The organism is Streptomyces sp. NPDC043854 (assembly GCF_056436005.1).
On sequence record NZ_JBWKDK010000034.1, the window covers coordinates 1 to 56,888 of the forward strand.

Consider the following 56,888-nt stretch of genomic DNA (forward strand, 5'->3'; position numbering starts at 1 on the left):
TTCATGGTTTCCCTCGTCCTTTTGCTCGTCCCTTTCTTTTGTTTTTTCGTTCTTGGTTCTGGTTGTTTCTTTTTCTGTTCCCCACCCCCCCCCCTCCCCCCCGGGTTTCCCCGGGCCCCCGGTTCGCAGGGTCACCGGTGTCGGCGGTGATCAGCCGATACGGGTCAGTTTGCTGCCGATGCCCGGCGCGGCCAGGTCGCTCTTCAGCGCCACCGGCACCTTCACCTGGCTGGCCCCTTCGCCGACGGTCAGCATGCCGACCTCGGTGCCCGCCGTCGCGGTCTGCGGGAGCTTGCCGTCACCGCTGCCCAGCTTGATCTTGACGGTGAGCGACGGCCAGCCGACCGCCTCCACGTCCGCCGTGGCCACGACCGGGGTCCGGCCGCCGAGCCCGTCGTCGACGTACCCGACGACATCGCCCTTCTTCACCACGACCGCGTTGGTCAGCGACTTCTGCGTGGCCAGCATGATGTTCTTGCTGGCGCCGATGGCGGTGCCCAGGATCGGCGTGCCGTGCTGGCCGAGCACCGCGCCGACGATCAGCTGGTTGGTGTTGCCGACCTTCTTCTCCGCGGCGAAGAGCAGGTTGCCGCCCGCCTTGGTGGTGGAGCCGGTCTTGATACCGACCGCGCCGTTGCCCGGGATGAGGTCGTTCCAGTTGCGCCACCACTTGCCCGACTGGTCCTTCCAGCCGGTCAGCTTGGTGATGGCGACGAGCTCCGGCATCTCGACGACCTTCAGGCCGAGCTTGACCTGGTCCTCGGCGGTGCTGACCGTGGTCGCGTCCAGACCCGAGGGGTCCGTGTACGTCGTGTTGGTCATCCCGAGTTCCTTGGCGGTGTCGTTCATCTTCTTGACGAACGCCTCCTGGTCGCCGCCGGTGTCCCAGCGGGCGAGCAGCCGCGCGACGTTGTTCGCCGACGGGATCATGATCGCGGCGAGGGCGTCGTACTCGGAAATCTTGCCGCCCTCCTGCAGCGTGTTGACCGTCGACTCGCCCTCGGAGTCCTTCTTGCCGTCCTCCACCGCGGCCTTGTCCACGTCGATCATCGGACCGTGGTCCCCCTTCTTCAGGGGGTGGTTCTTCAGGATCACGTACGCGGTCATGGTCTTGGCGACACTGCCGATGGCGATGGGCTTCTGCTCGCCGAAGGTGCCGACGGTGCCGAGGCCGGACGCCGCCATGTACGCCTGGCCCTCCTTGGGCCAGGGCAGGGCCGGGGCGGCCCCGTCGAAGGTGAACGAGCCGTTCGCGGTCATCTTGAGCTTCGGCTCGGGCAGCGGGCGCACCAGCTGCACGACGGCCAGGATGACCACGAGGAGGGCGACGATCGGCGTGTAGATCTTCAGCCGCCGGACGAACGTCCGCATCGGGCTCGGCGGCGGAGGCGGGTTGTTCGTGAGCTCGGCGAGCAGGTCGAGCGGCGGCCGGGGCGGCAGCGGCTGCTGTGTGGTCCGCTCGGTCCGATCCGGAACCGCGGTCGAGGCGGCGGCCGGAGCCGAAGCCGGGGTCCGGGCCGGGGTGGCGGTACGGGCCTGAGCCGGCGCGGCGGGCGCACCGGCTGCCCCGGCGGGCTTCGGCGCCGGTACGGAACCGGAGGCGCCGGAGGAGCCGGAGGAACCCCGCGCGGGCCCGTCGTCCGTGCGCAGCGGCACGAAGGTGCTCGGCTTCCCGGCGCCGACCGGCTTCGGCGGCGCGGGCCGGGAGGCGGCGGGCGCATCCGCGGCCGGGGTGGCGGCCTGCGGCTTCACGGCACGGAAGACGGTGGTGCGTTCGCTGTCGGAGTCCTCGGCCGCCGGCTTGGCGGGAGCCGCCGGGCCCGAACCCGAGGCGGGCTTGGGCGCACGGAACACGGCGGTGCGCTCGCTGTCGGAGTCGCCCGCGGCAGCGGACGGCTTCGCCGACCCCCCGTCGCCGGACGTGCCCGCAGCCGAACCGGACCCGGATCCCGAGCCGGAGCCCGGCTTCACGGCACGGAAGACGGCGGTGCGCTCACTGTCGTCGGACGCGCCCGACTTGTTCGCTTCGTCCGCCGAGGGCTTGCCGGAGGCGGCAGCACCGGTCTTGGCCCATGCCGGAGCCCGGTCCGCGGACCCGGCAGCCGACGGCCGGTCGCCGGTCCGGGCAGACCCCTTGCCGGCATCCCCCTTGTCGGACGTGTCGGAATCGGCCTTGTCGGCGCCCTCCTTGCCGGCACCCGCCTCGGCGGCCGGCTTCACGACACGGAACACGGCGGTGCGCTCGACGGTGAGCTCGCTGTCGAAGCCCTCCTTCGACGCCGCGGCGGAAGCCTTGCCGTCGGCGGCGTCCTCGTCCTCGTCCTCGGTGTCGGCCTTGGCCTTGGCCTTGGCCGAAGCGGAACCGGAGCCCGAAGCCCGATCGGCGTCCGAGTCCTTGGCCGAGGCGGAGCCGGAACGGGATTCCGCCCCGCGGTCGGCGTCCGCGTCCACGTCGGCGTCCGCGTCGGCGTCCGCGTCGGCGTCCGCGTCGGCGTCGGCGTCCGCAGCCTCGTCCGAACCGGAACGGGACTCCCGCACCCGGTCGGCGCCCTTGCCCGGGGCGGAGTCGGCAGCCGAAGGCGCGTCGTCGGCCTCGGCGCCGTCAGAGGCGTCCTCTTCCTCGCCCTTGCCGCTGCCGCTGCCCTCACGCTGCACGGAAGCGGAATCCGGTCCCGCATCCACCTTGGGCGCGCGGAACACGGCCGTGCGCTCGCTGTCGACAGACGCCTCGGCAGCCTCGTCCGCGTCCGCGGCCTCATCCGCGTCCCCGTCCGGGCCCACCTGTCCGGAGGACTCGGCTTCGTCGGCCTCGGCGGCTGCGGCCCGGTCCTCGGAGTCCCGCGACCCCGCGTCCCGTACCCCGCTGCCGGAATCTCCGGCACGAGTCGTGGAACCGTCGCCCGCAGCCTCGGCGTCCCCCGTGCCGGATGCGGGTTCCCGCGGACGGAACACCGACAGCCTCGGGTCACGTTCTGCTGAGGACCTCGCCACCCCCGGCGCTCCTTCATCAACCGACTTGTCGGGGGACTCGCCCGCCACCAGTTCCTCCTCGATCGCCGCCGCGTCCGGCCGAATGTCTCACAGTGTCCCGCGTCGGGGGCATCGCCCCCGTGCTAGACGAGAACGACATAGCGCTGGTTCCCGCACAAAGCGACCAGGCACTCTCGACAGATGAATGTGAGAGGCGTCACCCTGTCACTCATCCACGCGGGGAGGCATGGATGGGCAGGAGCCGCAGAACAATTCCGGAGGAGCTTCTGCTGCTCGCCTTGGACCCGGCCACGGGTACCACGGCGCAGCCGCAGTCGCTCGACCTCGGCCTGGCCGGGGCACAGCTAGTGGAGCTGGCTCTGGCAGGACGTATAGCCCCTGACGGGGATCGTATCGCCGTGGTGATGCCACGGCCGACAGGAGATCCGACCCTGGACTCCGCACTGGAACTGCTGCGCAGGCGCGGCAGCCCGGTTCGGGCCGTCCACTGGATCGGCGGACCCCGGCTGGGGCTCCGCCAGGTGTATCTCGCTCATCTGGAGCGCTGCGGCATGGTCCATGCCGTCGCGGGCCAGATGTGCGGTGTGCTGCCGACGACTCGCTACCAGGCGACGGACACGGCAATCAGCCGGGAGATCCGCGCCCGGCTCGACAGTGCGATCCGCACCGGCGTTCCGCCGGACCCGCGGACCGCGGCGCTCGCCGCGCTGGCCCACGCGGTCGGACTCGGCAAGCACCTGTACCCCGGCAACGAGGGGCGGTCGTCGAGGTCTCGGCTGCGGGACCTGATCCGGCACGACCCCATGGGCGGTCTCGTGGCGCACGCCGTCATGGACGTCCAGAACGGCGTGGCCGCACAGCCGCGCCGGGAGCGCGCATCGGCGCCGCCGGCAGCTCGGGCCACGGCGAACGGCGTTCCGATGCAGGCGCGCCGCACGGGAGCGATGGCACGCGCCGCCGCGCACTGACAGCCGTCCCGCTCCACCACCGGCACCACGGCGCCACAGGGCGCCACACGGCACCACCGCACCACACGGCACCACCAGCACCACGCACGCACAGCGGATCCGCAGATCCACCACAGGTCCCACAGCTCCACCGCAACGCCATCCACGACGCGGGGTGGCGAGGCCGGTTCCGCCGGCCCCGTCGCCCCGCGCACCTGTATTTCCGTGCCGTTTACCGGCGCCGCCCCGCCCTTCGGTGGCAGTCTGCTCACCAGTAGACACGCCGAGAGACGCAATCAAAGAAGGCGGAGGTGCCGTTCACGTGGCGTCCAATGTCAATCCCACCGTCCGACGCCGCCGACTGGGCATGGAGTTGCGCAAGCTCCGCGAGGACAAGGGCATGACGGCCGAGCAGGTCGCCGACCGCCTGCTCGTCTCGCAGTCGAAGATCAGCAGGTTGGAGAACGGCCGCCGGTCCATCAGCCAGCGCGATGTCCGCGACCTCTGCGACGTGTACGAGGTCGAGGACCGCCGCCTCGTCGAGTCCCTCATGCAGATGGCCAAGGACTCCCGCCAGCAGGGCTGGTGGCACGCCTTCGGCGACATCCCGTACAGCGTCTACATCGGCCTCGAGACCGACGCCGCCAGCCTGCGCACGTACGAGCCCCAGATGGTGCCCGGCCTGCTCCAGACCCCGGAGTACGCGCACGCCCTCATCCGCGGCGCGCTGCCCGAGACCGCCGCGGCGGACGTGGAGAAGCGGGTCCAGGTGCGGATGCACCGGCAGAAGCGACTGTCGGAGACGGACAACAACAACCCCGAGGTCGGGCCGCTGCGGCTGTGGGCGGTCATCGACGAGGCCGCGCTGCGCCGGCACGTGGGCGACGCCCAGTTGATGATCGACCAGCTCGAGTACTTGATAGACCAGTCGGAACAGCCGTACATCACGGTGCAGGTGATGCCGTTCTCGATGGGCGCCCACCCGGGCATGAACGGCCAGTACGCGATCCTGGAATTCCCGGACGCAACCGACTCCACGGTCGTCTACATCGAGGGCGTGACGAGCGACTTGTACCTGGAGAAGGCCAATGACGTTCAGAAGTACAGCGTGATGTACGAGCACCTGCGCGCGCAGGCCCTCAATGTGGACCAGACGCGGCAGTTCATCTCGGACATCATCGCCGATTATGCGGGCAAGGAGAAGTAAAAGGGGAGCAAACCGGGCAGGTGGCGAGGGGGGTCCGCTACGGTACACCGACACTCCCCAGCCACAGAAGTCCTGACTGGAATATGCCACCCGGTCGGGTGAACGGCCCCATCGCCCGCCGGAAGGTGCCGGTAGCGTCGATCACGTCGGCCCGGCGAGAAACCGAAACCGGATGGCCGGCAACCACCCCCACCCACCGGCACTTCCTGCTGCATCGGAGAGAAACATGGCTATTCGTCAGGGCGCCACGGAAAACTGGACCAAGTCCTCCTACTCCGGCGGAAACGGCGCGTGCGTCGAGGTCAAGTCCCCCGTCATGGAGGCCATTGCGGTCCGCGACTCCAAGGTGCAGGACGGCCCGTCCCTCGCCTTCACCCCCGACTCCTGGACCTCGTTCGTGACCGGCGTCACCGAGGGCCGACTGGGCCGCCTCGCCTGACTGCCGACCGCAACAACGCAACAACACCCATATCTCCCGCACACTCGTACTCCCGTGTGCGGGATCGCCTGAAGCCCTCTCGACTGGCCCGCCGTCCCGGCCGAGGGGGCTCGGTCGTGCCCGGCGCGGTGTCCCGCTCCCGGGCTCCTACCGGAGCTGGTCGACGTACCGGTCGGTCCCCGGCACCGTCGGAACGAACGGCGCCACCAGCTCCACCCGCCCCATCCCCGCCTCCGCGACCTCGGCATCGAGCCCCTGGAACCCGTCCCAGCAGGTGCGCGGATCGGCCTCCAGGAACCACAGCAGCGTCAGCCGGGTGTCGACCCCCTCGACCTGCTTCACGTACGCCATCCGGTCGCCGGGCAGCGGCGTGGGCCGGAAGACCGTCACCATTGCGGCCGGCGATCCCGCCAGCCGCCTCGGCAGGGCGCGCGAACGCAGCCACTCCAGCAGCGCCGCCCGGCCGCCCGGCCCGTCGGCGTCGACGACCTCCAGGACGAGCCCGGCGTACGGGTGGTCGAGGGCGTGGAAGTCCCGCGGGCCGGCGGCGCCGTCGCGGTAGACGGTGGCCTCGTGGTCCTGGAAGGCCGTGAACACGTGCGTCCGGTCCTGGTAGACGCGGCCGTCCCGGTTCAGCCGCTTGTTGATGCCGACGGTCCACCGCATGTGCTCGTCGTAGCGGCCCTCGGTCACCCAGTACGCCGACAGGTAGCACCCGGCGGTGACCGGCTGCGCCACCGCCGACTTCTCCGGGTAGCGCAGCTCCCGGAGGTCCCGCGTGGCCACCCAGCGGCGGCCGGCGTACATCCAGGGCATGGCCATGGCGCCGGCGTAGTAGTGGTCGTCCTCGTACCAGCGGTTGTACGCGTGCTCGTGGCCCGGGTGCGGTTCGACCATGGTGATCAGCGCATGGCCGGGCCGGACCCCGTACGGCCCGACGGCCGCCAGCGCGGCGTACGCATCGACGTCCGATCCTCGCTCTGCATTCGGCATGCCCCTGGAAATACCTGACAGCCCATCAAATAACGAGCCCCTGCGCACGCTTCACCCGCCGAACAGCCGGATGCCGACTACACCTTCCCGAGGTGCGCCGCCATCCGGCCGCTCAAGGACGCCGCATCGAGAGACGACGTCTATTCGGGTGCGGTGTGGAGGACTTCACGGGCCTGTTCGGCAGCCCGGTAGATGCTTTCACTGATGAAGTCGAGGAAGCGTGCGATGTTCTCCAGGCGGGCTGCGGCCGGGGTCTCGCGACCAAGAACGGCGACGCCCCGGCGTGCCGTCTGTACGAGCTGGTCGTTGGCTCGGGCGCTGGCGATCGTCGCCTGGTAGAAGAGCTCGTCGTCGACGATGTAGCGGTCGCGGCGGCGTTCGTCGCGCTCTCGGCGGACGAGGCTCTGGCTCTCCAGGAAGGCGATCGCTTTGGAGATGGACGCCGGGCTGACCTGGAGGCGCCGGGCGAGCTGGGACGCGCTGAGGCTGCCCGCATCCGTCGTGAACAGGCAGGTCAGTACCCGGGCCGTCATCCTGGGCAGGCCCGAGGCCATGAGGACGGTGGTGAGCGTCTCTTCGTACTCGGCCACGGCCTCGGCGTCGCGCCCGTGCGGCTGGGGGGCCGACTCCGGCCCCCGGGAGGCGGCGGGCTTGCGCCGGTGGGCGCGGCGTTCGGTGGCGCGCTGGGCCAGGTCGGCGCGGTAGGCGGTGGGGCCGCCGTTGCGCATCACCTCACGCGTGACCGTCGAGGTAGGACGGTCCAGGCGTCGGGCGATCTCGGCGTAGGGGAGGCTGTCGGCCAGCCCCAGCGCGATCTGCTGACGTTCCTGCTGAGTGAGCCTGCCTCCCGGCATCGCGGTCTCCTTGCTGGCTGGTCTTGTGCGGTGGTCCCGATCCCCACCGTAGCGTTCACCCCCCATCCATTGCAACGCACCATCCCGTTTCTGTTGCGTTACCAACACAACCGTTGCAACACTTTCTGGCCCCTCACCTGCACATATGCCACTTCAACGCAACAACCACGTTGCCAGTTCCATGAACGCAACGTAGCGTTTCTGGTGTCAGAAACAACCACCGAAACACCGGAGAGCATGATGCAGAAGTTCGACACCCTCGCCCCGATCTCCGCTGTCGTGGCCTTCCCCGCGGGACGCATCCAGTTCATCGCCGCCAACCGCACCGACACCACCGTCGAGGTCCTGCCCGCCAACCCGTCCAAGAGCCGCGACGTCCAGACCGCCGAGCAGACCACCGTCACCTACGCCGACGGCGTCCTGCGCATCCACGCCCCCGAGCCCAAGAACCAGCTCTTCGGCCCCTCCGGCTCCCTGGAGATCACCGTCCAGCTGCCCACCGGCTCCAGCATCGAGGCCAAGACCGCCAGCTCCGAGCTCCGCGGCGTCGGCCGCCTGGGCGATGTCGCCTTCGACGGCGCGTACCGCGAGATCAAGATCGACGAGGCCGCGAGCGTCCGCCTCACCGCAACCGACGGCGACGTCGAGGTCGGCCGCCTGGGCGGCCCCGCGGAGATCAGCACCGCACGGGGCGACATCCGGATCCACGAGGCCGTGCGCGGCACGGTCGTGCTCCACACCCAGTCCGGCAACATTTCGATCGCCGCCGCAGCCGACGTCTCGGCCGCCCTGGACGCCGGCACCGGCTACGGCCGCATCAGCAACGCCCTCAAGAACGACGGCACCACCGCACTCGACATCCGCGCCACCACCACCCACGGCGACATCACCGCCCGCACCCTCTGACAAGCGGCCGTACGCGAGATTGGCACCCCCAACCGAGGGGCGTTGCAGGCAAGGCCGTCGCGGCCGACGACCACCACACGTCGGTCCCAACGGCCTTCTGCCGTCCAATGCGCTGCAGATCGCCATTCGCCAACGCCAACTGATCGTCTGACGCCGGGCGGGCACAGCGGCCGCCCGTTCTGCCAACTGGCCGACGAATGCGGCGGTCTGATGCACTTGGCAACGGCCCACGACGGCGGTCCGTCGCCGAGGTACGAGAAGCACGTAGCGATCTGGGGCGCTTGCGGCCGAGCCCCGGCGCCGGGCGGGGATGGTGGTCCTGGGGCCGGCAATGTGGCGGATCAGGGCCCTGCCCGCTGCTTCTCTGGCGGGGGCCGTCGTTGAAGGGTCCCCCCTGCCGTTCCCCCGGGGGCTTCCCGGCAGTCTTTCGGCATTCCGGTTCGGGTCGGGCTGTCAAGGGTGGAGCGCCAGCGACATCGCGATAGCGACGCGACCGGAGGGAGCGCCCTTGACGGGGCGGGCCGAACCGGGAGGACGATGGGACTGACGGGAAGCCCCCGGACACCTTCCCGACCCCGGCTGGGCGTAACGCGCCTGCCTGGGCTGACTGTGCCCTTGCCTCTGACCTGCCCGCACCTTGCCGGGCTCGGCCTCATCCCGCCCTGCCCGACCTCACTTCGAACTTGCCGGGAACGGTGTCGTCCAAGGCGCTCACGGCGTCACGCATGGCCTGGTACACCGCGGATCGCTGAGGTGAGTGGTCCGGCGCAATGGTCATCGCGGCTCCTCGTCCGTGCCGGCGGGCCCGAGTCATCACCGACATGCTAGGCAGCAACCTTCTCCCCACGCTTGCAGGGATTGCACAGACCTGGCTCCGCGGCGCGAAAGGAAATCCTGTCGCAGCACACGCACACCTGAAGGGGGTGGGGGCGGGGGCGGTCCCCGGGCAGATACGGGGTCGAGGCCGGTGGCGAGCCCGGGACCGGGGACAGGGTCGAGCCCGGGACCGGGGCCGGGGTCGAGCCCGGGACCGGGGCGGGCAGGAGCTCGCGGAGGCGGTACGCGACCAGGCCGGCCGGGTGGCGGAGGTCCGGCGGGAGGTCGTCGGACAGGGCGAAGGTGATCGCGAAGGGGAGGACCCCGCGCTCCAGCCAGAGCGATACGGCCGGGGTCAGCCGAGCCACGTCCCGCTCGGACAGCATCAGGCGCGCATCGACGGCGCGGAGGGTGGTGAGGATGTGGCGGGCGGTGGGGGTGAAGCCGGCGGAGGGGGCGTCGAGGACGTCGGACGAGACGGGGTCGGAGTCGGCAGCGGGGGCCGGGACGGGGGCGGCAGCGGGCTCGGAAGCGACAGCAGGCTCGGAAGCGGCCTCGGAAGCGACAGCGGCCTCGGAAGCGGAGTCAGCGGAGGAGACCGGGTCGGGATCAGGATCGGAGTCGGGATCCAGGCTGGCGGGGTCCCGCTCGGCCCGAGGCGGTGAGGTGTCCGGGGGCGTCCCGGCAGCCGATTGTCCTTCCGGTTCGAGCCGGCCCGTCAAGGGCGCTCCCTCCGGTCGCGTCGCTGCGCGATGGCCTTCGGCCACCCTTGACTGACCGACCCGCCCCGGAATGCCAACAGACTGCCGGGAAGCCCCCGAAGGATGGCCAGGGGGGACGAGTTCAGGGACGGGCCCATCAGAGATGCAGGGGGCGGGAGTGGCAGCAGTGGCCGCCTGTGCCGGGGGCTGCGGTGGCGACGACCCCGGCTCCGGCTCGGGCTCCTCCGACGCCGCCTCTGGTGCTGAGCCCGGCCCCGGTCCTGAGCATGCCCCTGGCACCGGCCCTGCTGGGGCCGACATATGCCACGCAGCCGCCTGCGGCCGGTTGTACGAGATCGTGCGCGTCACGATCTGTCCCGACGGCAGCCGCTCCCGTACGCGGGCGAGGTAGCCGTGCTCCTCCAGCTCGCGCAGGGCCTTCGCGATGCGGTACTCGCCCTCCTCCAGCTCTCCGGCGAGGGCCTTGACGCCGATCGGCGCGCCTTGAGGAAGCGACTGGACGTAGAGGGCCAGTCCGCGTGCCGCCAGGGACAGCTTGCGGTGCTGTGCAAGGTGGTTGCCGACCACGACGAAGTGAGTTTCGTGGGGGACGTTGACGTGGATGACACCGGATCGGGGGGACCCGGCCGGAATGCGCGACTGCGCGCACATCCGCACGCTAGGGTGCTGGAAAGCCATCGGGAAGCGTTCTCTTCCTCGTGGTCAGGCCCTCGTCGGGATTGCAGTCCCGGCGGGGGCCGGCTTGTGTCTGGGGTTGTCTTTCGCGGCGAGCATATGCCCGCAACCGGTGCTCATTTCCAGCCCAGTTGGCACAGTTCACCCGTGTGAGCGACAGACCTCCAGGTTGGTGACGTGGTGGGTTGGTTGGTTGTTTTCCCCGTTTCTTTAAAAGGGGTAGGTGTCCCCACGCACCGCGACGCGTGCCAGCCGCGTCGCGGTCACCGCGACGCGGTCGCCTGAGCCGGCAAATCCGTTGCGAGGGTGGGGCGGCAGCTGGCAGCGTGCGGATCCTGTGACCGCCGCGAGGGTTGGGATGACGATCTACTTCTACGGCGCCGATGAGGTGCCCTACGGCTGCTTCTCCAACTTCTCCGCACACGATGTGGATCTCGACGGGCATTGGTGGCCGACCACTGAGCACTACTTCCAGGCGCAGAAGTTCATCGGCACGCGCCATGCGCAGGTGATCCGTCAGGCTGCCACGCCGCTGCGTGCGGCCCAACTGGGCCGCGACCGGTCCAAGCCGCTGCGCCGGGACTGGGAGCGGGTGAAGGACGACGTGATGCGCCGTGCCGTGGACGCCAAGTTCCGCACACACGCCGACATCCGCGAGATCCTGCTGTCCACCGGCGACGAGGAGATCGTCGAGGACACGACCTCCGACCACTACTGGGGGCGCGGCCGGACCGGCACGGGCAAGAACATGCTCGGCCGCATCCTGATGCGCACCCGTACCCGGCTCCGGGCCTGACCCTGCCGTCACCGACGGCCGGTGTCGAGTTCCGCCCACACCGTCTTCCAGGGGGCGGGACCGAGCGCCACTCCCCACCGGTCGGCCAGCTCCGCGACCACCGCCAGCCCACGCCCACCCGGATCGGGCAGCCGGTCGGCCCTGGTGTCGGTCAGCTCGATACGGAGCGTGCCGCCCCCGTCGACGGACAGGACGAGCCGGAAGTCCCGGCCGGGCACGCGGCCGTGGGTGACGGCGTTGGCGATCAGCTCGGCGAGCACTTGCTCGGCCTTGTCGAACCGGACTCCCCAGGAACGGAGTTGCTCGACGGCGAGCAACCGGCCGAGTCGGGCCCCGCGGGGTGTGGCGGAGAGCTGAAGAACGCAGGCAGGAAGTTGTGGAATCACGTCACCCAGCGTGGCCGTGCGTGCCTACGCTGAACAGCGACGACGCCTGTGCGTACCGCGACTGTCCGGCCGTTGTCCGGTCTTGTCCTGCCTGTCCGCAAGCGCTTTGGGGGTACGGGGCGTTGAGTAAGTCGGGCACGTCGGAAGTGGGTGCGCATGAGCGTGGACAGCGACGGAACGGAAGAGCCGGGCTGGGAGGTCGACCCGGAAGACGAACAGGGCGCGGCAGTCGTCGCCGCCGTCGGCCGCCAACTGAAGGTCTGGCGCGAGAAGGCCGGAATGCGGGCGGCCGATTTCGCCGCCGCCATCCAGTACGGGGAGGACCTGGTCCGCAAGGTCGAGGCGGGCAAGCGGATCCCCCGCCCGGAGTACCTGGACAAGGCGGACGAAGTCCTACGCGCCGACGGCCGCATCGCCGCCATGAAGAAGGACGTGGAGCAGGCCCGCTATCCCAAGCGGGTGCGGGATCTCGCCAAGCTGGAGGCCCGTGCGGTCGAGCTGCTGGCCTATGGCAACCACAACTTGCACGGACTGCTTCAGACGGAGGAGTACACCCGGTCGCTGTTCAGGACATGGAGGCCTTCGTACGAGCCCGACGAAATGGAGCGGATGCTTGCAGCACGCATGGCCCGGCGGACCATCTATGACCGCACTCCCCCGCCCGCGCTGAGCTTCGTCCAAGAAGAGGCCACGCTTCGGCGGCCCATCGGAGGCACAATGGTTCTGCGCAGGCAACTCGAACACCTGCTGGAGGTCATCGAGTTGCCGAATGTCGAGTTTCAGGTGATGCCGACCCACACCGAAGACCACGCCGGCATGGGCGGTCTCATCCAGGTACTCAAGTTCGCAGACGGAACGGCAGTGGGCCGCTCGGACGGCGCCTTCTACGGGCGCCCTGTCTCCGACCCGAAGCAGCTCCATGTCCTCGAACTGCGATATGGCATCATCCGGGCCCAGGCTCTCACGCCACGGGAGTCGCGGGCCTTCGTCGAACAAGTTCTGGGAGAGACATGATCCACGACCCCGAGCTGAAGTGGTTCAAGAGCAGCTACAGCGACAGCAGTGACGGAAACGACTGCGTCGAAGTGGCCTGGCGCAAGAGCAGCTACAGCGACAGCGGTGACATCAACGACTGCGTCGAGGTCGGCTGGACCAAGAGCACGCACAGCGACGGCCCCGAAGGGGACTCCTGCGTCGAAGTAGGGCGCACGCCCACCGCCGTCCTGGTCCGGGACTCCAAGGACACCGCCATCCCCCACCTCACCTTCTCCCCCACCGCCTGGGCCGGCCTGCTCACCCTGGCCCAGCGGTAGCAGCTCGCCGGAGCGGGGGCGGAAGGGCGGGACACGGCCATATGTGAACCCGTCCCCCCAGGCCGTCCCTCCCCCGGGGGCCGCCCGACAGTCCTTGTCGTTCCGGGGCGGGCGTCGGGGTCAAGGGTGGCCGAAGGCCATCGCGTAGCGACGCGACGACGAAGGAGGAGCGCCCTTGACGCCGACGCCCGGCACGGGATGACACTGGGACTGACGGGCAGCCCCCGGACACCTTCCCGACCCCGCCCAAGCGAGCTCCCGCCCACACGCAAAACCGGGCCCGCGGCAGCACCGCGGGCCCGGCTCATCTGCCCAACAGCAACCCCGACAACCGTCAGACGCGGTCCGCCGCGATCAGCACGTACTGGAACGAGCCGTCCTCGTAGGACTTGATGAACGCCTCCTCGATGCCCGTCACCAGGGAAGACGTGGCGCGCAGCTTCCAGTACGGCAGTGTCTCCGGCGTCAGGTCGATGACCGCCTGGGGGACGAGGCGGTTGTCGGCCATGGCGCGCAGGTACTCCCGCCGCGAGTGGATGTTGCACTCGAAGTGGGCGTTGATCTGCGAGACCCACTTCGACGGCTGGCCGTGGCGGGGGTTCCAGCAGCCGGTGATGGTCACGTAGCGGCCGCCGACGGCGAGGATGCGGGAGTGCTCGGCCATGAGGTCGTGCAGGTCCACGTACATGCTGGACTCGTTGTTCCACGAGGCGGCGGCCTGGCCGGTCTCGAAGGGCGTGTCGAGCATGTTGCAGACGCGGGAGTGCACGGAGTCCGCGATGCCCAGCTCCCGCGCGCGGTTGTTGCCGAAGTCGGCCTGCTTGGCCGACAAGGTAACGCCCTCGACCTTGCAGCCGAAGCGCTGGTGGGCCATGACCATGGTGCCGCCGCGGCCGCAGCCGGCGTCGACGAGGAGGTCGTCGCGGCCGATGGCGCCGAGGTTGTCCAGCAGGGCGTCGGCCTGGGCGGATTCCAGGCGGTGGAGCTCGGCGATCAGCTTCTTCTCGTACTCGCTGTCGGCCGGGTCCCCGAGCGCCTCGTGGTCGACGGCGCCGATTCCGTAGTGGTGGTGGTAAAGGCCGTCGACGTCGCCGAGGCGCAGGTTCACGGGCCTGGCCTCTTCGTTCCAGTAGCGGGCGATCTCGCCCTGGTAGGGGGTCGCCGGGGCGGGGATGAAGGTGGCGGTGGGGACGGGGGTGGCGGTGGCGGTGGGGGCGGGCAGGTCAACGCTCGTCATGGGTAAATCCATTCTGCTTACCAAAAGTCGGGCAGGGTGTAGCGATAGGTGTTGGTCATGTGCCAGTAGTGGTTGCCGTCGACCCACACGGCCACGCCCCGCAGGAAGCGCACGACGCGCGGGTCGGGGCAGGTGGCGGCCAGTTCGGCGGCGGCGGCCTCGAACTCGTGCATGAGGTCGTTGTGGACCTCGACGGCCTTCAGGTAGGCGTCCTTGTCGGAGAGGCCCTCGCGTTCGGCGATCACCACCGGCAGGTTCAGGTGCTTGCCGCGGGCACTGAGTTCCTTGGTGTACGAGTACAGGTCGTTGGAGATGGTGGTGGCGTTCCCCGCGAGCGCGATCACCCGCTGCATGGCGGGCAGGGCGTGCAGGTCCGCAGGGAGTTCGTAGCCGCCGACCGTGTCGGTGATGGTGGGGCACGGACGGAAGTTGTTGAACTGCCGCATCGCCAGGTACTCGGACACCTCGGGGACGTAGTCCGTCTCGGCCCAGGCGGCCTCCGCGACGTAGCCCATGTGGAGGCGGGCCATGTCGTGCCGGAAGCGGTCGGCCTGGGACGGGGTGGCCGCCCGGACGAAGTACTCCATGGCGGAGCGGTAGGAGCGCCGCGGGGCGTCCGCGTGGAGCGACTCCGCCCAGGCCGGCTCGTACTCCTTGGTGGTGTGGACGGGGTCGAGGGCGGTGTGGGCGAGCAGGAGCCTGCCGCCCAGGCCGACCGGCGTGCCGCCGTGGTCCTCGCAGTAGATGTCGTCGACGACGTTCTCGGCGACCATCAGCCGCGTGGCGATCATCAGGTGGTCGACGGTCGGGGCGTCCGGGTGGCAGGCGACCATGTAGCGGCCCACGGAGAAGCCGTCGAACTGGTCCTCCCACTCCGGGGGGTACGCCTGGACCTCGTCCACCGCCCAGCGCTTGATCCGGTGGCTGACCTCCGCCACGCGGACGGGGTCGGGCTCCGGGACCGGGTGGTAGTAGAGGCCCGGGATCGGCCGGCCCTCCGCCGGGGCGGGCGGCTCCGGTAGCGCGGGCAGATCCGACGGGGCGGCCAGATCCGACAGCGCGGCCGGCCCCAGCAGATCCGGCAGATCGGGCAGATCCGGCAGTCCCGCCAGGTCCGCGCGGCGGCCGAAGTGCAGGCTGGCGGTGCCCAGGCCTCTGGGGCCGGACAGGATCCGCGCCAGCGCCTGGCTCGGATCCGGCGCCGACACCGGCATTGGCCCCGGCACTGACACCGGCACCGGCACCGAAGGCGCCGCCGCCGCGTCCGCGGCGCGGCCGACGTGCAGCAGGGGCGGCCCGGCGGGCAGTCCGGGCCGGCCCGCGGGCGCGCCGCGGCCGAGGCCGTAGACCGCGGCGGCGGGCGGGCTCGACTGCAGAGGGGAAGGCCCAGGGTCGGGCATCCGTATCTCCTTGGTGAGGTGGTGGGACGGTCCCGGATCCGGATCCCGGGCGTGCCCGGCCGGCCCGGACGGATCAGGGCAGCCGGCCACCGGGCGCGGGTACGGGGCGCAGACCCAGGCTCGGACGCAGGCGCGGGCACAGACGCAGGCGCGGGCGCAAACGCAGCGCAAACGCAGACGCAGACGCAGGCGCGGGCGCAGACGCAGACGCAGGCGCAAACGCAGACGCAGACGCAGACGCGCCGCGGCCCTGGCCCCTGCCTGCGGGCTAGCCCTGCCTGCGGGCGATCTGTACGTTCTCCAGCACGCCGAGGGCGTCCGGCACGAGGACGGCGGCGGAGTAGTAGGTCGTGACCAGGTAGGAGATGATCGACTTCTCGTCGATGCCCATGAACCGCACCGACAGGCCCGGCTCGTACTCCTCCGGCAGGCCGGTCTGGCGCAGGCCGATGACGCCCTGGTTGTCCTCGCCGGTACGCATGGCGATGATCGAGCTGGTGTTCTCCTTGCTGATCGGGATCTTGTTGCACGGCAGGATCGGGACGCCGCGCCAGGCGGGAACGGACTGACCGCCGAGGTCGACGTGGTCCGGGTAGAGCCCGCGGGCGTTGAACTCGCGGCCGATCGCCGCGATCGTCTTGGGGTGGGCCAGGATCAGCTTGGTGCCGCGCCGGCGGCAGAGCAGCTCGTCCAGGTCGTCGGGGGTGGGCGGGCCCGAGTGGGTCTGGATCCGCTGCTTGAAGTCGGCGTTGTGGAGGAGGCCGAACTCCCGGTTGTTGACCAGCTCGTGCTCCTGGCGCTCGCGCAGCGCCTCGATGGTGAGCCTGAGCTGCTCCTCCGTCTGGTTCATCGGCCCGTTGTAGAGGTCGGCGACCCTCGTGTGGACCCGCAGCACGGTCTGCGCGATGGAGAGCTCGTACTCGCGCGGGTGGAGCTCGTAGTCGACGAAGGTGCCCGGCAGCTCGGGCTCGCCGGTGTGGCCGGCCGACATCGCGATCTCGGCCTCGCCGTGCCGGTTCTGCCGCTGGTGCGGGAGCGCGCTGAACCGCTCGATGTGGGCGCGCAGGCTCGGCGCCGAGGACATGACGGACTCGAAGTCGGCGCGGGAGAGGGTGAGCAGGGTGCCGGAGGTCTCGGCGGTGGCCGTGTAGTCCCAGGTGCCCTGGCCGTCCAGCAGGGCGTGCTCGCCGAACCGGTCGCCGTCGGCGAGGACGGCGACGGCGACCTCGTCGCCGTATTTGCCCTCGCCGGTCTGGCTGACCCGGCCGTGGGCGATCAGGTGGATGTGCTCGGCGCGGGCGCCGCGCTCCACCAGCACCTCGCCGGCCCGGAAGTCGCGCTGGACGCACCGGCCGGCGATCGCGGTCAGCACCGCCGTGTCGTCGAAGCCGCGCAGCAGGGCGAGTTCGTTGAGCTCGCGGGGGATCACCCGGACCGTGGCCCCGTCCTGGACGAACTCGATCTGCCCGTCTCCGACCGTGTAGCTGAGGCGGCGGTTCACCCGGTAGGTGCCGCCCTTGGTCTCCACCCAGGGGAGCGTCTTCAGCAGCCAGCGGGAGGTGATCTCCTGCATCTGCGGGGCGGACTTGGTGGTGGTGGCGAGGTTGCGGGCGGCGGCTGTGGCCAGGCTGCTCTGCTGCGGGGGGTCCAGCTGTGTCTCGGGGCTGCTGTCAACGGTCATCGACAAGCTCTCCTTCGCAAGGGGCGGCGACCGGCGCGTACCCGCACGTCACCGGTAAAAGAGGAGGAAAAGGGGGCGTATATCCGGGAATCCGGCCAGATCACGGGGAACAGTAACGGTCCGCCACGCCCGCTACGCCCTCCGACGGCGCCGGAGTCCCCCGATGCGGTGATCTTGTGTCGCTCGACGTTTATCGACCGGCGGCGATTCGGCCGCTGAGCGGCCCGTTCACGCCCCCTGCGCCTCCGTGGCGTGCGCGGCGCCATCCCGGGCCCTTCCCTTCGCGGCGGGCCGGGATCTAATCTGACGCATCGTCAATTAACCGGTTACCCAGTTACCAAGTTACCCAGTCATCCAGCCCGCCCGTGCCGGGAGGCGATCGCGCATGCTGCTGCAAGGGAAGACCGTCATCGTCTCGGGCGTCGGGGCCGGGCTCGGCCACCAGGTCGCCGCAGCCGTCGTACGGGACGGCGGACAGGCCGTACTCGGCGCACGGACCGAGGCGAATCTCGCCAAATCCGCCGCCGAGATCGACCCCGACGGCACCCACACCGCCCACCGGGCCACCGACATCACCGACGAGCGCCAGTGCGAGGCCCTGGCCGCCCTCGCCGTCGAGCGGTTCGGCGGCATCGACGCCGTCGTGCACGTCGCCGCCTGGGACTCCTGCTTCGGCGGCCTCGAGGACGCCGACTTCGGCACCTGGGCCCGGGTCCTCGACGTCAACCTGCTCGGCACCCTCCGCATGACCCGCGCCTGCCTGCCCGCCCTCAAGCAGCGCGGCGGCTCCGTCGTCATCATCGGCACGCAGTCCGCCGTCGCCGCCCCCAATGAGGTGCAGCAGGCCGCGTACGCCTCCTCCAAGGGCGCCCTCACCTCCGCCATGTACTCCATGGCCCGCGAGCTCGGCCCGCACCGCATCCGCGTCAACACCGTCCTGCCGGGCTGGATGTGGGGCCCGCCCGTCCAGGCCTTCGTCACCTTCACCGCGCACTCCGAGGGCGTCCCCGAAGCCGAGGTCCGCGCCCGGCTCACCGCCCGCACGGCCCTGCCCGACCTCGCAACCGACGGGGACGTCGCCGACGCCGCCGTATTCCTCGCCTCCGACCGGGCGCGGGCGATAACCGGCCAATCCCTGCTGGTCAACGCCGGTGAGCTGATGCGGTGACCGGCGGTCGGCACCCCGCCGGCGGGCCACCGGATCGTATGCTCACCGCATGACCCCTCCGAGTGACGTCCCGACCCAGAACGCGATGCGCCGCGCGCTCCGGCGCGCCCGTGACGGCGTCGCGCTCGACGCGACCGAGGCAGCCGTACTGCTCCGGGCGCGCGGCGAGGACCTGGAAGACCTCACCGCGTCCGCCGCGCGGGTCCGCGATGCCGGACTCGCGGCGGCCGGCCGCCCCGGCGTGATCACCTACTCGAAGAGCGTCTTCATACCCCTCACGCGCCTCTGCCGCGACAAGTGCCACTACTGCACCTTCGTCACCGTCCCCGGGAAGCTGCGCCGCGCTGGCCACGGGATGTACATGTCCCCGGACGAGGTCCTCGACATCGCCCGCCGCGGCGCCGCCCTCGGCTGCAAGGAAGCCCTGATCACCCTCGGGGACAAGCCCGAGGACCGCTGGCCCGAGGCCCGCGAATGGCTGGAGGCGCACGGCTACGACGACACCATCTCCTACGTGCGGGCCGTCTCCATCCGGATCCTGGAGGAGACCGGCCTGCTGCCGCACCTGAACCCGGGCGTGCTGAGCTGGGCGGACTTCCAGCGGCTCAAGCCGGTCGCCCCCTCGATGGGCATGATGCTGGAGACCACCGCGACCCGCCTGTGGTCCGAGCCCGGCGGCCCCCACCACGGCTCCCCCGACAAGGAGCCCGCCGTCCGGCTGCGGGTCCTGGAGGACGCCGGACGCTCCTCCGTCCCCTTCACCTCCGGCCTGCTGATCGGCATCGGGGAAACCCACGAGGAGCGCGCCGAGTCGCTGTTCGCGCTCCGGCGCACGGCCCGCGCGTACCACGGCATCCAGGAGCTGATCATCCAGAACTTCCGCGCCAAGCCGGACACGGCGATGCGCGGCATGCCGGACGCCGACCTCGACGACCTCGTCGCCACCGTGGCCGTGGCCCGGCACATCATGGGCCCGTCGGCCTGCCTCCAGGCCCCGCCGAACCTCGTCGACGGGGAGTACGCCCGCCTCATCGGCGCCGGCATCGACGACTGGGGCGGGGTCTCCCCGCTGACCATCGACCACGTCAACCCCGAACGGCCCTGGCCCCAGATCGAGCGGCTCGCCGAGCAGTCCGCGGCCGCCGGCTTCGAACTGCGGGAACGACTCTGCGTCTACCCGGAGTTCGTCGGCCGCGGCGAGCCCTGGCTCGACCCCCGCCTGCTGCCGCACGTACGGGCCCTCGCCGACCCGGAGACCGGCCTCGCCCGGCCCGACGCCGAGGTGGTCGGCCGGCCGTGGCAGGAGCCGGAGGAGGCGTTCACCGCCACCGGGCGCACCGACCTGCACACCGCCATCGACACCGAGGGCCGCACCGGCGACCGCCGCGAGGACTTCGACCACGTCTACGGCGACTGGGAAGCACTGCGCGAGAGCGCCGCGCCCGGCATGGCCCCCGAGCGCATCGACACCGACGTACGGGCCGCCCTCGCCCGGGCCGCCGACGACCCCACGAGGCTCACCGACGCCCAGGCGCTGGCCCTGCTGCACGCGGACGGGCCCGCGCTGGACGCGCTGTGCCGGATCGCGGACGACCTGCGCCGTTCGGTGGTGGGCGAGGACGTCACCTACATCGTGACGCGGAACATCAACTTCACCAACGTCTGCTACACCGGCTGCCGCTTCTGCGCGTTCGCGCAGCGCCGCACCGACGCCGACGCGTACACGCTGTCGCTGGAGCAGGTCGCCGACCGGGCCGCACAGGCCTGGGACGTGGGTGCGGTCGAGGTGTGCATGCAGGGCGGCATCCACCCGGACCTGCCGGGGACGGCGTACTTCGACATCGCGCGGGCGGTGAAGGAGCGGGTGCCGGGCATGCACGTGCACGCCTTCTCCCCGATGGAGGTCGTCAACGGCGCCACCCGCACCGGCATGTCCGTACGGGACTGGCTGACCGCGGCCAAGGAGGCCGGGCTGGACTCCATCCCCGGCACGGCGGCGGAGATCCTCGACGACGAGGTCCGCTGGGTCCTCACCAAGGGCAAGCTGCCGGCGGCCGACTGGATCGACGTCGTCACCACCGCCCACGAGCTCGGCATCCGGTCCTCCTCGACCATGATGTACGGGCACGTGGACCAGCCGCGGCACTGGCTCGGGCACCTGCGCACCCTGGCCCGCATCCAGCAGCGGACGGGCGGGTTCACCGAGTTCGTGACGCTGCCGTTCATCCACACCAACGCGCCCGTCTACCTGGCGGGCATCGCCCGGCCCGGCCCGACGGTCCGCGACAACCGGGCGGTGACGGCGATGGCCCGGCTGCTGCTCCACCCGCACATCACCAACATCCAGACGAGCTGGGTGAAGCTGGGCGCGGAGGGCGCGGCGGAGATGCTCCGCTCGGGCGCCAACGACCTGGGCGGGACGCTGATGGAGGAGACCATCTCGCGTATGGCGGGGTCGGGTTACGGCTCGTACAAGTCCGTCAAGGACCTGGTCGCGGTCGCCGCGGCCGCGGGTCGGCCGGCCCGGCCCCGCACGACGCTGTACGGGGAGGTGCCGGAGGAGCGGCAGCGCGCGGCGGCCGCCTCGGACGGGCACCTGCCGGAACTGCTGCCCGTACTGGACTGACGCGGACCGCTGTGGCGGTGACGGCAGCCGCCGCGAGGAGGGCCTTCTTCCCCGCCGGCGGGGCTCCGGGCGGGCGGGGAGCACCGCGCGAACAGGGCATGGCCGAAAACGGTCACCCCGAAGGCGAGTGGCACAACGCGCCGCTCGGCTGTTCCCGCACGCCCGCGCCCCGCCCGGCACGGGCCCCCCGCGCCCACCCGTATTCGCCACAGGACACGATCCGGCCTTTCTCCCCTCACCCAAGAGCCTCTCGATCGTCTTCCTCCGGTTCTGATCGGGCATGTCCACTACAGTGCGCGCCAGAGCAGGCGGGCAGTCGGGGGGCAGCGCGATGGACACGGCAACCAACACCGGGACGGACACCACCACGCCCGGAACCGCCCCGGCGGCCGACCCGGCGCCCCGCCCGGCCACCGCGCCGGCCCGCCCGGCCGGCGGCACCCTCGGCGGCCGCTCCCCCCTCGCCGCCGGCCTCTGGGGCCGCACCGAACAACAGGACTTCCGCAGCCGCGTCCGCGGCACCCTCCTCGGCTCCGCCATCGGCGACGCCCTCGGCGCCCCCGTCGCCGGGCTCTCCCTCGACGGCATCCGCAGCACCCACGGCCCGGCCGGCCTGACCGAACCCGCGCCCGCGGACGGCCGCCGCGGCACCGTCACCTCCTGCACCCAGCTCACCCTCTTCACCGTCGACGGCCTGATCCGCGCCCACGTACGCCGCGACACCGGCGCCTGGCACCCGCCCACCGACGTCCACCGCGCCTACCTGCGCTGGGCCGCCACCCAGCACGACTGGGGCCCCGACGAACGCCGCGAGGACGACGGCTGGCTCGCCCGCCAGGAATGGCTCTACGCCCGCCGCAGCCCCGACCGCGCCTGTATGACCGGCTTCGCCGACACCACCCGCGGCACCCTCGACCGCCCCAAGAACCCCACCGCCCGCGGCGCCGCCGCCACCACCCGCTCGGCCCCCTTCGGACTGCTCGTCGGCTGGGAGCCCGCCCTCGTCCTCCAACTCGCCGTCGAATGCGCCGTCCAGAGCCACGGCCACCCCACCGCCTACCTCTCCGCAGCCGCCTTCGCCGTCATCGTCCACGGCCTCACCCGCGGCGACACCCTCGACACCGCCACCCAGCGCACCCTCGGCCTCCTCGGCAGCCGCTCCGGCCACCAGCCCGTCACCGACGCCCTCCAGCGCGCCCTCACCGCCGCCACGGCCGCGGACGCCCCCTCCCCCGAGGCCGTCGAATCCCTCTCCGCCGACGAGGGCCGCGGCGGCGAGGGCCGCGGCGCCGAGGACGCCCTGGCCGTCGCCGTCTACTGCGCCCTCGTCGCCGAAGACTTCCCCCACGGCCTGCGGCTGGCCGTCAACCACGGCGGCGACTCCGCCGCCGCCGGCGCACTGTGCGGGGCCCTCCTCGGCGCCCTCCACGGCGAAACCGCCCTCCCGGGCGCCTGGCTCGCCGGCCTGGAAGGGCGCGCCACCCTCCTGGAACTCGCCGACGACTTCGCCCTGGAGATGAACCAGGGCCCGACCCTCCACGGCCCCGGGGTCTGCGCCCCGGCCTGGCTGGCCCGCTACCCGCGCGCCTGACCGGCCCGCCCCCTGCCGCCGACCGGCGGATCCCCGTACCGTGGCCTCACACGTCACGGAGGTGCCCTCGCCCATGCGGATCGCCACGACCGTCTTCCTGACCGACCGGACCGTCACCCCCGTCCGCCTCGCCCGCAGTCTGGAGGAACGCGGCTTCGCCGGCCTCTACCTGCCCGAGCACACCCACATCCCCGTCACCCGGGACACCGCGGCCCCCATGGGGGGCGACCTCCCCGAGATGTACGGGCGCACCCTCGACCCCTTCGTGGCCCTCGCCCAGGCCGCCGCCGTCACCGAACGGCTGCGCCTCGGCACCGGCATCACCCTGGTCGCCCAGCACGACCCGATCGTCCTCGCCAAGCAGATCGCAAGCCTGGACCACCTCTCCGGCGGCCGCCTCACCCTCGGCGTCGGCTACGGCTGGAACGTCGAGGAGGCCGCCGACCACGGCGTCGACTGGCGCACCCGCCGCGAACTGGTCCGCGACCGCATGGCGTTGATGCGCACCCTGTGGGCCCCCGAGCCCGCCGCGTACGTCGGCCAGTACTCCTCCGTCCAGGCCAGCCAGGCCCACCCCAAACCGGTCCAGCCCCCGCGCGAACTCGGCCCGGGCCAGCCCCTCCACGGCCCGCGCACCCTCCTCGGCGGCGCCGCCGGCCCCAAGCTCTTCGCGTCCATCGCCGACCACGCCGACGGCTGGCTCCCGATCGGCGGCGGCGGCCTGACCGAATCCCTACCGGTCCTGCGCCAGGTCTGGGAGGCCGCGGGCCGCGACCCGAAGGCCCTCCACGTCGTCCCGTACGCGGTCCGCCCCAACCCCGGCAAGCTCGCGCACTACAGGGACCTGGGCATCGAGGAGGTGGTCCTCCAACTCCCCTCGACGGACGAACCCGAAATCCTGCGCGCCCTGGACGACTACGCGCAGTACCTCTGACCGACCGGTGTGCTCCGCGCAGGTCCGCGCCGAGCCGAAGGCAGGAATCGCAACCGCCCGTACCGAAGCGGCGCGGTCACCGGCGCGCCGGAACCGGGACCGTCGCCCCGACGGCCCTCACGGGAAGTACGACTCGAGCGTCCCGCGGCGCCGCACGTCCAGCGTCGCGCAGTGGAACGAGCCTGCGAACGGGGCGTAGTGCAGGAAGTCGCACGGGATCGGCTCGAAGCCCCACCGTTCCAGCGCGCGCAGCATGCGGGTGTGGTGGCGGTCCGCGATCACCCGCCTCTCGTCGACCATGAGGACGTTCATGCTCAGCCACTTGCCGCACAGTGACGTGACCTTGAGCAGCCGCCCGTCGGGCGGCGTGGGCTCGGGGGCGACCAGGACGTCCCACGAGCGCAGCACCTCGGGCAGGCGGTCGACGTCGACGTACTCGGGGTTGACCAGCACCTTGCCGGGCGCGAGCGGGAGGAACGTCGTGTCGATGTGCATGGGCGTGCGGCAGCGGCTCTCGATCTCGTGGATGCGGTACTCCGGTCCGAGATGGCGGCGCAGCCATGCGACGCCCAGGCCGTTGGTGACGTTGCTGCGCGTGACGAACAGGTCGCGGCCCGCCCGTACGAAATCCGCGGCATCGAACACCGGCTCGAATTCGGTGAGGATGTACCGCATGGGCTCCCCGGGCCTGGGGATGCGGAAATCCGAATCGAACAGCTCGTCGGTGAGCTGCGGCCTGGGGGCCGCCGTCCAGCGCGCGCCGCGCCGGAAGTAGTCCTTCAGGATCGTGCGGTAGGAGTGGGTCTCGAAGTACCGGCACGGCCATGCCATCGGGGTCTCGATGATCTCGTCGCCGATCACCAGCATGCTGTCCCGCGGACAGCTGTTGCCGAAGCCGCGTGACGACCAGTCGGGCGTGCCGTACTGCCGGGCGTGGTCGACCGGGTCCGGTCGCCTGACGGTGATGCCGAGCGACTCGAGGAGCGCAACGAACTGGTCGAGCTCCTGCTGCGCGGGCTCGACCAGCACGCGCGGGTACTTGCGGCCGGCGGCGAGTCTCTGCAGCCGCTCCGCCCACGGCGGGATGTTGCAGGAGACGACCGGATGGCTGGAGGGGATCGTCATGTCGTTCAGCCGCCCGACGATGACCTCCTCCAGCGGATCCCACTCATTGTGGGAGTTGACCGGCGAGGCCGGGCGTTCCGCACCCATCACCACTCCCTCACGTTATCCAACGCGGGGCCCGGCGGCCCTCCGAAACGCAGTCGGCCTCCGATGCTCACCCACGCCACGGCCACCTCCACCACCACCGTCACCGCTACCGCGCCCAGAACGGAGCCAGGGCGGCCTCCTTGTACGGGGCCGGGCTCACGCTCAGCTCCCCCGCGAAGGGCCGGTCCAGGACCATCACCAGCAGCAGGCTGAAGCCGATCAGCCCGGCCACCGCCGAGACGAACAGCAGCTGCATCTTCAGGCTGCGCAGTCCGAACAGGAAGGTGAGCGGGAGGATCACCAGCGCGCCCCCGTACACCAGCAGTTGGAGCAGCATCGGCAGGGAGGTCTCGGCCATGGCGACGCGGGCCCGGCGCTGGGCGGCGACGTCGCCCAGGCGGTCGGCGGCCTGCTCGTAGAAGGTGGTGCTCCGCGCGCCGGTGGGCTCGTACGCCTGGAGCGCCTGGTACAGGCCGTGGGTCTGTTGTGCGGTGGCGTCGTAGCTGGGCCGGCCCTCGCGCATCAGCGGCCACTGCACTTCGACGACGGCGTGGACGTACTCGCCGACCGCCTGCTCGACCCGGGCGCGCTCTTCGGGTGGGAAGGCCTCGGCGCTGCGGACGATCAGGGCGAGGTCGGTGGCCTCGGCGGAGACGACGCTCTGGGCGTTCTCGAGCTGGGTCCAGAGGGTCACGACCACGAACGCGAGGATGATGCCGTAGATCGCGCCGAACATCCCGAGCGCGACGCCGACCATTTCGTTGTGCTCGCCGCCCGCCAGGTGGGGGAAGCGGCGGCGGGCGGCGAGGCTGCCGGCGACGGCCAGGCCCGTGAAGCCGCCCACCAGGAGGAGGCCGAGGGTGAGGGTGGAGAAGGAGTTGAGCAACCACAGGATCATGTGTTGACCAACGATCGACCCCCTGGGCCGGCTACTTGGCCGACGGCGCCTGCGCCACCTGCAGGGCGTTCCCGGCGCCGGTGGACCGGGCTGCGGCGCCGGCCACGGTGCCGGTGACGGCCAGGGCGGTCTTGGTGTCCTGTACGGCCTGGCCGGGGTGGTCGACGATGCCGCCGACGCGCTGGGCGAGCGGGGCGGCCGCCTGGAGGGTGGTGCTGTCGGCGTGGGCGGCGCCGGCGGCGAGGCCGAGGGCTCCGGAGGAGAGGGCGAGGGCGGCGAGACCGCGCTTCACGGCGCTCGCGGCGCTCCCGGTGCCCGCTGCGCCCTTGGCGTGCTTCGCGTGCTTGGCGTGCTTCGCGTGCTGGGCGGTCTTGGGGTTCTTGGCGTTCTTGGCGTTCTTGGCGTCCATGCCCGGTCAAACGATCCGCCGGGCCCGGGGGTCACCCCGGGCCCGGCGGAGCGCGGCGGCTCGCCCCGGCGGCCCGCCCCCCTCGGCCTCGGTCCTCGGGCTCAGTCCTCGACCACCAGCGACGGCGTCGACTTCGTCAGGACCTCGCCGCGGAAGAAGGCCGGGCTGCGGCGCTCGGTCACCGCCATGACGACGAGGCCGAGGCCCAGCAGGCCGACGCCGATGATGAAGACGCTGCCGACGCCGAGGACGGTGGAGCCGGAACCGTACGCCGGGTCCCACATGTCGATGAGGGTCTTGAGGAAGACGGCGGCCAGCAGCAGTCCGCCCAGGACCGGGAAGACGCCCTTGAGGAACAGGTCGCGGGCGCTGCGGCGCAGCTCGCCGCGGAAGTACCAGGCGCAGGCGAAGGCGGTCAGGGAGTAGTAGAAGCAGATCATCAGGCCGAGCGCGAAGATCGTGTCGGTGAGGACGTTCTCGCTGACCAGGGTCATCACGGTGTAGAAGGCGCCGGTGGCGACGCCCGCCATGACGGTGGCGCGGCCGGGGGTCTTGAAGCGCGGGTGGACCTTGGCGTAGGCGGGCGGCAGGGCCTCGTACGTGGACATGGCCAGGACGGTGCGGGCGACCGGGATGAAGGTGGTCTGGAGGGAGGCGGCGGCCGAGGCGAGGACTGCGACGAAGAGCAGGACGCCGAGGACGGGGCCCATGACGGGTCCGGCGAGGGCCGCGAAGACGTTGCCGGAGGTGTCGGGGTTGGCGAGGCCGAGGCCGGTGGAGCCGGAGCCGACGGCCATCTGGGCGGCGATGCCGGTGGCCAGGTACGAGCCGACCAGGACGACCATGGCGATGAGCGAGGCGCGGCCGGGGGTCTTGGCGGAGCCGGTGGTCTCCTCGTTGGTGGCCAGGCAGGCGTCCCAGCCCCAGTACATGAAGATCGAGAGGGAGAGTCCGGCGGTGAAGGCGCCCATGGACTCGACGGCGAAGGGGTTCATCCACTGCCAGGAGAAGTCCAGGCCGGTGTCGAAGGCCCCGGCGCCGGTGGGGCCGGCGACGCCGCCCGTGGTGGCCTGCTGGAAGGCCATGACGACGAACACGGCGAGGACGGCGAGCTGGAGGCCGACCAGGGCGTACTGGACGCCCTTGGTGGCGGTCATGCCGCGGTAGCTGATGGCGGTGGCGACGGCGACGAGTGCGAGACAGGTCGCGATGTGGACGAGCTTGTTGTCGTCGAGGGCGGCGACCGATTCGCTGCCGGTGATCTCGCCCGCCAAGAGCCAGAAGTAGGACGTGGCGACGCCGGCGAGGTTGGAGAGGACGATGATCGTGGCGATCACCAGGCCCCAGCCGCACATCCAGCCGATCCGCGGGCCGAAGGCCTTCACGGTCCAGGTGAAGGAGGTGCCGCAGTCGGGCATGGCCTTGTTGAGCTCCCGGTAGGCGAAGGCCACCAGGAGCATCGGCAGGAAGCCGGCCAGGAAGACCGCGGGCATCTGGACGCCGACCTCGCCGGCTGTGGAGCCGAGGGTCGAGGTCAGGCAGTAGACGGGGGCGACGGTGGAGATGCCGATGACGGCGCTGCCCACCAGTCCCACGGACCCCTTGCCGAGGCCCTTGCCGCGTACGTCGGCGACGTCGCGTGCCGTGTCTTCGGCTCGGGGCCGAACGTCCAGCTGAGTCATGCCACAGGACGGTAGATCCTGCGGTTTCCATATCCGGAGGACTTCGATCCGGATCTTGGGACGGCCCACCCCCTTGGAATCCTGAGGCCTGGACCGTTCACGATTCCGCAATAAAAGGTTCATGCGGCGGTGTTACCCACGGTTCAGAGGACTCCTGAACCGGGTTCCGGTATACGGAAACCGCAGCGGTGCCCGTTTTGTCCGTTCCAAAACTTTCCCGTGCCGGTTTTCGGCCGCGGCGTTTGGCGCGGACATGCCGGTCGGCCTAGGCTCCCGGCGATCAAGGACATCGACACGGGGGACACACGGTCATGCACTTCAGGACACCCACCAGGACGGCCGCCAGGACGGTCACCGCCACCGCCACGGCCCTCGCCGCGCTCCTCACCCTCACCGCCTGCGGAGGCGACGAGGACGCCGCCGTCGGCTCGGGCATCGCCGCGATCGGCGGACTCGAAGGCGGGAACGGAGGCTCCGGCGACGGCGGGGCCGCGAAGAAGGGCAACGGCCTGGGCTTCAAGGGACTGGCCAAGGCCGGCTCGATGGCGGAGGCCGCCCGCATCATCAACGGCTACACCAAGTGCGACCGGATCAGCTCCACCAAGAGCGACTCGTCGAGCTCCAACAGCGACCCGGACGCCAAGTACGACAGCAAGACGTACTCCGTCACCGAGCGCGGCTACTGCGGACGCCGCAACGTCACCGCCATCTTCATGATCAAGGACCCCAAGGTCTTCCAGGCCGCCATCAAGGCCGAGGCCGAGAAGGACCACGCGAACGGCAAGACCGGCAACATCAACAGCGGCCCCATCGTCGGCCAGGACTTCGCCACGGGATCCGAAAGCTCGGACGCCATGAGCGCCCTGCTCGCCCCCGGGAGCGGAATGCTCGTGCTCAACTGCCACCCCGGCTTCAACCCGCCGAGCGGATTCCGCAAGGAGCCGTCCCTGGTGAAGGGCTGCGTCCTCACCGACTACTACAAGGACTGACACCACCGGAGCGGGCCGGGGCGGACAGGGCGGGGCCGGGCCGGGCGGAAGACGCCGGAGCGGGCCGGCCCGGCCCCGCCCGGCCCGATGCCCGCCTCCCTCAGCCCGCCCAGACGATCGACTGCACCTCGCTGTACGCGTGCAGCGCGTACGAGCCGACGTCACGGCCGACCCCGGAGCGCTTGAAGCCGCCGAACGGCGCCTCCATGTTCCGGCCGATCGTGTTGACCCCGACCCCGCCCGCCCGCAGCCTGCGCGCCACCCGGAACGCGCGCGCCGCGTCCCCGGACCACACGTAGCTCAGCAGCCCGTAGTCGCTGTCGTTGGCCAGGGCGACGGCCTCGTCCTCCCCGCCCTCGAACGGCACGACCACCACGACCGGCCCGAATATCTCCTCCCGGACCACCCTCATATCGCCCGTGCAGTCCACCAGCAGCGTCGGCGCGACATAGAACCCGCGCCCCCCGGCACCGCCCACCACCGGGCGCGCTCCGCCGTACGCCAGGCGCGCGCCCTCCTTCCGGCCCAGCTCGATGTACGCCTCCACCCGGTCCCGGTGCGCCGCCGAGATCACCGGGCCGACGACCGTGCCCGGTGCCGCCGGGTCGCCGACCTTCATGTGGCCCAGGTAGGCGGTCAGCTTCTCGACCAGCTGCGCGTACACCGCCCGGTGCGCGATCACCCGGGTCGGGGCGGTGCAGATCTGGCCGCTGTAGAAGGAGAAGGTGGTGCCGATCCCGGCCACCGCCGCGTCCAGGTCCGCGTCCTCGAACACGACCGCCGCGCCCTTGCCGCCCAACTCCATCAGCTGCCGCTTCATGGACCGGCCGCAGACCTCCGCGATGCGCTGCCCGACCGCCGTGGAGCCGGTGAAGGACACCATGTCCACGTGGCGGGAGGCGACCGCCGCCTCGCCGACCTCCACCGCCTGCCCGCCGACCACGTTGACCACGCCCCGCGGCACGCCGGCCTCCGCCAGCGCCTCGGCCATCCGGAACACCGACAGCGGATCCTGCGGGGCCGGTTTGACCACCACCGTGTTGCCCATGGCCAGGGCCGGGGCCACCTTGCCCGCCGGGTTCGCCCACGGGTTGTTGTACGAGGTGATGCAGGCGACCACGCCGACCGGCTGGCGCACCTCCAGCGCCCCCAGCACGGCCGCCCTCCCCATCGGCCCGGCCTCGGTGACCTGCGGCGGGAGTCCCCGCTCGACCGGCTCCAGGGCGCCCTTCGCGTACCGCCGGAAGCGGGCCGCCCCCACCCCGACCTGCATGCCGCGCGCGATGGCCGTCGGGGCGCCCGTCTCCGCCCGGGCCAGCTCCGCCCACGGCTCGAACTCCCGCCGGATGACGTCCGCGGCCCGGTCCAGGACCGCCGCCCGCTCCTCCGGCCGCGTCCGCGACCAGCCCTCGAAGGCCTCGGCCGCCGCCGCGGCCGCCTCCAGGACCTGCGCGGGCGAGGCCTCCGGCGCGAGGCCGACGACCGACTCGTCCGCCGGGTTGACCACCTCGTAGTGGCCGCCCGCCGGCTCCACCCACTCGCCGCCGATGAACAGGCGCCGGCCCTGCTGCCGCCCCCGCTGCCCGCCGGCCACCTGCCGCCCGCCGGTCACCTGGTGCTCACCGTCCTCGTGTCCCGGCCCGACCGGAGCACGGTCCCCGGGACCGCGCCCGTCACCCGGTCGTCCCGTACCGTCTCGACCCCGTTGACCCGCACCGACCCGATCCCGACTCCCCGCGCGTCCAGCCGCGGACTGTTGCCCGGCAGGTCGTGCACCAGGGTCGCCGGCCCGGCCTCGATCCGCTCCGGGTCGAACAGCACCAGGTCCGCGTACCAGCCCTCGGCGATCCGGCCGCGCCCGCGCAGCCCGAACAGCCGGGCCGGGTCGTCCGTGAGCATCCGCACCGCCTGCTCCAGCGGCACCAGCTTGCGGCCGCGCAGGCAGTCCCCGAGGAACCGGGTGGTGTACGGGGCCCCGCACATCCGGTCCAGGTGCGCGCCCGCGTCCGAACCACCGAGCAGGACGTCCTCGTGCTGCCAGGCCTCGGCGCGCAGCGCCCAGCTCGCCGGGTCGTTGTCGGTCGGCATCGGCCACAGCACCGTACGCAGGTCGTCGTCGGCGCAGATGTCCACCAGGCACGCGAAGGGGTCCCGGCCGCGCTCGGCCGCGATGTCGCCGACGACCCGGCCGGTGAGCCCCTCGTTCTCCTTGCTGTACGTGTCCCCGATGACGTACCGCCCGAAGTCGGCCAGGCGGCGGAACACCCCGGCCTCCTTGCCGGCGGCGCGGCGCAGCAGCTCCGCCCGTACGCCGGGGTCGCGCAGCCGTGCGATCCGCTCGGGCACGGGCAGGCCGAGGACCTCGCCCCAGCCGGGGATCAGGTTGAGCGCGCAGAAGGTGCCGAGCGACATGTTCATGGGGGTGAGGATCGGCATCGTCAGCGCGACGATGCGGCCGCCGGCCTTGCGGGCGCGCTCGCTGGGGAGCAGCTGGCGCGGGACGCGTTCGGGGACGGCGGAGTCGATGGTCAGCACGTTCCAGTTGAGCGGGCGGCCGGCGGCGGCGCTCATCTCGACGAGCAGGTCGATCTCGGCGTCGGAGAACCGGTCGAGGCAGCCGGCGACGATGGCCTCCAGCTGGGTGCCCTCGTGTTCGCCGACCGCCCGGGACAGGGCGATCAGTTCGGCGGGCTCGGCGTGCCGGGAGGCGACGGGGGCGCCGTCCCCGTCGGAGTGGGTGGCGGACTGGGTGGTGGACAGGCCCCAGGCGCCCGCGTCCATGGCCTCGTGGAGGAGGGAGACCATCTGCTCCAGCTGGGCGGGGGTGGGCCGGCCGCCGATGGCGTCCTCGCCCATGACGTGGCGGCGCAGCGCGCAGTGGCCGACCATGAAGCCCGCGTTGACGGCGATCCGCCCTTCCAGGGCGTCGAGGTACTCGCCGAAGGAGGACCAGGTCCAGTCGACGCCCTCCTCCAGGGCGGCGAGGGCCATGCCCTCGACCTTGCTCATCATGCGGCGCGTGTAGTCGGCGTCCTCGGGGCGGGCCGGGTTGAGCGGGGCGAGGGTGAAGCCGCAGTTGCCGCCGGCGATGGTGGTCACGCCGTGGTTCATGGAGGGGGTGGCGTACGGGTCCCAGAACAGCTGGGCGTCGTAGTGGGTGTGCGGGTCGACGAAACCGGGGCAGAGGACGAGACCGGTGGCGTCCTCGCCGGTGCGGGCCTCCTCGGTGACGGTACCGGGGGCGCCGATGACGGCGATGCGGCCGTCGCGGATGCCGACGTCGGCGGTGTACCGGGGGGATCCGGTGCCGTCGACGACGGTGGCTCCCCTGATCAGGTGGTCGAGCATGACGGGTGGCGTCCCTTCTCCTCTTCCCTGCTTCCCGTTCCCTGCGTGCCGATCGGGGACGTCCCGGGTGTGCCCGGGGCTCCCGCTTCGGTCGCCTCCCGCTTCGGCAGCCGGCCGGGGCGGGGGGCAGGCCGCTGCCCCCGCACCCCGGCCGGTTCCGCGGGGCCGGGGCCCCCGGGACGGCGGTCCGGGAACCCGCCGTCCCCGCTCCACCGCCGGTCAGGCGCCCGCGTCGGCGCCCTGGCGGAAGCGGGTGGTGCGGTGCACCGGGTCGGTGTCGATCTCCGGGATCACGTGCTCGCCGATCAGCTTGATCGTGGTCATCGTGTCCTCGTACGAGACGCCGGTCGGCAGGCCGAAGGAGAGCTGGTCGGCCCCCGCCTGCTCCCACCGCTTGCACTGGGCGAGGACCTCGGACGGGTCCCCGCAGATCAGCAGCTCCTCGGCGATGAGGAGCTCGATGATCTCCGCGTTGTACTCGGGCAGGATCTCGGGCCACTGCGGGATCGCCTCGGGCCGCGGGAAGGTGTCGTGGTAGCGGAAGACCAGCGACTGGAAGCGGTTCATGTTGGCGTTGACCGCGATCTCGACCGCCTTGTCGTGGGTCTCCGCGCAGATCGCCGTCGAGGTGACCATCACGTTGTCGTTGACGAAGGCGCCGATGGCCTCCGCCTCCCGGACCGCCGTCTTGTACTGCTCCAGCACCCACTCCATGTCGGAGACCTTCTGGACGCTGAACCCGAGCACCCCGAGGCCCTTCCTCGCCGCCATGGCGTACGAGGACGGGGACCCGGCGGCGTACCACATGGCCGGGTGGGCCTTGCCGTACGGCTTGGGGAAGACCTTGCGCGGGGGCAGCGACCAGTGCTTGCCCTGGAACCCCTCGTATTCCTCCTGGAGGAACATCTTGGGGAACTCGGCGATGGTCTCCTCCCACATCTCCTTGGTGTGGTTCATGTCCGTGACGCCGGGCAGGAAGCCGAGGATCTCGTGGCTGCCCGCGCCGCGGCCGGTGCCGAACTCGAAGCGGCCCTTGGAGAGGTGGTCGAGCATGGCGACCTTCTCGGCCACCTTGACCGGGTGGTTGACGGGCGCCAGGGGGTTGAAGATGCCGGAGCCGAGGTGGATGCGCTCGGTGGCGTGGGCGAGGTAGGCGAGGAAGACCTCGTTCGCCGACAGGTGCGAGTACTCCTCCAGGAAGTGGTGCTCGGAGGCCCAGGCGTACTTGAAGCCGGACTTGTCGGCCTGGATGACGTACTCGGTCTCCTCGATCAGCGCCTTGTGCTCCGCCGCGGGGTCGACCTTGGACCGCGCCTCAGGCACGTATCCCTGCACGAAGAGCCCGAATTCCAAGGGGGTTCACCGTCCTCTGGTTTCTGACGCACCGTCAGATTGGATGGGTCGACTGTTCCACCGCGGGGGCGGGAGCGTCAAGCCTGTGCTCCTGGTCGTGGTCGCCAGTCGTTGAGGAGGGGCGCCACCTCGGCCCCGAACGCGGCGATCTGGTCGGTCAGCTCGGCGCGATCGCGGCTGCGGAAGCGCACCTGGATCTGGTCGACGCCCAGCGCCCGGTACTCGCGCAGCGACTCGGCGAGCACCTCCGGCTTACCGGCCAGGGCGCGGCGGCCGGTGTCCCAGGCGGGCTCGCCGACGTACAGCGCCTCGGTGATCGCACCGACCTCGAACGGCTCCGCGATCCCGGCCGCCTCCCGGAGCTCCCTGATCCGGGCGATCTGCGCGGGCAGCCGGTCCCGCGGGTCGCCCTGCGGCAGCCAGCCGTCACCGCGGACGGCCGCCCGCCGCACGGCGGCGGGCGAGGAGCCGCCGACCCAGACGGGGATCCGGTCCTGGGCGGGCCGGGGCCGCTGGCCGAGGTCCCGGAAGGAGAACCGCTCCCCCTCGAAGGCCGGGAACTCCTCGGGCCCGAGGGCCGCGCGGAGGGCGTCCAGGGTCTCGTCGAGCAGGGCGCCGCGCCCGGCGAAGCCGACGCCGAGGATCTCGAACTCCTCCCGGACGTGGCCCGCGCCGACGCCCAGGATCAGCCTGCCGCCCGAGAGGTGGTCGACGGTGGCGTACTGCTTGGCGCTCAGCAGCGGGTGCCGCAGGCCCAGGACCGCGACGTGGCTCAGCAGCCGTACGCGTTCGGTGACCCCGGCGAGGAAGGCGAGGGTCGCCACCGGGTCGTACCAGAGGGTACTCATGGGGCCGGCGAGGCGGCGCGGGATGGCGACGTGGTCGCAGGTGGCGACGTATCCGAACCCGGCCCGGTCGGCGGCCCGGGCGACCTCGGCGAGGTCGGCGGGGCCGGCCGAGGCCTCCCAGGCCTCGGCGTACAGGGTGCTCTGCGACTGGATCGGGAGCTGCATCCCGTACGCCAGCCGGCCTTCCGGAAACACGCGCGCCATACCGTCCCCCGCCTCGATGCTCTGTCCGGCTCGTCCGGGCGTCGGGGGCCATCGTCATACCTGACGATGCGTCAGACAAGGGCGTGGGGGAGCCTGCCGGGGTCAGAAGCCCTGCGGGCCCATGGCGATGACCGGCTTCGCTGCCGGGTCGAGCGTGTTCAGCACCTTCCACATCGCCTGCCTCGAGATCCCGACGCAGCCCTGCGACGGGCCGTCGTGGTCCACGTGCAGCCAGATGTTGCCGCCCTTGCGCTCGCCCTCCGGCTTCGTCGGGTCCAGCGGCGACACCCCGCGCTTGCGGTTGAAGTCGATCGCGACGACGTAGTCGAAGGAGCCGGCCAGGGGCTCCCCCTCCACCCCGTGGCCGGAGGCCGTGAAGGCCCGGCTGCGGTCGTACGGCAGCCTCGTCCCCGGCGGCTTCGGCAGCAGGCCGCCGGCGTCACTCAGCGAGAACACCCCTACGGGGGACGTGAGATCCCCGTAGCTGCGCTCCGCCGACCACCCCCTGGCTCCGGTGCGTGCGGGCCAGCGCCCGGCCAGGACCCACTCGGCTCCGGCGGCAGGGCGGGTGTAGAGGGCGGCGGTGGCGTACGAGGAATCCCTCGCCCTGCCCGTGACCAGGATCAGCTGGAGGGAGTCCGCCGGGATCCGGGCCAGGGTCTGCTCGCTGATGCCGGAAAGTCCCTGCAAGCCGTACCACCTGGCCTCACGCCCGGCGCGGCCGTCTGCGGCGGCGGCCGCTGCGGCAGGGCGGTCGTCGGTGGCGCTGTGGGCCCGCGCCTCGGCGCTGCCGGGCGCGTCCTGGACGGCGTGGAACCAGGCCGCCGTGCAGGCCAGCAGGCCGACCGCGGCAGCGGCGCCGACCCCGGCCCCGGCACGCGCCGCCGCACGGGGCCGGGGAAAGCCGACTCGGGCGAACTTGCTCATTCCCCCGACCGTACACAGCACAAGGCCCCCGGACCGCAGACGTCAACCTCCCGGGGGGTGTCGGGGTGACGGGGGTGACGGCGGGGGGAGAGGAGGGGATGCACACAGCCGGGGCAGGCCGGCGGCGGCGGTTGCGGCGATCGGGATGCCCGCCGGTCCGCCGGCTTCGGCGCGTCGTGCTCGGCGTCGCGCGGAGCACGCTCCCCGCCCGCTGCCCCTTGTCTCAGAGGCATGGCGTCGTACGCTCGGGGGATGAGAACTCCCAGGTACGCAGCGCGCATTGTGGTTCTGGATCCCGGTGGGTCGGTGTTCCTGTTCCGCGAGGACAACGTCGAGGTCGGCATTCACTGGCTGCCGCCCGGCGGGGGGATCGATCCCGGGGAGACGCCCGAGGAGTGTGTGCGGCGGGAGCTGCGGGAGGAGACCGGGTGGACCGACCTCCTGCCGCAGCGGCTGCTGTGCACGTGGGAGCACGACTTCACCCACGAGGGCGTGCCCGTGCGCCAGCACGAGCACATCTACGTCACCACCGGCCCCCGTCGCGATCCCGTGCCGGAGGAACCCGACGCGCACTGGCGGTGGTTGTCCCAGGAGGCGCTGGCCGGGCTCGGGGAGCCGTCGTGGCCGCCGCGGCTGGCCGAGTTGCTGGCAGAGGGGGGCGGGGAGCCGGTTCATCTGGGGCTCGTGGGCTGATTCCGTTCCCCCGCGTTGCCGCCCGGGTCGCCTGTCGGCCCCTCAGCCCCGGGTCCCCGCGCCTCCCGTGGCCCGTGCGTACAACGTGGCCGCGTAGTCGCCGAGGACGGTGCTGGTCGAGACGTCGTCGGTGTCGCCGCCGGTCAGGATGCCGATGATCCTGCCGTCGCGGGCGAGCCAGGCGCTGCCGCTCGTGCCGTCCGGGAAGTCCGCGCAGTCGAAGCGCTGCCGGGTCGGGGTTTCGCGGACCGCCGTGGCCGTGCAGGTGCGCGGGACCTTGCGGTCGGAGGGGTAGCCGGTGACGGTGACCTGCTCGCCGGCCCGGCCGGTGGTGTCCAGGGGGGCGGCGCCGGTGACGTCCTCGATGTTGCGGCCCGAGGCGTCGGGGGCGAGGCGGGCGAAGGCGAGGTCGTAGTCGTCGTCGGAGCCGTCGGACCAGCGGCTGTCCTCGAAGACCTCCTCGATCTTCCAGGAGCCGTACGGGGCAGCCCCGTTCGCGTACGCGGGTGCGAAGACGGCGCCGCGGTCGGCGGCGTTGCCGGAGAGCAGGCAGTGCCCGGCCGTGACGATGAGGTTCTTGCCGGGGCTGCGGACCACGGTTGCCGTGCAGAAGTGATCACCCGGCACGCCGCCCTCGAACAGGGCTCCGGTGAAGGCCGCCGGGGTGCCCGGCTTGGGCGTTCCGGAGGTGGTCAGCTGCGGCTGCTTCGGTGATTGCGTTCGCGAAGTCGGGCTCGGCGAGGGCTGCACCGGGGCCGCCGCCCCGACCCGGGTGTCCGGCCGGCTTCCCGGGTCCGGCACCACTTTGGTCATGGCGGCCGACGCGCCGACCGCCGCTATCGTGCACAACACCCCGGTCACCAAGGTCCGCTTGTCCATCACTGCCGCCCCTTCAGCTTTGCTCTGGCGAAGCATGCCTTGGTGGTCCGCTCACCCGCAAGGGGACGGCCGCTCACCGTCCGCTACGCGCCCGCCCAGAGGCCCTCCGGGGTCAGGCCCAGCAGCTCGATGGCGTTGCCGCGGACGATGCGTTCGACCACGTCCGGGGCGAGGTGGCCCATCTGGGCCTCGCCGACCTCGCGGGACTTCGGCCAGGTGGAGTCGGAGTGCGGGTAGTCGGTCTCGTACAGGATGTTGGCCGCGCCGATGGCGTCGAGGTTGCGCAGGCCGAAGGCGTCGTCGAAGAAGCAGCCGTAGACGTGTTCGGCGAAGAGCTCCGAGGGCGGGCGCAGGACCTTGTCGGCCACTCCGCCCCAGCCGCGGTTCTCCTCCCAGACCACGTCGGCGCGTTCCAGGATGTACGGGATCCAGCCGATCTGGCCCTCGGCGTACATGACGCGGAGGTTCGGGAAGCGTTCGAACTTGCCGCTCATCAGCCAGTCGACCATCGAGAAGCAGCAGTTGGCGAAGGTGATGGTGGAGCCGACGGCGGGCGGGGCGTCGGCGGAGGTGGACGGCATGCGGCTGGAGGAGCCGATGTGCATGGCGATGACGGTGCCGGTCTCGTGGCACGCCTGGAGGAAGGGGTCCCAGGCGTCGGTGTGGATCGAGGGCAGCCCCAGGTGCGGGGGTATCTCGGAGAAGGCGACGGCGCGTACGCCGCGGGCCGCGTTGCGGCGGACCTCGGCGGCGGCGAGGTCGGCGTCCCAGAGCGGGATGAGGGTGAGGGGGATGAGCCGGCCGCGGGCTTCGGGGCCGCACCACTCCTCGACCATCCAGTCGTTGTAGGCGCGTACGCCGAGGAGCCCGAGTTCGCGGTCCTTGGCCTCGGTGAAGGTCTGGCCGCAGAAGCGGGGGAAGGTGGGGAAGCAGAGCGCGGACTGGACGTGGTTGGCGTCCATGTCGGCGAGGCGTTCGGGTACGGAGAAGGAGCCGGGGCGCATCTGCTCGTAGGTGATCACCTCGAGCCGGATCTCGTCGCGGTCGTAGCCGACGGCGGTGTCGAGGCGGGTGAGGGGGCGGTGGAGGTCCTCGTAGACCCACCAGTCGCCGATCGGTCCGGGGTCGCCCTTGGCGCCCATGACGGGGGCGAACTTGCCGCCGAGGAAGGTCATTTCCCTGAGCGGGGCGCGAACGATCCGGGGTCCGGTGTCGCGGTGTCGGGACGGGAGCCGGTCCTGCCAGACGTGCGGGGGTTCCACCGTGTGGTCGTCCACCGAGATGATCTTCGGGAAGGTCTCCATGGCCCTCACGGTAGCGTCAATCTGACGTACCGTCAGCTAATTGGGGAGTGATCGGTTCGACACGGGCTGACGGGTACGAGCGAGACAGGGCAGACTGACCCTTACACCGACGGAAGGCAGGGGGGACGACAGATGGACGGCATACCGGCCATCCCGCACCAGCGGAACCACCCCGAGGCAGCCCGGCGCGCCCCCCGGACCGCCCAGGCCGCCCCCGGGCCCGCAGCCCCGGAGGCCGGGCCGCCCGCGCGCACCGCCGCGCCCGCGCCCGCGCCCGCAGCCGCACCCTCCCCCGGCTCCCGCTTCGCCGTCCTCGGTCCGATCCGCGCCTGGCGCGGCAGCGAGACCCTGCCCTCCGGCACCCCCCAGCAGCGCGCCCTGCTCGCCGTGCTGCTGCTGCGCGACGGCCGCACCGCCACCGCGCCCGAGCTGATCGACGCCATCTGGGGCGACGACCCGCCGCAGCAGGCCCTCGCCACCATCCGCACGTACGCGTCCCGCCTGCGCAAGGTCCTCGACCCGGGCACCCTGGTCACCGATGCCGGCGGCTACGCCATCCACACCCCCACCAGCACCCTCGACCTCGGCGTCGCCCGCAGCCTCGCCTCCGACGCCGAGCAGGCCCGCACCGCCGGCGACCGCGCCCTCGCCCGCACCCTCCTGGCCCGCGCCCTCGACATCTGGGACGGCGAACCCCTCGCCGGAGTCCCCGGCCCGCACGCCGAGACCGAACGCGCCCGGCTCGTGGAGTGGCGCCTCCAGCTGCTGGAGACCCGCCTCGACCTCGACCTGGAAGTCGGCCACCACGCCGAGGCCGTCTCCGAGCTCACCGCCCTGACCGCCGCCTACCCGCTGCGGGAGCGGCTGCGCGAGCTGCTGATGCTCGCCCTGTACCGCAGCGGCCGGCAGGCCGAGGCCCTCGCCGTGTACGCCGACACCCGCCGCCTCCTCGCCGACGAGCTCGGCGTCGACCCGCGGCCCGAGCTGGCCGCGCTCCAGCAGCGCATCCTGCGCGCCGACGCCGAACTCGCCTGCGCCGAGGCCCCGGCCCCGGCCGCCGCGCCCGTCCACGTCCGGCCCGCGCAGCTGCCCGCCACCGTGCCCGACTTCACCGGCCGCGCCACCTTCGTCAGCGAGCTCGGCGCCATCCTGTCCGCCGCCGACGGCCAGATCATGGCCGTCTCCGCGCTCGCCGGCATCGGCGGCGTCGGCAAGACCACCCTCGCCGTGCACGTGGCGCACGCCGCCCGCCCGCACTTCCCCGACGGCCAGCTGTACGTCGACCTCCAGGGCACCGAGCCGCGCCCCGCCGAGCCCGTCGCCGTCCTCGGCTCCTTCCTGCGCGCCCTCGGCACCCCCGACACCGCCATCCCGGACACCGCCGACGAGCGGGCCGCGCTCTACCGCTCCACCCTCGACGGCCGCCGCGTCCTGGTCCTCCTCGACAACGCCCGCGACGCCGCCCAGGTCCGGCCGCTGCTGCCGGGCACCGCCGGCTGCGCCGCCCTCGTCACCAGCCGGGTCCGCATGGCGGGCCTCGCCGGGGCCCATCTCGTCGACCTCGACGTGATGAGCCCCGAGGAGGCCCTCCAGCTGTTCACCCGGATCGTCGGCGCCGAGCGCGTCGCAGCGGAACGCCAGGCCGCCCTCGACGTCGTCGGCGCCTGCGGCTTCCTCCCCCTCGCCATCCGCATCGCCGCCTCCCGCCTGGCCGCCCGCCGCACCTGGACCGTCTCCGTCCTCGCCGCCAAGCTCGCCGACGAGCGCCGCCGCCTCGACGAGCTCCAGGCCGGCGACCTCGCCGTCAAGGCCACCTTCGAGCTGGGCTACGGCCAGCTCGAGCCCGCCCAGCAGCGCGCGTTCCGCCTCCTCGGCCTCGCCGACGGCCCCGACATCTCGCTGGCCGCCGCGGCCGCCGTCCTGGACCGGCCCGAGCACGACACCGAGGACCTCCTGGAGGCTTTAGTCGACTGCTCCCTCCTGGAATCCGCCGCCCCCGGCCGCTACCGCTTCCACGACCTCGTACGCCTCTACGCGCGTGCCTGCGCCGAGCGCGACGAGCAGCCCGCGACCGAGCGGGACGCCGCCCTCGACCGGCTGCTCGACTTCTACCTCGCCACCGCCTCCGCCGTGTACGCCGTCGAACGGCCCGGCGACCGGCTGCCCGCCCACCTCGCGGCCACCCACCACCCCGGCCTGCGCTTCACCGAGCCCCGCGCCGCCCTGGACTGGCTGTACGCCGAGGCCGACCCGCTGCTCGCCTGCGTCCGGCAGTCCTCCGTACGCACCACCGGCCGCGCCGACGTGCTGCGCCGGGCCGTGGACCTGCTGTGGGCGGCCAAGGACCTCGCCGAGTCCGGCGCCAACTCCAAGCAGTACGAGTCCGCCGCCGCGGCCCTGCGCGACGCGGCCCGCGCCGCCGAGGACCCGCACGCCGAGGGCCGCGCCCGCACCGCCCTGACCAACGTCCACCTCGTCGCCGGCCGGTTCGCCGAGGCCGACGACGAGGCCCGGCAGGCCATGGTCCTGGCCCGCGAGGCCGGCGACCCGCTGCCCAGCTGCTGGGCGCCCAACGACCGCGGGATCATCGCCCTCTACCAGGCCCGCTACGCCGACGGCGAGCGCTACCTGCTGGAGGCCATCGACAACTTCCGCGCCGACGCCAACCACATCGGCGAGGCCAGCGCCCTGTGCAACCTCTCCCGCATCCACGTGGAGCTGGGCCGGCTGACCAGCGCGATCGAACTCGCCGAGCAGGGCATCGCCATATACGACCGGATGGGCCTGACCCTGCGCCTGGCCAACGGCCGGTACGCGCTCGGCATCGCCCTCACCCAGGCCGGGCGGCTCGCCGAGGCGCAGGCGCAGCTCACCGAGGCGCTGTCCCTCTTCCACGACAACCGCCAGCCCCTGTGGGAGGGCGTGACGCACTTCCGGCTGGCCGAGGCCCACCTGGCCGCGCACCGGCCCACGTTGGCCGCCGCCCACGCCGAACAGGCCATCGCGCTGCGCGGGATCGGCGGCGAGTGGCGCCGGGCCACCGTGCTGACCGTGCTGGGCAAGGCCCTCCAGCGGCTGGGGCAGCGGGACCGGGCGCGGGCGTGCTGGCGGGACGCGGAGTCCGTCTTCGAGGGGCTCGGATCGCCGGAACTGGCCGAGGTACGGGCCCTGCTGGCCTCGGAGCTCGCCGCCTGATCCGGCGGTGGCGAGCCCGCACCGGGCGGGAGTTGAACGGAGGCATTCATCGTTCGTTTATCGCCTCCCGGCACCATGGACGCATCGACTCACCGCGTCGGGGGCGCGGGAGTCCGCTGGAGGACCGCCCGTTCGGCGGTCCGCGGGGGAATCGCCGAACGGGCCCTAGCCATCCATCAGGAGATCCGATGACGACGAACGAGAACATCCTGCAGAACGAGAGCGACATCATCCCGCTCGACAACCACGCGTCGGGGATCGAGATCAAGCCGGTCGACGGCCCCGCCGCAGCGGACGCCGACATCACGCCGATGGACAACCACGCCTCCGGCATCGCGATCAAGCCGGTCGACAAGCCGGCTGCGGACGAGGAGATCGTCTCGCTGGACAACCACGCGTCCGGCCCGCGTCCGTAACCGGGCGGTTCCCGCGCGGCCGTCCCACGGGGGATACGGGGGATACGGGGGACGGCCGCGCGCAGGGAACACGGGGGTACGGGGGGTACGGGGGGTACGGGGGAATCCCAAGGGGAGCGCCGGGGTCACGGGGGACCCGGCGCCACCACGGGGGAAGCAAGACCACGGGGGAGCACAACGCAGGAACGGCGGCCGCGGTGGCCCGGAGGGGGAGCCACCGCGGCCGCCGCGTGCGTACGTGCAGGCGCGGGTGCGTACGCAGGCGGGGGTGGTCGGCCGCCGGGTCGGGCGCACCGGTCCGCGACTACGCTGGGACCGTGTTCACCTCCCAGGGGCCGAGCCTGCGCGAGCTCGCCGTACAGGCCTTCTCGTCGGTCGAGCGGGGCTACGACCTGCTCGCGCCGAAGTTCGACCACACGCCGTTCCGCACGCCGGACCGCATGCTCGACGCCGTCGAGGAGGCGCTCGCCCGGTACGAGGGCTCCTTCGGCTCCGGCCTGGACGTCTGCTGCGGCACGGGCGCGGCCCTCGGGATGCTCCGCCGGCTGTGCCGGGACCGGGTGACCGGTGTGGACCTGAGCGCGGGCATGCTGGCCGAGGCGGAGCGGCTGCACGGCGGCGACGGGGTCGACCTGCTGCGGGCCGACGCGCGGGCGCTGCCGCCCGGGCTCGCGGACACGTACGACCTGGCGGTCAGCTTCGGGGCGTTCGGGCACTTCCTGCCGGCCGAGCGGCCCGCCCTCTTCGGCGATGTCCACCGCGCGCTGCGCGCGGGCGGCGTGTTCGCCTTCCCGATCGGGGCGCCGATCCCGCCGACCTCCCCGCTGTGGTGGGCGGTGGCGGGCTTCGACGCGGCGATGCGCGTCCGCAACGCGGTGTGGCGGCCGCCGTTCGTCATGTACTACCGGACGTTCCCCTGGGGCGGGGTCCGCGCGGACCTGCGGGCGGCCGGCTTCACGGTGGAGACCGTGCCGTTGGAGCCCTTCGGGCGCCGCCCGGACGGCAGCCCGCGCTGGCGGCTGGTCCTGGCCCGCAAGGACGCCCGGTAGCACCGGTCGAACCGGCGGGCGGACGGGCGGACAGGCGGGCGGGTCAGCGGGCGGACGGGTCAGCGGGCGCGGAGCTCCCGCTTGAGGACCTTGCCGCTCGCGTTGCGCGGGAGTTCGGTGAGGAACTCCACGGCGCGCGGGACCTTGTAGTTGGCCATCTCCCGGCGGGACCAGGCGATCAGGTCGTCGGCGGTGAGCGTGGAGCCCGGGCGGCGCACCGCGTACGCCTTGCCGACCTCGCCGAGGCGGTGGTCGGGGACGCCGACGACCGCCACGTCGGCGATGTCCGGGTGCAGGCCGAGGAGTTGCTCTATCTCGGCGGGGTAGGCGTTGAAGCCGCCGACGATGAACATGTCCTTGATCCGGTCGGTGATGCGCAGGTTGCCGTCGGCGTCGAGGATTCCGACGTCGCCGGTGCGCAGCCAGCCGTCGGGGGTGACGGCCAGGTCGGTCTCCTCCGGGTCCTCGAAGTAGCCGCTCATCACGTGGTGGCCGCGCACCCACACCTCGCCCGCCTCGCCCGCGGGCAGCGCCCGGCCGTCGCCGCCGGCGATCCGGATCTCGGTGCCGGGGACGGCCCGTCCGGAGGTGGCGGCGATGACCTCGGCCGGGTCGCCGCGGCGGCACATGGAGACGATGCCGCCGGCCTCGGAGAGCCCGTAGGCGGTGAGGACGGTGTCGATGTGCAGTTCGCCGCGGAGCCGCTCGACGAGCCGCAGCGGGACGACGGCGGCGCCGGTGACGACCAGGCGGAGGGTGGACAGGTCGTGGCGGTCGCGCTGGGGGTGGTCGAGGAGGGACTGGTGGAGGGTGGGCGGGCCGGGGAGTACGGAGATCCGCTCGGCGGCGATGTTGGCGAGGGCCGTGTCCACGTTGAAGACGGGCTGGGGGACCATCGTGGCGCCGCGCATCAGGCAGGCGAGGATGCCGGCCTTGTAGCCGAAGGTGTGGAAGAAGGGGTTCACGATCAGGTAGCGGTCGCCCTCGCGCAGTCCGGCGAGCTCGCTCCACACCTCGTAGCAGCGCAGGGACTGGGCGTGGGTGATGACGGCGCCCTTGGGTCTGCCGGTGGTGCCCGAGGTGAAGATGATGTCGGAGGGGTCTTCGGGGCGGATGGACGCGGCGCGCCGGCGGACGGCCCCGGCGGGTACGGAGTCACCGCCGGCCAGGAAGTCCTTCCAGGTGCGGAAGTCCTCGGGGGCGTCGTCGGCGAGGACGACGACCTGCTCGAGGTGCGGCAGGCCGGGCAGCGGGCCGCGGCCTCCCGCGGGGCCCTGCGCGGCGGCCCGGCGCAGGGCGGCGACGTAGGAGGTGCCGAGGAAGGCGCCGGTGACGAACAGCAGCCGGGCCCGGCTGCGCTGGAGGACGTACGCCGCTTCGGTGCCCTTGAAACGCGTGTTGAGGGGGACGAGGACGGCGCCCGCGGAGACGGCGCCGAGGGCGGAGACGATCCAGTCGAGGGTGTTGGGGGCCCATACGGCGACCCGGTCGCCCGGCTCGACGCCGGCGGCGAGGGTGGCGGCCGCGGCGCGTTCGATGCGCTCGCCGAGCTGCGCGTAGCTCAGGCGGGTGCGGCCGTCGGCCACGGCCTCGCGGTCGGCGTGGCGGGCGGCGGCCGCGCGCACCAGTCCGGCGATGCTGCCCCAGCGCAGGTCGCCCCGCACGTCCTCGCCCGTGGCCCCGTGTCCCGGGTCGCGTCGCGTGTCGCATCCCGTGTCGCGTCCCGCCCCGCGTCCCGCCCCGAACCCGGTTTCGGGCCCCGGTCCGTGCCCGGATGCGCGTACGCCCTCGCCCATCGTCCGCCTCCCCACGACACCCGTAGCTGACTATCCGTCAGATTAGCTGTAGCCTTCGCGGCTGTCAGCACTGGCGCGACCCCGGAGGCGGCGGATGGCGGCAACACTCAAGGACGCTGCGGCGATCGCCGGAATCGGCCAGACGCCCTTCGCCAGACACCTTCCCGAGTCCGAGAAGGAGCTCGCCTGCCGGGCGGTCCTCGCCGCCCTCGCGGACGCCGGCATCGCCCCCGCCGAGGTCGACGCCTTCGCCTCGTACACCATGGAGGAGACCGACGAGGTCGAGGTGGCCAAGTCCATCGGCGCCGGCGACGTCACCTTCTTCTCCAAGGTCGGCTACGGGGGCGGCGGCTCCTGCGCCACCGTCGGCCACCTCGCCGCCGCCGTCGCCACCGGCCAGGCCACCGTCGGCGTCGCCTGGCGCTCCCGCAAACGCGGCTCCGGGCCGCGCCCCTGGACCAGCACCGCCGTCCAACTGCCCACCCCCGGGCAGTGGACCCGCCCCTTCGGCCTGCTCCGCCCCGCCGACGAGATCGCCATGCTGGCCCGCCGCTACATGCACGAGTACGGGGCCACCCGCGACCACCTCTTCAACGTGGCCATGGCCTGCCGCAACCGGGCCAACGAGAACCCCGCCGCGATCATGTACGACCGGCCGCTGACCCGCGAGATGTACATGACCTCCCGCATGATCAGCGAACCGCTCTGCCTGTTCGACAACTGCCTCGAGACCGACGGCGCGCTGGCCTGCGTCATCGTCTCCGCCGAGCGCGCCCGCGACTGCCGGCAGCGCCCCGTGTACGTGCACTCCGTCGCCCAAGGCCTGCCCGCCCAGCACCACGGCATGGTCAACTACTGGAACGACGACCCGCTGACCGGCCCCGCCTGGACCGCCGCCCGCCACCTGTGGAAGCACGCCGACTTCGGCCCGCAGGACGTCGACGTCGCCCAGATATACGACGCCTTCACCCCGCTGATCCCGCTGTCGCTGGAGGGCTACGGCTTCTGCGGGCGCGGCGAGGGCGCCGCCTACACCGAGGGCGGCGCCCTCGAGACCGGCGGCCGGCTCCCGATCAACACCGGCGGCGGCGGCCTGTCCGAGGCCTACGTCCACGGCTTCAACCTGATCAACGAGGCGGTCAAGCAGCTGCGCGGCACCTCGACCGCCCAGGTGCCCGGCGCCTCGACCTGCCTGGTGACGGCGGGCGAGGGCGTCCCGACGTCGGCGCTCCTGCTGCGCGCCTGAACCACCCCGCCGTCCGGGACACGAGAAGACGAGGAGACGAGGGACCACCATGACCGCAGCCGCCGAAGAACTGCTCCTGCCCGTCCCGGACGCCGACGGCGCCCCCTTCTGGGAGTACGCCGCCCGGGGCGAGCTCCGCGTCCAGGCCTGCACCGCCTGCGGCAGACTCCGCTTCCCCCCGCGCCCCTGCTGCCCGCACTGCCAGTCGTTCGGCTCCGCATGGCGCCCCACCGGCGGCCGCGGCCGCATCTGGTCGTACGTCCGGCCGCACCCGCCGCTGCTTCCCGCGTACGCGGCGCAGGCTCCGTACAACGTCGTCCTCGTGGAACTCGCCGACGCGCCCCACATCCGGCTCGCCGGGAACCTCGTCGCCTCGGCCGACGCCCCGCTGAACTCGGTGGACCCGGCCCGGCTGCGCATCGGCGCGCGGGTCCAGGCGGTGTTCGCCAACGCAGGCGGGATCACCGTGCCGCGCTGGGTCCTGGAGAAGCCGTGACGCTGCGGGTGGAGCGGGACAAGGCGGACGGGGTCGCGGTCGTCACCCTGGACCGGGAACACCGGCACAACGCCATCGACCTGGCGACCGCCGCCGAACTGATCGCGGTGTGGCGGGAGTTCCGGTACGACGACGGGGTCCGGGCGGTGGTGCTGACCGGGGCGGGCGGGGCCGCGTTCTGCACCGGCATCGACCGGGGCGCCTCCGTCCCGCAGCCGGGGTCCCCGTACTCGGTCGACGACCCGCTGGCGGCGATCGGCCCGAAGGCGGGCGACCTGTGGAAGCCGGTGGTCGCCGCCGTCAACGGCATGGCCTGCGGCGGGGCGTTCTACCTGCTGGGCGAGGCCGAGTTCATCATCGCCTCCGACACGGCGACCTTCTTCGACCCGCACACCTCGTACGGGATGGTCAGCGCCTACGAGGCCGTGTACATGGCCCAGCGGATGCCGTTCGGCGAGGCCGCCCGGATGTCCCTGATGGGGACGGCGGAGCGGCTCTCGGCCCGGCGGGCGTACGAGATCGGGCTGGTCTCGGAACTGGCCGCGCCCGGGGAACTGCCCGAGGCGGCGCTGCGGGCGGCGCGGACGCTGGCCGGGTTCCCGACGGAGGCCGTGCAGGGCACCGTACGGGCCCTGTGGGCGGCGAAGCAGACGGCCCTTCAGCAGGCGCTGGCGCAGGCCCCGGCGCTGATCGCCCTGGGCAACCTGCCGCCGGACCGGCAGGCCGGCCTGTTCACGGGCCGCCGGGAGGCGCCGGAACCCCGGCTGCGGTGACGGGCGTCGGACAGGGTGGGCACTTTTCGGACATGCAGGACTGCTTGGCCGGTTCACAGTTGCCATGCATATGATCAGCGCCAGCCGACGGGGAGGCGCAACCATGTCAGATGAACTCGGTCCGGACCAGCAGGTGGGCATGCGGCTGAACGGCGAGGGGCCGCTGGCCCCCGGAGCCACCGCGCCGCCGCCACCGCTGCTGCAGTCACCCACCAACGCGCCGCCACCGCTGCTGCAGGCGCCGGGCGGACAGGACTTCGCCTCGACACCGGCCGAGAAGAAGGCCGCCGCGAACACGATCGAGACCGAGCTCCAGCCGAACACCAACACGGCCGCCAAGCACGCGGACGACTCCACCAGCACCGCCCAGAAGGGCTTCGACGGCTGGGAGACCGCCGCCGGCCTGAAAAAGGTGGCGGAGACCTGGGACCAGCAGGTCAAGGTACTGATCGCCCGGCTGGAAGCGGAGAAGAACGCCCTGCGCGGCGCCTCGGGTCTTTTCGCGCGCAACGACGTCGGACTGGGCAACGACTTCCTCGCGACGAAGTCGAAGCTGAACGGCCTGTAGGGGGAGCTGAGCTGTGGCACTGAACTACCACGAGGTCATGACCACGAACCTGGGCCTGCTCGGCACGGCCGCCGGCAAGTGGGAGACGATGGCGGGCGAGCTGAAGAAGATCGAGACCCGCTACGGCGAGACCGTCCAGAAGATCACCATGGGCGACGGCTGGAACGGCGTCAGCGTCACGAGTGCCCAGAAGGGCTTCGCGGCGACCCGCTACGAGTACTCGGCGGCGCAGGTGCAGGCGAAGGCGGTCGCGAGCCTGCTGCGGGACGCCCAGGAGAAGTTCACCGACCTGAAGAAGAAGCTCGAGAGCGCCCGCGACGATGCGATAGCCGCCGGCATGACCGTCTCCGAGCAGGGGCACGTCGCCTTCGACTACTCGAAGCTCACCCCGGGCGAGCGCAGCGCCTACCACCACGATCCCGACGGCCAGAAGATGATCAGCGAGGCCGTCGGCAAGTGGCAGAAGCACATCGACGACCGGGTGAAGGCCGTCACCGAACTCGACCAGGACATGAAGATCATCCTTGAGGTCGCTGTCATCGACAGCAACAAGGACGGCTTCGGCAAGGGCGCCGACATGACGCTCAACGGGTTCAACGCCGGCGCCACGAGCGACCTGAACCAGGCCCTGAAGGACCTGCAGGCCGCAAAGGACGCAGCGGCCAAGGAGGCGGAGGCGGCCAAGAACGGGCCGAAGTCCGAAGGCGGCCTCACCATCACCGGTCCCAGCGCCGGCGCCTCGGCGAGCGGCCAGAAGTACGGCAAGGAAGGCTCCGCCAAGGCCTACGCCGACCTCTTCAAGATGACCGCGGAGGGCAAGTACCAGAACGGCGACCTGACGCTCTCCGGTATCGACGACATCACCCTGGGAGCCAGGGCCAGCGCGAACTACGGGGCGACCCAGGACGGCTTCGTCGGCAAGGCCGAGGTGTCCGCGGGCGTCAGGACCCTGCTCGAGGGACGCGCCGACTACAGCCACTGGGGCGGGGCCTACGCGCGCAGCGAGGGATTCGCCGGTGGAGAGGCCGCGGTCAGCGGCTCGGCTCGGTGGGACGGCGTCAGCGCCGGGGCGAAGGCCTTCGCCGGCGGGAAGCTCGGTGTCGCGGGGGGCGGGGAGGTCGCCGGAATCGGCGCCGGCGGCACGGCCGAGGGATGGGCCGGCGCGGGCGCGGAGGCCAAGGTGACCTTCGGCAAGGGCGACGACGGCAAGTGGCACGTCGGCGGCAAGGTGGGTGTCGCCCTCGGCATCGGCGGCTCGGTGGGCGGCGAGTTCACGCTGGACACGGACAAGCTGACCAAGTCCGCCGGCGACGCTGCCGACTGGGTGGGCGACACCGCCGGCGACATCAAGGACGGCTTCGTCGGCCTGTTCGAATGATGTACTTCTCCGTGGAAGGAAGGCCTGACAAGATGCCCACGACACTGCCGCTCCCGATCGAGTTCAGCCTGCCGGAGGGCTGGCAGCCCGCGCCTCCGGACGAGGTCGGCGCCCCGGGTGTGGCGTTCATCGCGCTGCATCCGGAACCGGATGCCGGATTCACCGCCAACATCACCATCGACGGCGACTTCTGGACGGGCGAGGAGACCCTCGCCGACATGGCCGAGGGGTCGGCGGAGCGGCTGCGCCAGGTCGCCGAGTCGGTGGTCGTGACCGCCCGCCGCGAGCTCGGCTCCGAGGACTCGCCCGGCCTCGGACAGAGGCTGACGTTCACCGCCGTCGTCAACGGCGCGCAGCGCGAGCTCGTCCAGTCCCAGGTCTACCTGGCCATGAAGGACGTGACGGACCCTCACAAGCGCGCCGTGATCCGGCTGATCCTGACCGTCACCGCGGCCCAGGAGGACAGCGTGCGGGGGGACTTCCAGGAGTTCCTGCGCTCGGTCGCCCCGGACACCCGCGCCGCCGGCCCGGACGCCGGCGCCGTCGGCCCGGACACCGGGACCGGGACCCCGGACGCCGGGGCCGGGGCGTAGCCATGGGCCTCAAGGACAGGCTGACCGGTACGCGGCGCCCCGACGGCGGCATCGCACCCGAGCCGGCGGAGGAGGTGCGGGCCGCGCTGCTCGCGCTCAACGGGCCGGACGTGCCCTACGCCGTGCGCACCGCCCTCCCCGACGAGGACGCCGACCTGGTGGCGGAGTGGCGGCTGCGGGAACCCGCCTGGCACGGGTTCTTCCTCCGCCGCCGGCTGGAACGGCAGGTCCAGATCCGGATGCGGCTCGACCCGGCCAGGCACGAGGTCCGTACCGCCGACCGGGAGTGGGAGGTCACGTGGGTCGGTGACACGCCCCGGCTGGCGACGGCGGGCGAGTTCTCCCGCGGCCAGGTGACCACGGTGTCGAAGCAGTGGACCATCGGGCGGACGAAGGACGGCGGTATCGAGGCCGCGGAGTCGTTCCGCTTCGATACGTCGGACCTGAAGACGCCCCTGCAGAAGGCGGTCCTCGGCGCGGGATGGACCTGGCGCGGAGTGCTGTTCGGACGGCTCTGACCGACACGGCGGAGGCCCCGCCCCTCGAAGATCCTCGAAGGGCGGGGCCTCCGGCCGTACCGGGCGCGCCCGAGGGCATGAGGGATCAGGCCTCGATGGTGCCCGAAGCCGCGATCTCGATCTTGGCGCGGGTGGAGCCGGACGGCGAGCCCAGCTTCTCGATCGCGTCGACGACCTCGGTGCCCTCGACGACCTCGCCGAAGACGACGTGCTTGCCGTCCAGCCACGGGGTGACGACCGTGGTGATGAAGAACTGCGAGCCGTTGGTGTTGCGGCCGGCGTTCGCCATCGACAGCAGGTACGGGCGGTCGTGCTTCAGCTGGAAGTTCTCGTCGGCGAACTTCTCGCCGTAGATGCTCTTGCCGCCGGTGCCGTTCTGGTTGGTGAAGTCGCCGCCCTGCAGCATGAACTGCGGGATGACGCGGTGGAACGGCGAGCCCGCGTAGCCGAAGCCGTGCTGGCCGGTGGCCAGCTCGCGGAAGTTCTTGGTGGTCTTCGGGACGACCTCGTCGAAGAGGCGGAAGACGATCCGGCCGGCGGCCTCGCCGTTGATGTTGATGTCGAAGTAGACGTTGCTCATGGGGTCCATCCTGTCACTCCCGGTGCCGTGCGCGACTCGGCGGGGCCGCAACCCCGCCGCAGCCCCGCCCGACCCCGCGCTCGAACCCCTGCCCGAAACCCTGCCGGAACCCCCGCCGGGGCCGGCCGCCCGGCCGGGCGTTCACCCGGCCGTACGCGTCCCCGTCCCCTTGGCGGCGTCGAGCGCGTACACGCAGCGGTCCTTGCTGCACGCGTACACCACGCCGCCCTCCGCGACCGGCGCCCCGGCGATCTCCCCGCCCGTGGCCAGCTTCCAGCGGAGCTGCCCGCCGGCCGCGTCCAGGGTGTACAGGCAGTGGTCGGCCGAGCCGAAGTGCACCCGGCCGTCGGCGACCGCCGGCGAGCCGGTGATCTCGCCGCCCGCCGCGAACCGCCACTTCGGGGTGCCGGTGACCGCGTCCAGCGTGTACAGGGCGCTGCCCGCGCCCAGGTGGATGCTGCCGGCCGCGATCAGCACCGGGTCCGTGGACGAGCGCGGCTCGGTGGCGATGCGCCAGCGGTCCTTGCCGGTGGTCGCGTCCAGCGCGTACACGGTGCCCAGGTAGTCCACGAGGTACACGCCGCCGCCGGTGACGGCCGCGCCCGGCGCGAACGCCGGCGGGGCCAGGAACACGGCCGGCGCCTCGAAGTGCCAGCGGACCCGGCCCGACGCCCGGTCCACGGACAGCACGCGGGTGCCGGCGGCGACGTAGGTGTTGCCGTCGGGGGCCGGGGCGACGCGGACCGGCACGTTGCCGCAGGAGGCGGCGTCGCCGACCGGGTAGGACCAGGCTTCCAGGCCGCTGCGGGCGTCCAGGGCGCGCAGCCGCGCGTCCTGCCACACGTACACCGTGCCCTCGTGCAGGACGGGGGCCGCGTCGAGCGTCTCGAAGTCGCTCTGCGCCCCGGTCAGCTCCCACAGCTTCTGGCCGCTGGAGGCCTCCCAGGCCTGTACGCCGCCGCCGCGGGTGGCGGTGACGACGGTGCCCCGGTCGGCGCGCAGGGCGTACACCCAGGCGTCGGTGGACAGCCGCCACAGCTCGGAGCCGTCGGAGGCGTCGAGGGCGTACAGGGAGGGGCCGTCGGAGGCGTGGATGCGGCCGTCGGAGACGGCCATGGACCAGGCGACGTCGCGGGTCTTGAACTGGCGGCGGCCGGTGGCCACGTCCAGGGCGTGCACCTCGAAGGAGGTGACGTAGAGCAGGTCGCCGGCGACGGTCGGGGTGCCCCAGACCTCGTTGGACATGCGGAACCGCCAGGGGCGCCAGCGGCCGCTGTCGGGGGCCGGGCCCGGGTTCGGCACGGAGGGCGTGCCCGCGGGCGAGGTGACCGCCGCGGAGGCGGGGCCCGCGGCGGCCGGGGTGCCGCCCGGCGGGCGGACCCAGCCGGTCGCGGAGTCGGCGGAGCCGGCGTGTGCGGCGGGCGCCGAGGCGGTCGCGCGCGGCCCGGGCCCGATCGGCACCGGGGAGCCGCCCAGGCGCACCGGCTCGCCGGAGGGCGCCGGCACGGCCCCGGGCGCCGACGAGGGCGCCGACGTGGGCCGGGGCGGGTGCTGGGGGCGCTGCGGGAGGGCCTGGCCGGTGCGCGGGTCGATGCCGGGTTCGGCGAGCCCGCGGGGCGTGTGGTGGTGCGTGGGCACGTCGGCGGGCCGTCCCTGGCCGCTGGGGCCGCCGCCGGGGCGGCGGCCGGGCGCCGGGATCGGCGCGGCCACCGTGCGCTGCCCGGCCCGCCGGGCCTCGATCAGCGCGACGGCCCGCGCGGGCAGCCACGCGGACGCGGTCCCGCTGTCGTCGCCGCCGCCGAAGAGGTGCGGGGCGAGCTGTGCCTGGAGGTCGGCCGGGGTGGGGCGCTGCGCGGCCTCCATCTGCATGCAGGAATCGATGAGCGGGCGCAGCTCCTCGGGCAGCCCCTCCAGGTTGGGCTCGTCGCGCAGCAGCATGAACACCGTCTCCACCGGGTTCGCCCCGTGGTAGGGCGGGTGCCCGGTCGCGGCGAACACGAGCGTGGAGCCGAGCGAGAAGACGTCGCTGGCGCCCTTGACGCTCCGCGAGTCCTTCGCCTGCTCGGGCGACATGTAGGCGGGGGTGCCGACGGCGACGTTCGTCATGGTCAGGCGGGTGTTGGAGACGCCGCTCGCGATACCGAAGTCGATCACGCGCGGACCGTCCTCGACGACGAGGACGTTCGACGGCTTCAGGTCGCGGTGGACCAGGCCCGCCCCGTGGATGGACTGGAGCGCCTCGGCGATGCCGGCCGCGAGCCACCGTACGGCCTGGACGGGCATCGGCCCGCACTCGTTGACGATCTCCTCCAGGGAGGGTGCCGGGACGTACGCGGTCGCCAGCCACGGCACGGCGGCGCGCGGGTCGGCGTCGACCACGGCCGCGGTGTAGAAGCCGGACACGGCGCGGGCCGCCTCCACCTCGCGGGTGAAGCGCACCCGGAACAGCTGGTCCTCGGCGAGCTCGGTCCGCACGGTCTTGATCGCCACCCGGCGTCCGGACGCCGACCGTGCGAGATAGACCAGCCCCATGCCGCCGGCGCCGAGCCGTCCCAGCACCTCGAAGGGGCCGATCCGTCTCGGGTCGTGCTGCGTCAGCTGCTCCACCACTCGCCTCACACCTCCCCGTACGGGCCTTGGCCTGGCCCGTTTCCACCTGCACGCGCGCCGGCACGGTGGTCGGCCTCCGTGCAGCGTTGCATTCCGGGCGCCGCCCGGAGTCGCGCAACCCCGATTCTGTCAGGCCCGCGCCCAGGGCGTGTCGTCACAGTCGGGGCCGTGCGCGCACGCGTCGCCCGGAACGGGCCGGGGAGGCCGTTTCAGGCGGTCCGCAGGCGCGGCCTCAGGCCGGTCCGGGCGGTCCGCAGGCGCGGCTTCAGGCTGGTCCGGGCGGTCCGGCCGGCTGCCCGGCGGACTCGGAGAGGAGGGCGAAGACCGCGCCCTGGTTGTCCGCGACGACCGCGATCCGCCCGTAGGGGGTGTCGAAGGGGTCGGCGGTGACGCGGCCGCCGAGCCGCTTGACGATCTCGACGGACCGGTTGCAGTCCGGGACGCCGAAGTACGCGAGGAAGTGCGCCGGCATGATCTCCGGGAAGGCGTCGGTGATCAGGCTGCGCCCCAGGATGGCCGTCTCGGCCCCGGGTGCGCTGCCGGGCGGGGACCACAGCCGGTACTCGACGCCGGAGCCATCGTCGTCCTGGTCCTCGGGGACGTAGCCGAAGACGTTGGCGTAGAAGACGTCGACCGCGTCGCGGGCCCGGGTGTAGAGCTCCGCCCAGCAGTAGGTGTACGGCTCCTGCTGGGCCTCGAAGCCGTGGTGGGTGCCGGGCTGCCACAGGCCGAACACGGCCCCGCCGGGGTCGGCGGCCAGGGCGGCGGTGCCGTACGGGCCGACGGGCTGCGGGTCCATCACCATCTGGCCGCCGGAGGCGCGGATGCGGGCGGCGCAGGCGTAGGCGTCGGAGGTGTGGAGGTAGATCCCCCAGACGGTGGGCATGCGGCCGTCGGGCTTCGGGGCGAGGGCGGCGACGTTGCGGCCGCGGCTGTAGGCCTGGGTGTAGCCGCCGTACTCGGGGCCGGCGCTGCCGGCGAAGGTCCACCCGAAGAGCTCACCGTAGAAGCGCTTGCCCGCCTCGACGTCCGGAAGCGATGCGTCCACCCAGCAGGGTGCGCCTTCCGCGAATGCGGCCATGGCCCGTTTCCTTCCGTTGTGCGGGGGTGTGTACCCTCCGTACGCGCCCGCGCCGCTCCCCGCGATGTCCCTTTCGGCCATGATCTGCCCGAAGACTTGTCCACAGCCTGTTGATAAGACTAATCGGGGGATACTGGAAGAAAGCGGCCACCCCTCGGGCGGCCGGACCGGACCGCAGCCCGGACCGTGCCCGCGGCCGGGAACCGGCCGGAAACCGCCCGCCGGACCCCTCGGGAGGGCCCATTGCCCAGGCCAGGTATCACGTAACCCCATTTGCAGGCGGCCGAATCGCGCCCAGATCACCCCTCGGTAAGCTGACGGCATGACAGGACAAGTACGCACCGTCGACGGCCGCGTTGCCGGCCGACGCGGTCAGGCGACGCGGCAGAAGCTGCTCGACTGCCTCGGCGAGATGCTCAGCTCCTCGCCGTACCGCGACGTCAAGGTCATCGACGTCGCCCGCAAGGCCGGGACCTCCCCCGCGACCTTCTACCAGTACTTCCCGGACGTCGAGGGTGCCGTCCTGGAGATCGCCGATCACATGGCCGCCGAGGGCGCGCAGTTGACCTCGCTCGTCGAGGGGCGCAGCTGGGTCGGCAAGGCCGGCTGGCAGGCGGCCGAGGAGCTCGTCGAGGGCTTCCTGGACTTCTGGCGGCGCAACGACGCGATCCTGCGCGTCGTCGACCTCGGCGCGGCCGAGGGCGACAAGCGCTTCTACAAGATCCGCATGAAGATCCTGAACTCCGTCACCAACTCCCTTACGGAGTCGATCAAGGAGCTCCAGGCCAAGGGCAAGGTCGACAAGGAACTCAGCCCGGCGGCGATGGCGGGCTCGCTGGTCGCGATGCTGGCCGCGGTCGCCTCGCACCAGAAGGGCTTCCAGACCTGGGGCGTCAAGCAGGCCGAGCTCAAGCCGAACCTGGCGCTGCTCGTGCACCTGGGCATGACCGGCAAGAAGCCGACCAGGTAACGGCGGACCTCCGGACCACCTCCTGCCCCCACCCGTACGCCCACCGGGGCCCGCCGCGACCGGGATCCGCCGCGATCAACGACGCTCCAGGCGGAACAACCGGATCTCGCGCTCGATACGCGCCTGGTACGTCGCATACGGCGGCCAGAACCTCAGCACGGCCTGCCACGCCGCGGCGCGCTCGGCGCCCTGGAGCAGCCGTGCCCGTACGGCGATGTCCTGCCCCTTCCAACTCACCTCTGCGTCAGGGTGCTTGAGCAGGTTCGCGGTCCATGCCGGGTGCCCGGGCCGGCCGAAGTTGGAGCCGATCAGGACCCACCCGGCGCCGGACTCCTCCGGCATGCAGGCGAGCGGCGTGCTCCGCGGCTGCCCGGTCCTGGCGCCCTTGGCGGTGAGGATCACCCCGGGGAGCATGCGGGCGCTGGGGATGACCCTGCCGCGGGTGAGGCGGTGCACGGCCTTGTCCAGGGCGGGGATGACGTGCGGTGCGATCCTCGCGAACACCGTGGACGAGGAGACCTTCTGGACGAGCTTGACGCCGAGGGCCATCAGACGGCCGCCTTCTCGCTCGGGGGGAGGGGGGTGGCGGGCGCGGGCGCCCCGGGGGCGAACAGACCTGCCTGGCGGGCCGCGTGCGACCGCAGCCGGTGGACCGGGCCGAAGAGCAGCTCGTCGGCCGCCGCACGCTTGAAGTACAGGTGGGCGTCGTGCTCCCAGGTGAAGCCGATGCCGCCGTGCAGCTGGATCGCCTCGCCCGCCGTGAGCCGCAGGGCCTCCAGCGCCTGGGCGAGGGCGAGGCCGCCCTGCCCCGGGTCCCAGGCGGCGTAGTACGCGGCCGAGCGGGCCGCCTGGACCTGTACGTACAGGTCGGCGAGCCGGTGCTTGACCGCCTGGAACGAGCCGATGGCCCGGCCGAACTGCTCCCGGGTGCGCACGTACTCCACCGTCCGGTCCAGCGCCTGGCCGGCGGCCCCGGCCGCCTCGGCGGCGAGCACGGCGGCGGCGGTGCGCCCGGTGGCGGCGAGCGCGCGGAGCGTGCGGTCGCCGGAGCCGTCCACGTCGCCGTCGCCGTCGCCGTCCTCGCCCAACACGTCCGCCTCCACGTCACGCAGTTGGACGCGGGCCTGCGGCCGGGTCTCGTCCAGGGCGGTCTGCCGCGCCCGGACCAGCCCGGCCGCATCCCCCCGTACG

Annotated in this window: 49 protein-coding genes (1 of these 49 running past the window's edge); 24 read left to right on the forward strand and 25 right to left on the reverse strand. The window is 72.4% G+C overall.

The features are described 5' to 3' along the window. Positions 1-150 precede the first annotated feature (150 nt). Positions 151-2,991, reverse strand: a complete 2,841-nt coding sequence (locus AC068A_RS26350; RefSeq protein ID WP_478588718.1) for a D-alanyl-D-alanine carboxypeptidase family protein — start codon at positions 2,989-2,991, stop codon at positions 151-153. A gap of 230 nt (positions 2,992-3,221) precedes the next feature. Between AC068A_RS26350 and AC068A_RS26355 the strand changes: the two genes are divergently transcribed. The 3 genes from AC068A_RS26355 to AC068A_RS26365 all read left to right on the forward strand — a co-directional run bounded on the left by AC068A_RS26355 (position 3,222) and on the right by AC068A_RS26365 (position 5,584). Beyond that, complete coding sequence (locus AC068A_RS26355; protein WP_478588719.1) at positions 3,222-3,959, forward strand: GOLPH3/VPS74 family protein; 738 nt, start codon at positions 3,222-3,224, stop codon at positions 3,957-3,959. A gap of 301 nt (positions 3,960-4,260) precedes the next feature. After that, entirely contained in the window at positions 4,261-5,145 is an 885-nt protein-coding gene (locus tag AC068A_RS26360) for a helix-turn-helix domain-containing protein (protein ID WP_478588720.1), read from the forward strand. Positions 5,146-5,371: 226 nt separating this feature from the next. Then, positions 5,372-5,584: a DUF397 domain-containing protein gene (locus AC068A_RS26365; RefSeq protein WP_478588721.1), complete on the forward strand. Its 213-nt coding sequence runs from the start codon at positions 5,372-5,374 to the stop codon at positions 5,582-5,584. Positions 5,585-5,731: 147 nt separating this feature from the next. Here the strand turns inward: AC068A_RS26365 and AC068A_RS26370 are convergent, their stop codons facing one another. Together AC068A_RS26370 and AC068A_RS26375 are read right to left on the reverse strand one after the other, a co-directional pair. Further along, complete coding sequence (locus AC068A_RS26370) at positions 5,732-6,577, reverse strand: hypothetical protein (protein WP_478588722.1); 846 nt, start codon at positions 6,575-6,577, stop codon at positions 5,732-5,734. Positions 6,578-6,717: 140 nt separating this feature from the next. After that, positions 6,718-7,431: a helix-turn-helix domain-containing protein gene (locus tag AC068A_RS26375; RefSeq protein ID WP_478588723.1), complete on the reverse strand. Its 714-nt coding sequence runs from the start codon at positions 7,429-7,431 to the stop codon at positions 6,718-6,720. 240 nt (positions 7,432-7,671) lie between these two features. Between AC068A_RS26375 and AC068A_RS26380 the strand changes: the two genes are divergently transcribed. Beyond that, positions 7,672-8,337, forward strand: coding sequence for a DUF4097 family beta strand repeat-containing protein (locus AC068A_RS26380; RefSeq protein WP_478588781.1), 666 nt, complete (start codon positions 7,672-7,674; stop codon positions 8,335-8,337). Between the two features lie 824 nt (positions 8,338-9,161). Here AC068A_RS26380 and AC068A_RS26385 read toward each other — a convergent pair. Further along, entirely contained in the window at positions 9,162-9,875 is a 714-nt protein-coding gene (locus AC068A_RS26385) for a hypothetical protein (protein WP_478588724.1), read from the reverse strand. Between the two features lie 1,033 nt (positions 9,876-10,908). Here AC068A_RS26385 and AC068A_RS26390 point away from each other — a divergent pair. Beyond that, the gene (locus AC068A_RS26390) at positions 10,909-11,346 is read left to right on the forward strand and encodes an NADAR family protein (RefSeq protein ID WP_478588725.1); all 438 of its coding nucleotides are present in this window, start codon (positions 10,909-10,911) and stop codon (positions 11,344-11,346) included. Between the two features lie 8 nt (positions 11,347-11,354). Here AC068A_RS26390 and AC068A_RS26395 read toward each other — a convergent pair whose 3' ends face one another. Then, complete coding sequence (locus AC068A_RS26395; protein WP_478588726.1) at positions 11,355-11,732, reverse strand: ATP-binding protein; 378 nt, start codon at positions 11,730-11,732, stop codon at positions 11,355-11,357. A gap of 156 nt (positions 11,733-11,888) precedes the next feature. On the opposite strand from AC068A_RS26395, the gene AC068A_RS26400 reads away from it, so the two are divergent. Both AC068A_RS26400 and AC068A_RS26405 read left to right on the forward strand, forming a co-directional pair. Continuing rightward, complete coding sequence (locus AC068A_RS26400) at positions 11,889-12,746, forward strand: helix-turn-helix domain-containing protein (RefSeq protein ID WP_478588727.1); 858 nt, start codon at positions 11,889-11,891, stop codon at positions 12,744-12,746. After that, positions 12,743-13,045: a DUF397 domain-containing protein gene (locus AC068A_RS26405; RefSeq protein WP_478588728.1), complete on the forward strand. Its 303-nt coding sequence runs from the start codon at positions 12,743-12,745 to the stop codon at positions 13,043-13,045. Before AC068A_RS26400 ends, AC068A_RS26405 begins: the two co-directional genes overlap by 4 nt. Before the next feature lie 334 nt (positions 13,046-13,379). Here the strand turns inward: AC068A_RS26405 and AC068A_RS26410 are convergent, their stop codons facing one another. From AC068A_RS26410 to AC068A_RS26420, 3 genes are all read right to left on the reverse strand, one after another. Beyond that, entirely contained in the window at positions 13,380-14,282 is a 903-nt protein-coding gene (locus AC068A_RS26410) for a geranyl diphosphate 2-C-methyltransferase (protein ID WP_478588729.1), read from the reverse strand. A 17-nt stretch (positions 14,283-14,299) separates the two neighbouring features. Further along, entirely contained in the window at positions 14,300-15,682 is a 1,383-nt protein-coding gene (locus AC068A_RS26415; RefSeq protein ID WP_478588730.1) for a family 2 encapsulin nanocompartment cargo protein terpene cyclase, read from the reverse strand. 268 nt (positions 15,683-15,950) lie between these two features. Next, on the reverse strand, positions 15,951-17,363 hold the full coding sequence (locus AC068A_RS26420) for a family 2B encapsulin nanocompartment shell protein (protein ID WP_478588731.1): 1,413 nt from the start codon (positions 17,361-17,363) through the stop codon (positions 15,951-15,953). A 385-nt stretch (positions 17,364-17,748) separates the two neighbouring features. On the opposite strand from AC068A_RS26420, the gene AC068A_RS26425 reads away from it, so the two are divergent. From AC068A_RS26425 to AC068A_RS26440, 4 genes are all read left to right on the forward strand, one after another. Continuing rightward, entirely contained in the window at positions 17,749-18,531 is a 783-nt protein-coding gene (locus AC068A_RS26425; protein ID WP_478588732.1) for an SDR family oxidoreductase, read from the forward strand. Positions 18,532-18,580: 49 nt separating this feature from the next. Further along, positions 18,581-21,157, forward strand: coding sequence for a bifunctional FO biosynthesis protein CofGH (locus AC068A_RS26430; protein ID WP_478588733.1), 2,577 nt, complete (start codon positions 18,581-18,583; stop codon positions 21,155-21,157). A gap of 331 nt (positions 21,158-21,488) precedes the next feature. Further along, positions 21,489-22,748, forward strand: coding sequence for an ADP-ribosylglycohydrolase family protein (locus tag AC068A_RS26435; RefSeq protein WP_478588734.1), 1,260 nt, complete (start codon positions 21,489-21,491; stop codon positions 22,746-22,748). 73 nt (positions 22,749-22,821) lie between these two features. Then, a complete protein-coding gene (locus AC068A_RS26440; protein ID WP_478588735.1) occupies positions 22,822-23,682 on the forward strand; it encodes an LLM class F420-dependent oxidoreductase in 861 nt (286 codons plus the stop codon). Positions 23,683-23,799: 117 nt separating this feature from the next. On the opposite strand, the gene AC068A_RS26445 is transcribed toward AC068A_RS26440, so the two are convergent. The 4 genes from AC068A_RS26445 to AC068A_RS26460 all read right to left on the reverse strand — a co-directional run bounded on the left by AC068A_RS26445 (position 23,800) and on the right by AC068A_RS26460 (position 27,883). Then, the gene (locus AC068A_RS26445) at positions 23,800-24,894 is read right to left on the reverse strand and encodes an amidinotransferase (RefSeq protein ID WP_478588736.1); all 1,095 of its coding nucleotides are present in this window, start codon (positions 24,892-24,894) and stop codon (positions 23,800-23,802) included. A gap of 106 nt (positions 24,895-25,000) precedes the next feature. Further along, positions 25,001-25,792, reverse strand: a complete 792-nt coding sequence (locus AC068A_RS26450; protein WP_478588737.1) for a bestrophin-like domain — start codon at positions 25,790-25,792, stop codon at positions 25,001-25,003. A gap of 31 nt (positions 25,793-25,823) precedes the next feature. Then, the gene (locus AC068A_RS26455) at positions 25,824-26,201 is read right to left on the reverse strand and encodes a hypothetical protein (protein ID WP_478588738.1); all 378 of its coding nucleotides are present in this window, start codon (positions 26,199-26,201) and stop codon (positions 25,824-25,826) included. Positions 26,202-26,302: 101 nt separating this feature from the next. After that, positions 26,303-27,883, reverse strand: a complete 1,581-nt coding sequence (locus tag AC068A_RS26460) for an APC family permease (protein WP_478588739.1) — start codon at positions 27,881-27,883, stop codon at positions 26,303-26,305. Between the two features lie 311 nt (positions 27,884-28,194). On the opposite strand from AC068A_RS26460, the gene AC068A_RS26465 reads away from it, so the two are divergent. Then, positions 28,195-28,872, forward strand: a complete 678-nt coding sequence (locus AC068A_RS26465; RefSeq protein ID WP_478588740.1) for a hypothetical protein — start codon at positions 28,195-28,197, stop codon at positions 28,870-28,872. 100 nt (positions 28,873-28,972) lie between these two features. Here the strand turns inward: AC068A_RS26465 and AC068A_RS26470 are convergent, their stop codons facing one another. The 5 genes from AC068A_RS26470 to AC068A_RS26490 all read right to left on the reverse strand — a co-directional run bounded on the left by AC068A_RS26470 (position 28,973) and on the right by AC068A_RS26490 (position 35,552). After that, complete coding sequence (locus AC068A_RS26470; RefSeq protein WP_478588741.1) at positions 28,973-30,484, reverse strand: aldehyde dehydrogenase family protein; 1,512 nt, start codon at positions 30,482-30,484, stop codon at positions 28,973-28,975. After that, entirely contained in the window at positions 30,481-32,220 is a 1,740-nt protein-coding gene (locus AC068A_RS26475; protein ID WP_478588742.1) for an N-acyl-D-amino-acid deacylase family protein, read from the reverse strand. Before AC068A_RS26475 ends, AC068A_RS26470 begins: the two co-directional genes overlap by 4 nt. Positions 32,221-32,439: 219 nt before the next feature. Next, positions 32,440-33,573 carry an LLM class flavin-dependent oxidoreductase gene (locus tag AC068A_RS26480; RefSeq protein ID WP_478588743.1) on the reverse strand — a complete coding sequence of 378 codons (1,134 nt, stop codon included), beginning with the start codon at positions 33,571-33,573 and terminating at the stop codon, positions 32,440-32,442. A gap of 77 nt (positions 33,574-33,650) precedes the next feature. After that, positions 33,651-34,625, reverse strand: a complete 975-nt coding sequence (locus AC068A_RS26485; RefSeq protein WP_478588744.1) for an LLM class F420-dependent oxidoreductase — start codon at positions 34,623-34,625, stop codon at positions 33,651-33,653. 102 nt (positions 34,626-34,727) lie between these two features. Then, complete coding sequence (locus AC068A_RS26490; RefSeq protein WP_478588745.1) at positions 34,728-35,552, reverse strand: L,D-transpeptidase family protein; 825 nt, start codon at positions 35,550-35,552, stop codon at positions 34,728-34,730. 252 nt (positions 35,553-35,804) lie between these two features. Here AC068A_RS26490 and AC068A_RS26495 point away from each other — a divergent pair, with 252 nt between their 5' ends. Next, positions 35,805-36,245, forward strand: a complete 441-nt coding sequence (locus AC068A_RS26495; RefSeq protein WP_478588746.1) for an NUDIX hydrolase — start codon at positions 35,805-35,807, stop codon at positions 36,243-36,245. Between the two features lie 42 nt (positions 36,246-36,287). Here AC068A_RS26495 and AC068A_RS26500 read toward each other — a convergent pair whose 3' ends face one another. After that, positions 36,288-37,124, reverse strand: coding sequence for a trypsin-like serine peptidase (locus tag AC068A_RS26500; RefSeq protein WP_478588747.1), 837 nt, complete (start codon positions 37,122-37,124; stop codon positions 36,288-36,290). A gap of 83 nt (positions 37,125-37,207) precedes the next feature. Continuing rightward, the gene (locus tag AC068A_RS26505; RefSeq protein WP_478588748.1) at positions 37,208-38,428 is read right to left on the reverse strand and encodes an amidohydrolase family protein; all 1,221 of its coding nucleotides are present in this window, start codon (positions 38,426-38,428) and stop codon (positions 37,208-37,210) included. Between the two features lie 132 nt (positions 38,429-38,560). Between AC068A_RS26505 and afsR the strand changes: the two genes are divergently transcribed. The 3 genes from afsR to AC068A_RS26520 all read left to right on the forward strand — a co-directional run bounded on the left by afsR (position 38,561) and on the right by AC068A_RS26520 (position 43,088). Continuing rightward, the gene (gene afsR, locus AC068A_RS26510) at positions 38,561-41,623 is read left to right on the forward strand and encodes an SARP-family global regulator AfsR (protein WP_478588749.1); all 3,063 of its coding nucleotides are present in this window, start codon (positions 38,561-38,563) and stop codon (positions 41,621-41,623) included. Between the two features lie 188 nt (positions 41,624-41,811). Further along, entirely contained in the window at positions 41,812-42,039 is a 228-nt protein-coding gene (locus AC068A_RS26515) for a hypothetical protein (RefSeq protein ID WP_478588750.1), read from the forward strand. 317 nt (positions 42,040-42,356) lie between these two features. Further along, positions 42,357-43,088, forward strand: a complete 732-nt coding sequence (locus AC068A_RS26520) for a class I SAM-dependent DNA methyltransferase (protein ID WP_478588751.1) — start codon at positions 42,357-42,359, stop codon at positions 43,086-43,088. Positions 43,089-43,147: 59 nt separating this feature from the next. On the opposite strand, the gene AC068A_RS26525 is transcribed toward AC068A_RS26520, so the two are convergent. After that, positions 43,148-44,752 carry a FadD3 family acyl-CoA ligase gene (locus AC068A_RS26525; RefSeq protein WP_478588752.1) on the reverse strand — a complete coding sequence of 535 codons (1,605 nt, stop codon included), beginning with the start codon at positions 44,750-44,752 and terminating at the stop codon, positions 43,148-43,150. 226 nt (positions 44,753-44,978) lie between these two features. On the opposite strand from AC068A_RS26525, the gene AC068A_RS26530 reads away from it, so the two are divergent. The 7 genes from AC068A_RS26530 (at position 44,979) to AC068A_RS26560 (ending at position 50,456) form a co-directional block, all read left to right on the forward strand. Further along, positions 44,979-46,130 (forward strand): lipid-transfer protein, encoded by a 1,152-nt coding sequence (locus tag AC068A_RS26530; protein ID WP_478588753.1) that lies wholly within the window; start codon positions 44,979-44,981, stop codon positions 46,128-46,130. A 49-nt stretch (positions 46,131-46,179) separates the two neighbouring features. Then, positions 46,180-46,626, forward strand: coding sequence for a Zn-ribbon domain-containing OB-fold protein (locus tag AC068A_RS26535; protein WP_478588754.1), 447 nt, complete (start codon positions 46,180-46,182; stop codon positions 46,624-46,626). Next, on the forward strand, positions 46,623-47,399 hold the full coding sequence (locus AC068A_RS26540; RefSeq protein ID WP_478588755.1) for an enoyl-CoA hydratase/isomerase family protein: 777 nt from the start codon (positions 46,623-46,625) through the stop codon (positions 47,397-47,399). Before AC068A_RS26535 ends, AC068A_RS26540 begins: the two co-directional genes overlap by 4 nt. A 103-nt stretch (positions 47,400-47,502) precedes the next feature. After that, positions 47,503-47,967, forward strand: coding sequence for a hypothetical protein (locus AC068A_RS26545; RefSeq protein ID WP_478588756.1), 465 nt, complete (start codon positions 47,503-47,505; stop codon positions 47,965-47,967). Positions 47,968-47,980: 13 nt separating this feature from the next. Further along, the gene (locus AC068A_RS26550; RefSeq protein WP_478588757.1) at positions 47,981-49,345 is read left to right on the forward strand and encodes a hypothetical protein; all 1,365 of its coding nucleotides are present in this window, start codon (positions 47,981-47,983) and stop codon (positions 49,343-49,345) included. Between the two features lie 32 nt (positions 49,346-49,377). After that, the gene (locus tag AC068A_RS26555) at positions 49,378-49,938 is read left to right on the forward strand and encodes a hypothetical protein (protein ID WP_478588758.1); all 561 of its coding nucleotides are present in this window, start codon (positions 49,378-49,380) and stop codon (positions 49,936-49,938) included. Positions 49,939-49,940: 2 nt separating this feature from the next. Continuing rightward, on the forward strand, positions 49,941-50,456 hold the full coding sequence (locus tag AC068A_RS26560) for a hypothetical protein (protein WP_478588759.1): 516 nt from the start codon (positions 49,941-49,943) through the stop codon (positions 50,454-50,456). 85 nt (positions 50,457-50,541) lie between these two features. On the opposite strand, the gene AC068A_RS26565 is transcribed toward AC068A_RS26560, so the two are convergent. The 3 genes from AC068A_RS26565 to AC068A_RS26575 form a co-directional block, all read right to left on the reverse strand. Further along, entirely contained in the window at positions 50,542-51,036 is a 495-nt protein-coding gene (locus tag AC068A_RS26565; RefSeq protein WP_478588760.1) for a peptidylprolyl isomerase, read from the reverse strand. Between the two features lie 141 nt (positions 51,037-51,177). Beyond that, on the reverse strand, positions 51,178-53,643 hold the full coding sequence (afsK, locus tag AC068A_RS26570) for a protein serine/threonine kinase AfsK (protein WP_478588761.1): 2,466 nt from the start codon (positions 53,641-53,643) through the stop codon (positions 51,178-51,180). A gap of 268 nt (positions 53,644-53,911) precedes the next feature. Further along, the gene (locus AC068A_RS26575; protein ID WP_478588762.1) at positions 53,912-54,727 is read right to left on the reverse strand and encodes a VOC family protein; all 816 of its coding nucleotides are present in this window, start codon (positions 54,725-54,727) and stop codon (positions 53,912-53,914) included. A 322-nt stretch (positions 54,728-55,049) separates the two neighbouring features. Between AC068A_RS26575 and AC068A_RS26580 the strand changes: the two genes are divergently transcribed. After that, positions 55,050-55,697: a TetR family transcriptional regulator gene (locus tag AC068A_RS26580; RefSeq protein WP_478588763.1), complete on the forward strand. Its 648-nt coding sequence runs from the start codon at positions 55,050-55,052 to the stop codon at positions 55,695-55,697. Between the two features lie 75 nt (positions 55,698-55,772). Here AC068A_RS26580 and AC068A_RS26585 read toward each other — a convergent pair whose 3' ends face one another. Next, positions 55,773-56,246 carry a nitroreductase family deazaflavin-dependent oxidoreductase gene (locus AC068A_RS26585; protein WP_478588764.1) on the reverse strand — a complete coding sequence of 158 codons (474 nt, stop codon included), beginning with the start codon at positions 56,244-56,246 and terminating at the stop codon, positions 55,773-55,775. Beyond that, positions 56,246-56,888 carry the 3' portion of an acyl-CoA dehydrogenase family protein gene (locus AC068A_RS26590; protein WP_478588765.1) on the reverse strand. It continues 602 nt past the right edge of the window, so 643 of the gene's 1,245 nt are visible here — the last part of the coding sequence; its start codon lies beyond the right edge, outside the window; its stop codon occupies positions 56,246-56,248. The genes AC068A_RS26585 and AC068A_RS26590 overlap by 1 nt, the downstream gene beginning before the upstream one ends.

Coding starts and splice junctions, on each gene's coding strand:
- AC068A_RS26365 (WP_478588721.1), top strand. CDS start 5,372: ATGGCTATTCGTCAGGGCGCCACGGAAAACTGGACCAAGTCCTCCTAC.
- AC068A_RS26565 (WP_478588760.1), bottom strand. CDS start 51,036: ATGAGCAACGTCTACTTCGACATCAACATCAACGGCGAGGCCGCCGGC.
- AC068A_RS26490 (WP_478588745.1), bottom strand. CDS start 35,552: ATGAGCAAGTTCGCCCGAGTCGGCTTTCCCCGGCCCCGTGCGGCGGCG.
- AC068A_RS26555 (WP_478588758.1), top strand. CDS start 49,378: ATGCCCACGACACTGCCGCTCCCGATCGAGTTCAGCCTGCCGGAGGGC.
- AC068A_RS26420 (WP_478588731.1), bottom strand. CDS start 17,363: ATGACCGTTGACAGCAGCCCCGAGACACAGCTGGACCCCCCGCAGCAG.
- AC068A_RS26515 (WP_478588750.1), top strand. CDS start 41,812: ATGACGACGAACGAGAACATCCTGCAGAACGAGAGCGACATCATCCCG.
- AC068A_RS26500 (WP_478588747.1), bottom strand. CDS start 37,124: ATGGACAAGCGGACCTTGGTGACCGGGGTGTTGTGCACGATAGCGGCG.
- AC068A_RS26530 (WP_478588753.1), top strand. CDS start 44,979: ATGGCGGCAACACTCAAGGACGCTGCGGCGATCGCCGGAATCGGCCAG.
- AC068A_RS26465 (WP_478588740.1), top strand. CDS start 28,195: ATGCACTTCAGGACACCCACCAGGACGGCCGCCAGGACGGTCACCGCC.
- AC068A_RS26400 (WP_478588727.1), top strand. CDS start 11,889: ATGAGCGTGGACAGCGACGGAACGGAAGAGCCGGGCTGGGAGGTCGAC.
- AC068A_RS26430 (WP_478588733.1), top strand. CDS start 18,581: ATGACCCCTCCGAGTGACGTCCCGACCCAGAACGCGATGCGCCGCGCG.
- AC068A_RS26455 (WP_478588738.1), bottom strand. CDS start 26,201: ATGGACGCCAAGAACGCCAAGAACGCCAAGAACCCCAAGACCGCCCAG.
- AC068A_RS26460 (WP_478588739.1), bottom strand. CDS start 27,883: ATGACTCAGCTGGACGTTCGGCCCCGAGCCGAAGACACGGCACGCGAC.
- AC068A_RS26415 (WP_478588730.1), bottom strand. CDS start 15,682: ATGCCCGACCCTGGGCCTTCCCCTCTGCAGTCGAGCCCGCCCGCCGCC.
- AC068A_RS26485 (WP_478588744.1), bottom strand. CDS start 34,625: ATGGCGCGCGTGTTTCCGGAAGGCCGGCTGGCGTACGGGATGCAGCTC.
- AC068A_RS26450 (WP_478588737.1), bottom strand. CDS start 25,792: ATGATCCTGTGGTTGCTCAACTCCTTCTCCACCCTCACCCTCGGCCTC.
- AC068A_RS26375 (WP_478588723.1), bottom strand. CDS start 7,431: ATGCCGGGAGGCAGGCTCACTCAGCAGGAACGTCAGCAGATCGCGCTG.
- AC068A_RS26575 (WP_478588762.1), bottom strand. CDS start 54,727: ATGGCCGCATTCGCGGAAGGCGCACCCTGCTGGGTGGACGCATCGCTT.
- afsR (WP_478588749.1), top strand. CDS start 38,561: ATGGACGGCATACCGGCCATCCCGCACCAGCGGAACCACCCCGAGGCA.
- AC068A_RS26410 (WP_478588729.1), bottom strand. CDS start 14,282: ATGACGAGCGTTGACCTGCCCGCCCCCACCGCCACCGCCACCCCCGTC.
- AC068A_RS26560 (WP_478588759.1), top strand. CDS start 49,941: ATGGGCCTCAAGGACAGGCTGACCGGTACGCGGCGCCCCGACGGCGGC.
- AC068A_RS26495 (WP_478588746.1), top strand. CDS start 35,805: ATGAGAACTCCCAGGTACGCAGCGCGCATTGTGGTTCTGGATCCCGGT.
- AC068A_RS26380 (WP_478588781.1), top strand. CDS start 7,672: ATGCAGAAGTTCGACACCCTCGCCCCGATCTCCGCTGTCGTGGCCTTC.
- AC068A_RS26435 (WP_478588734.1), top strand. CDS start 21,489: ATGGACACGGCAACCAACACCGGGACGGACACCACCACGCCCGGAACC.
- AC068A_RS26545 (WP_478588756.1), top strand. CDS start 47,503: ATGTCAGATGAACTCGGTCCGGACCAGCAGGTGGGCATGCGGCTGAAC.
- AC068A_RS26505 (WP_478588748.1), bottom strand. CDS start 38,428: ATGGAGACCTTCCCGAAGATCATCTCGGTGGACGACCACACGGTGGAA.
- AC068A_RS26355 (WP_478588719.1), top strand. CDS start 3,222: ATGGGCAGGAGCCGCAGAACAATTCCGGAGGAGCTTCTGCTGCTCGCC.
- AC068A_RS26475 (WP_478588742.1), bottom strand. CDS start 32,220: ATGCTCGACCACCTGATCAGGGGAGCCACCGTCGTCGACGGCACCGGA.
- AC068A_RS26445 (WP_478588736.1), bottom strand. CDS start 24,894: ATGGGTGCGGAACGCCCGGCCTCGCCGGTCAACTCCCACAATGAGTGG.
- AC068A_RS26370 (WP_478588722.1), bottom strand. CDS start 6,577: ATGCCGAATGCAGAGCGAGGATCGGACGTCGATGCGTACGCCGCGCTG.
- AC068A_RS26405 (WP_478588728.1), top strand. CDS start 12,743: ATGATCCACGACCCCGAGCTGAAGTGGTTCAAGAGCAGCTACAGCGAC.
- AC068A_RS26580 (WP_478588763.1), top strand. CDS start 55,050: ATGACAGGACAAGTACGCACCGTCGACGGCCGCGTTGCCGGCCGACGC.
- AC068A_RS26440 (WP_478588735.1), top strand. CDS start 22,822: ATGCGGATCGCCACGACCGTCTTCCTGACCGACCGGACCGTCACCCCC.
- AC068A_RS26425 (WP_478588732.1), top strand. CDS start 17,749: ATGCTGCTGCAAGGGAAGACCGTCATCGTCTCGGGCGTCGGGGCCGGG.
- AC068A_RS26585 (WP_478588764.1), bottom strand. CDS start 56,246: ATGGCCCTCGGCGTCAAGCTCGTCCAGAAGGTCTCCTCGTCCACGGTG.
- AC068A_RS26390 (WP_478588725.1), top strand. CDS start 10,909: ATGACGATCTACTTCTACGGCGCCGATGAGGTGCCCTACGGCTGCTTC.
- AC068A_RS26535 (WP_478588754.1), top strand. CDS start 46,180: ATGACCGCAGCCGCCGAAGAACTGCTCCTGCCCGTCCCGGACGCCGAC.